Origin of the sequence: Streptomyces sp. NPDC005805, assembly GCF_040630445.1 — a bacterium.
Lineage (GTDB): Bacteria > Actinomycetota > Actinomycetes > Streptomycetales > Streptomycetaceae > Streptomyces.
The window spans coordinates 115,344-173,014 of record NZ_JBEXXN010000002.1; the positions used below are offsets into that span (position 1 = coordinate 115,344).

At 74.2% G+C, this 57,671-nt stretch carries 42 protein-coding genes (2 of these 42 cut by a window edge); 15 read left to right on the forward strand and 27 right to left on the reverse strand.

Annotation, left to right across the window (positions count from 1 at the left end; translation table 11 throughout):
* The 3 genes in view from ABZ457_RS02150 to ABZ457_RS02160 are tightly spaced (each overlapping or abutting the next) and all read right to left on the reverse strand, a layout consistent with a single transcriptional unit that may run on beyond the window.
* Window positions 1-571 carry the beginning of an AAA family ATPase gene (locus ABZ457_RS02150; RefSeq protein WP_359152892.1) on the reverse strand. Its footprint begins 653 nt before the window's first position, so the window shows 571 of its 1,224 coding nt (coding positions 1-571); its start codon is at window positions 569-571; its stop codon lies beyond the left edge, outside the window.
* Window positions 568-5,853 carry a hypothetical protein gene (locus ABZ457_RS02155; protein WP_359152894.1) on the reverse strand — a complete coding sequence of 1,762 codons (5,286 nt, stop codon included), beginning with the start codon at window positions 5,851-5,853 and terminating at the stop codon, window positions 568-570. Before ABZ457_RS02155 ends, ABZ457_RS02150 begins: the two co-directional genes overlap by 4 nt.
* Window positions 5,850-6,710, reverse strand: a complete 861-nt coding sequence (locus ABZ457_RS02160) for a DUF4132 domain-containing protein (RefSeq protein ID WP_359152896.1) — start codon at window positions 6,708-6,710, stop codon at window positions 5,850-5,852. Before ABZ457_RS02160 ends, ABZ457_RS02155 begins: the two co-directional genes overlap by 4 nt.
* A 249-nt stretch (window positions 6,711-6,959) precedes the next feature.
* On the opposite strand from ABZ457_RS02160, the gene ABZ457_RS02165 reads away from it, so the two are divergent.
* The 5 genes from ABZ457_RS02165 to ABZ457_RS02185 all read left to right on the forward strand — a co-directional run bounded on the left by ABZ457_RS02165 (window position 6,960) and on the right by ABZ457_RS02185 (window position 11,324).
* Window positions 6,960-7,706 (forward strand): SDR family oxidoreductase, encoded by a 747-nt coding sequence (locus ABZ457_RS02165; protein WP_359152898.1) that lies wholly within the window; start codon window positions 6,960-6,962, stop codon window positions 7,704-7,706.
* Between the two features lie 155 nt (window positions 7,707-7,861).
* Window positions 7,862-8,800: an oxidoreductase gene (locus tag ABZ457_RS02170; protein WP_359153093.1), complete on the forward strand. Its 939-nt coding sequence runs from the start codon at window positions 7,862-7,864 to the stop codon at window positions 8,798-8,800.
* 258 nt (window positions 8,801-9,058) lie between these two features.
* Window positions 9,059-9,946 (forward strand): histidine kinase, encoded by an 888-nt coding sequence (locus ABZ457_RS02175; RefSeq protein ID WP_359152900.1) that lies wholly within the window; start codon window positions 9,059-9,061, stop codon window positions 9,944-9,946.
* Between the two features lie 138 nt (window positions 9,947-10,084).
* Window positions 10,085-10,792, forward strand: coding sequence for a response regulator transcription factor (locus ABZ457_RS02180; RefSeq protein ID WP_359152902.1), 708 nt, complete (start codon window positions 10,085-10,087; stop codon window positions 10,790-10,792).
* A gap of 184 nt (window positions 10,793-10,976) precedes the next feature.
* Window positions 10,977-11,324: a TcmI family type II polyketide cyclase gene (locus ABZ457_RS02185; protein ID WP_359152904.1), complete on the forward strand. Its 348-nt coding sequence runs from the start codon at window positions 10,977-10,979 to the stop codon at window positions 11,322-11,324.
* Between the two features lie 103 nt (window positions 11,325-11,427).
* Here ABZ457_RS02185 and ABZ457_RS02190 read toward each other — a convergent pair whose 3' ends face one another.
* The gene (locus ABZ457_RS02190; RefSeq protein ID WP_359152906.1) at window positions 11,428-13,686 is read right to left on the reverse strand and encodes an MMPL family transporter; all 2,259 of its coding nucleotides are present in this window, start codon (window positions 13,684-13,686) and stop codon (window positions 11,428-11,430) included.
* Between the two features lie 110 nt (window positions 13,687-13,796).
* On the opposite strand from ABZ457_RS02190, the gene ABZ457_RS02195 reads away from it, so the two are divergent.
* The 4 genes from ABZ457_RS02195 (at window position 13,797) to ABZ457_RS02210 (ending at window position 19,949) form a co-directional block, all read left to right on the forward strand.
* Complete coding sequence (locus tag ABZ457_RS02195) at window positions 13,797-14,516, forward strand: response regulator transcription factor (protein WP_359152908.1); 720 nt, start codon at window positions 13,797-13,799, stop codon at window positions 14,514-14,516.
* A complete protein-coding gene (locus ABZ457_RS02200) occupies window positions 14,513-16,135 on the forward strand; it encodes a HAMP domain-containing sensor histidine kinase (RefSeq protein WP_359152910.1) in 1,623 nt (540 codons plus the stop codon). The genes ABZ457_RS02195 and ABZ457_RS02200 overlap by 4 nt, the downstream gene beginning before the upstream one ends.
* Before the next feature lie 137 nt (window positions 16,136-16,272).
* Window positions 16,273-18,909 (forward strand): alpha/beta fold hydrolase, encoded by a 2,637-nt coding sequence (locus ABZ457_RS02205; RefSeq protein WP_359152911.1) that lies wholly within the window; start codon window positions 16,273-16,275, stop codon window positions 18,907-18,909.
* Window positions 18,906-19,949, forward strand: a complete 1,044-nt coding sequence (locus tag ABZ457_RS02210; protein ID WP_359152913.1) for an ABC transporter permease — start codon at window positions 18,906-18,908, stop codon at window positions 19,947-19,949. Before ABZ457_RS02205 ends, ABZ457_RS02210 begins: the two co-directional genes overlap by 4 nt.
* Window positions 19,950-20,030: 81 nt before the next feature.
* On the opposite strand, the gene ABZ457_RS02215 is transcribed toward ABZ457_RS02210, so the two are convergent.
* Genes ABZ457_RS02215 through ABZ457_RS02240 form a run of 6 tightly spaced genes read right to left on the reverse strand, consistent with a single transcriptional unit; the run spans window position 20,031 to window position 25,493 of the window.
* Window positions 20,031-21,281, reverse strand: a complete 1,251-nt coding sequence (locus ABZ457_RS02215) for a beta-ketoacyl synthase N-terminal-like domain-containing protein (protein WP_359152915.1) — start codon at window positions 21,279-21,281, stop codon at window positions 20,031-20,033.
* Window positions 21,278-22,594 (reverse strand): beta-ketoacyl-[acyl-carrier-protein] synthase family protein, encoded by a 1,317-nt coding sequence (locus tag ABZ457_RS02220; protein WP_359152917.1) that lies wholly within the window; start codon window positions 22,592-22,594, stop codon window positions 21,278-21,280. Before ABZ457_RS02220 ends, ABZ457_RS02215 begins: the two co-directional genes overlap by 4 nt.
* Window positions 22,591-23,655, reverse strand: coding sequence for a cupin domain-containing protein (locus ABZ457_RS02225; RefSeq protein WP_359152919.1), 1,065 nt, complete (start codon window positions 23,653-23,655; stop codon window positions 22,591-22,593). The genes ABZ457_RS02220 and ABZ457_RS02225 overlap by 4 nt, the downstream gene beginning before the upstream one ends.
* Window positions 23,656-23,671: 16 nt before the next feature.
* Complete coding sequence (locus tag ABZ457_RS02230; RefSeq protein WP_359152921.1) at window positions 23,672-24,316, reverse strand: antibiotic biosynthesis monooxygenase; 645 nt, start codon at window positions 24,314-24,316, stop codon at window positions 23,672-23,674.
* Window positions 24,313-25,134, reverse strand: a complete 822-nt coding sequence (locus ABZ457_RS02235; RefSeq protein ID WP_359152923.1) for an SDR family oxidoreductase — start codon at window positions 25,132-25,134, stop codon at window positions 24,313-24,315. Before ABZ457_RS02235 ends, ABZ457_RS02230 begins: the two co-directional genes overlap by 4 nt.
* Entirely contained in the window at window positions 25,131-25,493 is a 363-nt protein-coding gene (locus ABZ457_RS02240) for a SchA/CurD-like domain-containing protein (RefSeq protein WP_359152925.1), read from the reverse strand. The genes ABZ457_RS02235 and ABZ457_RS02240 overlap by 4 nt, the downstream gene beginning before the upstream one ends.
* A 468-nt stretch (window positions 25,494-25,961) precedes the next feature.
* On the opposite strand from ABZ457_RS02240, the gene ABZ457_RS02245 reads away from it, so the two are divergent.
* From ABZ457_RS02245 to ABZ457_RS02255, 3 genes are all read left to right on the forward strand, one after another.
* Complete coding sequence (locus ABZ457_RS02245; protein ID WP_359152927.1) at window positions 25,962-27,239, forward strand: FAD-dependent monooxygenase; 1,278 nt, start codon at window positions 25,962-25,964, stop codon at window positions 27,237-27,239.
* The gene (locus ABZ457_RS02250; RefSeq protein WP_359152929.1) at window positions 27,236-28,093 is read left to right on the forward strand and encodes an SAM-dependent methyltransferase; all 858 of its coding nucleotides are present in this window, start codon (window positions 27,236-27,238) and stop codon (window positions 28,091-28,093) included. Before ABZ457_RS02245 ends, ABZ457_RS02250 begins: the two co-directional genes overlap by 4 nt.
* A gap of 91 nt (window positions 28,094-28,184) precedes the next feature.
* Entirely contained in the window at window positions 28,185-28,637 is a 453-nt protein-coding gene (locus ABZ457_RS02255; protein WP_359152931.1) for an SPW repeat protein, read from the forward strand.
* A gap of 228 nt (window positions 28,638-28,865) precedes the next feature.
* Here ABZ457_RS02255 and ABZ457_RS02260 read toward each other — a convergent pair whose 3' ends face one another.
* The 3 genes from ABZ457_RS02260 to ABZ457_RS02270 all read right to left on the reverse strand — a co-directional run bounded on the left by ABZ457_RS02260 (window position 28,866) and on the right by ABZ457_RS02270 (window position 32,167).
* Window positions 28,866-30,416: an MFS transporter gene (locus tag ABZ457_RS02260; protein WP_359152933.1), complete on the reverse strand. Its 1,551-nt coding sequence runs from the start codon at window positions 30,414-30,416 to the stop codon at window positions 28,866-28,868.
* 189 nt (window positions 30,417-30,605) lie between these two features.
* Window positions 30,606-31,004: a RidA family protein gene (locus ABZ457_RS02265; RefSeq protein ID WP_359152935.1), complete on the reverse strand. Its 399-nt coding sequence runs from the start codon at window positions 31,002-31,004 to the stop codon at window positions 30,606-30,608.
* Window positions 31,001-32,167, reverse strand: a complete 1,167-nt coding sequence (locus ABZ457_RS02270) for an acyl-CoA dehydrogenase family protein (RefSeq protein ID WP_359152937.1) — start codon at window positions 32,165-32,167, stop codon at window positions 31,001-31,003. The genes ABZ457_RS02265 and ABZ457_RS02270 overlap by 4 nt, the downstream gene beginning before the upstream one ends.
* A 277-nt stretch (window positions 32,168-32,444) precedes the next feature.
* On the opposite strand from ABZ457_RS02270, the gene ABZ457_RS02275 reads away from it, so the two are divergent.
* Window positions 32,445-34,061 (forward strand): AMP-binding protein, encoded by a 1,617-nt coding sequence (locus ABZ457_RS02275; RefSeq protein ID WP_359152939.1) that lies wholly within the window; start codon window positions 32,445-32,447, stop codon window positions 34,059-34,061.
* A 4-nt stretch (window positions 34,062-34,065) separates the two neighbouring features.
* The gene (locus ABZ457_RS02280) at window positions 34,066-34,893 is read left to right on the forward strand and encodes a PaaX family transcriptional regulator C-terminal domain-containing protein (RefSeq protein WP_359152941.1); all 828 of its coding nucleotides are present in this window, start codon (window positions 34,066-34,068) and stop codon (window positions 34,891-34,893) included.
* On the opposite strand, the gene ABZ457_RS02285 is transcribed toward ABZ457_RS02280, so the two are convergent.
* Together ABZ457_RS02285 and ABZ457_RS02290 are read right to left on the reverse strand one after the other, a co-directional pair.
* On the reverse strand, window positions 34,880-37,300 hold the full coding sequence (locus ABZ457_RS02285) for a bifunctional salicylyl-CoA 5-hydroxylase/oxidoreductase (protein ID WP_359152943.1): 2,421 nt from the start codon (window positions 37,298-37,300) through the stop codon (window positions 34,880-34,882). The genes ABZ457_RS02280 and ABZ457_RS02285 overlap by 14 nt on opposite strands.
* The gene (locus tag ABZ457_RS02290) at window positions 37,300-38,127 is read right to left on the reverse strand and encodes an enoyl-CoA hydratase family protein (protein ID WP_018847973.1); all 828 of its coding nucleotides are present in this window, start codon (window positions 38,125-38,127) and stop codon (window positions 37,300-37,302) included. Before ABZ457_RS02290 ends, ABZ457_RS02285 begins: the two co-directional genes overlap by 1 nt.
* 229 nt (window positions 38,128-38,356) lie before the next feature.
* On the opposite strand from ABZ457_RS02290, the gene ABZ457_RS02295 reads away from it, so the two are divergent.
* A complete protein-coding gene (locus tag ABZ457_RS02295; RefSeq protein WP_359152946.1) occupies window positions 38,357-38,770 on the forward strand; it encodes an ATP-binding protein in 414 nt (137 codons plus the stop codon).
* A gap of 60 nt (window positions 38,771-38,830) precedes the next feature.
* Here ABZ457_RS02295 and argF read toward each other — a convergent pair whose 3' ends face one another.
* The 12 genes from argF to ABZ457_RS02355 all read right to left on the reverse strand — a co-directional run.
* On the reverse strand, window positions 38,831-39,832 hold the full coding sequence (argF, locus tag ABZ457_RS02300; RefSeq protein WP_359152948.1) for an ornithine carbamoyltransferase: 1,002 nt from the start codon (window positions 39,830-39,832) through the stop codon (window positions 38,831-38,833).
* 112 nt (window positions 39,833-39,944) lie between these two features.
* Complete coding sequence (locus ABZ457_RS02305; RefSeq protein ID WP_359152950.1) at window positions 39,945-41,177, reverse strand: arginine deiminase; 1,233 nt, start codon at window positions 41,175-41,177, stop codon at window positions 39,945-39,947.
* 190 nt (window positions 41,178-41,367) lie between these two features.
* The gene (locus ABZ457_RS02310; RefSeq protein WP_359152952.1) at window positions 41,368-43,932 is read right to left on the reverse strand and encodes a polynucleotide kinase-phosphatase; all 2,565 of its coding nucleotides are present in this window, start codon (window positions 43,930-43,932) and stop codon (window positions 41,368-41,370) included.
* Entirely contained in the window at window positions 43,929-45,449 is a 1,521-nt protein-coding gene (locus ABZ457_RS02315) for a 3' terminal RNA ribose 2'-O-methyltransferase Hen1 (RefSeq protein WP_359152954.1), read from the reverse strand. Before ABZ457_RS02315 ends, ABZ457_RS02310 begins: the two co-directional genes overlap by 4 nt.
* Window positions 45,450-45,644: 195 nt before the next feature.
* On the reverse strand, window positions 45,645-46,565 hold the full coding sequence (gene mmuM / locus ABZ457_RS02320) for a homocysteine S-methyltransferase (protein ID WP_359152956.1): 921 nt from the start codon (window positions 46,563-46,565) through the stop codon (window positions 45,645-45,647).
* 14 nt (window positions 46,566-46,579) lie between these two features.
* Window positions 46,580-47,503, reverse strand: coding sequence for an LLM class F420-dependent oxidoreductase (locus ABZ457_RS02325; protein ID WP_359152958.1), 924 nt, complete (start codon window positions 47,501-47,503; stop codon window positions 46,580-46,582).
* Between the two features lie 35 nt (window positions 47,504-47,538).
* A complete protein-coding gene (locus tag ABZ457_RS02330; RefSeq protein WP_359152960.1) occupies window positions 47,539-48,027 on the reverse strand; it encodes a DUF6099 family protein in 489 nt (162 codons plus the stop codon).
* Window positions 48,028-48,170: 143 nt separating this feature from the next.
* On the reverse strand, window positions 48,171-48,626 hold the full coding sequence (locus ABZ457_RS02335) for a nucleotide pyrophosphohydrolase (protein WP_359152962.1): 456 nt from the start codon (window positions 48,624-48,626) through the stop codon (window positions 48,171-48,173).
* A complete protein-coding gene (locus ABZ457_RS02340; RefSeq protein WP_359152964.1) occupies window positions 48,623-49,810 on the reverse strand; it encodes an ATP-binding protein in 1,188 nt (395 codons plus the stop codon). Before ABZ457_RS02340 ends, ABZ457_RS02335 begins: the two co-directional genes overlap by 4 nt.
* Window positions 49,811-49,866: 56 nt before the next feature.
* Window positions 49,867-50,328 (reverse strand): cell division protein SepF, encoded by a 462-nt coding sequence (locus ABZ457_RS02345; protein WP_359152966.1) that lies wholly within the window; start codon window positions 50,326-50,328, stop codon window positions 49,867-49,869.
* 103 nt (window positions 50,329-50,431) lie between these two features.
* The gene (gene pulA, locus ABZ457_RS02350; protein ID WP_359152968.1) at window positions 50,432-55,825 is read right to left on the reverse strand and encodes a pullulanase-type alpha-1,6-glucosidase; all 5,394 of its coding nucleotides are present in this window, start codon (window positions 55,823-55,825) and stop codon (window positions 50,432-50,434) included.
* Window positions 55,826-56,045: 220 nt separating this feature from the next.
* Window positions 56,046-57,671, reverse strand: partial view of a carbohydrate-binding module family 20 domain-containing protein gene (locus ABZ457_RS02355; protein WP_359152970.1) — the 3' portion only. 75 nt of this gene lie beyond the right edge of the window; 1,626 of the gene's 1,701 nt are visible here — the last part of the coding sequence; the start codon falls outside the window, past its right edge — the gene reads right to left on this strand; the stop codon is at window positions 56,046-56,048.

The following is a 57,671-nucleotide window of genomic DNA, read 5'->3' on the forward strand; positions in this document are numbered from 1 at the left end:
CCGCGCCCCGGGTCATGGCGGTGAGCACCGGGGAGGGCACCAGCGCCTGCTCGGTGGGGCCCTGGGCGAGCAGCAGCGCGTAGTTCCAGCCGTACTTGAGCTGGTCCTCGGTGGTGCCCGCGGTGCCCTGCACGGTGAGCGCGCTGGTGCCGCAGACGGCCGCCGACAGCAGCTCGGAGAGCATCGACTTGGCGGTGCCGGGTTCTCCCACGAGCAGCAGTCCGCGCTCCCCGGCGAGGGTGACCACGCACCGTTCGACCAGGGCGCGTTCGCCGACGAACTTCTGCTCGATCACCAGGCGGCGCGGCACCCCGGCCCCGGGCTGGGCGCCCTTGGGCAGGCCCAGCGCCTCGCCCGCGCTGCCCATCACGAAGGTGACGACGGCGCGCGGGGTGAGCAGCCAGCCGGGCGGGCGCGGCCCGGCGTCGTGGGCGGCGAGGAAGGCCAGCTCGGTGGCGTACCGGTCCTCGGGCGGGGTGACCTGGCGGTGCTCCCGGCCGGGCGCCGCCGCCTGGGCCGGGACGCCGTCCGCGGTGGTGCTGTCCATGGTGCTGGTGGTGGTGTCGCTCATCGGCGGCGGCCCTTCCGGGGTGCGCGGGTGTCCAGTTCTTCGTAGGCGGGGGCGTCGCCGCCGCGGACCCGGGCCCAGGCGGCTGCGAACAGCTCGGGCACGGGGAGGTGGGGCAGGGTCCGGACGCCTCCGGACACCCCGTACATACCTTCCTTCCAGGTCTCCAGCGGCAGCGCGGGGGCGCTGCGTTCGGTCCAGCCGCAGGGGAGGAAGAGGGTGCGGCCGGCGCGGGCGCGCTTGGCCTCCACGACGAGGTCGGTGGCGGCGAGTTCCGCCCGGGCCTTCTTGACGCGCGCCGGCTTCCACTCCGTCCAGCGGACGCAGTTGCGGTCCGTCGGGTCGGGCAGGGCGAGGAGCATCAGGTACAGGGCGGCGGCGTCCGCGCCCAGGCCGAGGGTCCCGGCCGCTTCCGCGAGCAGGTCGGGCACCGCACGCGTCGGGTCCTGGGCCGGGTAGGTCCGGGAGCCACCGGTGTGCGGGGCGTCGTCGGGGTGCGGGGAGCCGTCGGTCGGCCGGGTGCCGTCGGGGAGGCCCGCCGAGACCAGTGCGCCGGTCTCCTCGCCCAGCAGTGCGCGCAGGGCGAACAGGTCGCCGGTGGCGTAGCGGCCGAAGGTGCCCTCGACGAGGCCGAAGGCCGGGTCCTCGGGGCCCGTCAGACCGGCCGGGCGGATCAGCAGCTTCTCCATGCTGCCGTGGGCGGGGGCGAGGAGCAGCGCCGTGCCGGCCCGGACGAGTCCGTCGGCGTCTGCCCCGCCGGTCTCGGGAAGCCCGTGGGCGGCGCGGATCGCGGGGCCGACCGCCTGCCCCGACTCGGTCCAGTCCAGACCGAGTTCGAGCACCAGGGCCGGGTCGGCGAGGCGGTCGCGCAGGGCCGCGAGGCCGGTGGGCAGGTGCGCCCGCAGGGGGTGCCCGTACGGCAGTGTGTAGGCGAGGGTGTGCAGCGCGGTGAGGGCCGAGGCGATCTGGCCGCGCGCGGCCACCCGGAGCAGGCCCGGGCGGCCGGTGCCGTCCGGGACCTCGGTGCCGTAGGAGAGCCAGGACCGGGAGCCCGCGTTGAGGACCAGGTCGAGGGCGGCGGGGGTGGTGCCCGAGAGGTCGAGGTCCAGTTCCTCGGGGACGCGGACGAGGGAGCCCAGGTGCTTCTCCCAGACCTCGGCGGCGGCCCGGACGTCCGGGCCCGTGGTCCACAGCTCGGCCGGGTCCGCGGGGAGCAGGGCCCGGGTCAGGGCGTGCCGCGCGCCGTGGGGCAGGGCGTCCAGTCTGGCCTGGGCCGCCTCGAAGGCCCGGGTCTTCGCGCCGAGCAGGGCCAGCGCCTCGGCGCCGGGCTCCTCCACGGCGGCCGACAGCAGGGCGGCGGACTGGAGCGGTCCGATCCCGGTGGCCGTGTGGAATGCCTCGGCGGGCTCCGGACGCCAGGGCGCGGGGCCCTGTTCCCGGACCAGGGCGGTGAGCCGGGTGAGCCGGTCGCGGGCGATGCCCTGCCGGTGGACGTGCTCCTGGTCCAGGGTGAAGCCGGGGACGGGGCCGAAGGCGCCGGTCGGGTCGTGGTCCAGGGCGAGCCAGCGGGCCGCGTCGTCGCGGGAGTTGCGGCCGCGGTCGCCGATGACCACGACGGTGCGGGCGCCCTTGCGGAACACCTGGCCGAGGCGGGGCACGGCCTCGTGCCGTCCCTGCCCGGGCGTGCCGCTGAACGGCTCGACGAGCTCCACCTGCCGGACGGTGCCCGCCGGGTCGGCCAGCGGGCCCGCGGCGAGGGTGTCCAGCAGTTCCAGGAGCCCGGCGCGGTGCTCGGGGGAGGTGGCCGCCGAGGCGGCGCGGTAGGCGAGTTCGGGGAGCTTGTCGAGGAGGGAGGTCCAGGACATGCCGCCGCTGGGCACGGTGTGCTCGTCCCGCTGCCAGCCGTCCGCGGGGGTGTACGGGGCCTTGGACGGCACGGCCGGGCCGAACGCCGCCTCGCCGCCGAGGACATGGTTGACGGCGAGGATCTGGCGGACGGTGGTCCACCGGTGCCCGCCTCCCCACCAGCCGCCGTACACGCGCTCCGAGCCCCAGGCGGTGGCGTTCCGCAGGGTCGTGTCGTCGGCGTGCTCGGGGGCGCGGTCGAAGAACATGCCCTGGGTGCGCGCGGTGTTCCGGGGGGTGGCGGGCTGCGCGGGCTCGGGCGGTTCCAGGTAGCGGGCGACGGCGGCGGCCCGGTCCACCGCGTTCCGGACGAGCGCGGTGACACCGGCCAGGAGCCGTGCGTCGGACACCTCGGGCAGGACCTTGGCGACGGCCCGCTCGCTCAGTTCGCGCGAGGAGGGCCCGGTGTACTCCTTGACGGCCCGGAACGCCTCCAGGTGCCGGGCGACCGCGGCGGCGACCTCCTTGACGAGCTGCCCCGCCCGGGAGTCGGTCAGGTTCCGCAGGGCGGCCGAACCGCGCTCGTCCCTCGGGCGCAGGGCGTGCCAGTAGGCGACGGGCGGCACATAGGGGGTGCCGGCCGCGTCGTTTCCGCCGGAGGAGTCGGGGGTGACGGACCACAGGCTGCCGCCGGTGCCGTCCGTCTCCGCCGGGTGGGCCTCGACGGAGCGGTGGTGCCGGGCCATGACGGGCCGTGATCCGCCGGGCAGGGCGAGGGCGCCGAGCGGCACCGGCGAGCCGCCGCCGGGCAGCGGGTACGGCAGGGTCACCGTGTGGCCGTCGGGGGTGCCGGCGACGGTCCGGTGCCCGTCGGCGGGAGCGGCCGTGCCGGGCTCGGTGACGGTGCGGCGGACCCAGCGCCCCAGCACCGTGCCGTCCGTGCCGAACGGGGTGGTCTCCAGGCCGGGTCGGAGGGGCAGCACCTGGCAGTGCTCGGTGAGCAGGCGGGTGCCGTCCTGGACGCCGGAGCGGAGAAAGGCGGGCAGGGAGGCGCGGCCGTGCGTGCCGGTGGCCGGGTCGTACTCCAGCCACACCCGCTGCCGGCCCTGGTGTCCGTCGCGCCAGTGGCCGGTGCCGTCGGAGAGGACGGCGCGCTGCGGCGGGAGGGAGGTGTCACCCGCGTGCAGGGCCTTGCCGCCGGTGGCGCGGCCGCCGCCGGGCAGCGGCAGGCAGACCTCGTCCGAGGGGCCGGAGCCGCCCCAGCGGGGGATCTGCTCGCCGCCGACGGTGAACACCTCGGCGGGGCGGTGCGACCAGTAGCCGCGCTGCTTGCCGTCCTCCCACCAGATGACCAGCAACTCGCCGTCGACGTAACGGAAGGCGAGCGTCCGCCACTGGTCGGAGGTGGTGGGCAGCCGCAGGGTGTGCCGCAGCAGGACGCCCTCCGGGCCGACGACGACGGCACGTTCGAGGGTGTTCAGGATCAGGGCGGGCCAGGCGCCGGTGACACCGACGCTGTCCGAGCGGTGGTTCCGCCGGCGTGTGGCGGCCGCGGCCTCGGCGGCCAGTTCGGTGTAGGTCTCGTCGAGCGCGGGCCAGCCCAGTTCGTCGAGGACGCCGGTGCGCAGGGTGGCCCCGAGCAGGGGCACGACGTCATGGCCCTTGAGGAGCCGCACGGCCTCCGGGGCGACCTCGCCGGCCACGGGCCGGTACGCCGACAGCTTGTCCAGGGCGGCGTGCAGTCCGGGGAGCCCCCGGGCGGCCGTGTACTCCTCGGCGCGGGCGGTCAGCCACTCCCGCAGGACGACGGAGAGCACCGGGTGCGCGGCGAGCTTCACCATGCCCGCGTCGCTCAGCCGCCGGTTGTATCCGCCGCCGAGGTCGCCGACGGTCCGGCTCAGCAGGGCGCGGAAGACTGGCCGTTCGGCGAGGGCGGTGAGATCCCGGGCGCCGGGCGTGGTGTCGGCGAGCCAGCTGCCCAGCGGGACGGCGGGGGGCTGCGCGGTGTCCGGGTCCCCGTCGCCGGGCTCGGCGACGGGGACGCCGGAGGCCAGGCAGAGGTCGAGGAGGTCCAGGTCGGCGGTGCGCTGCCAGCGGCCCTGGAACAGTTCGACGGGGCGCCCGTCGGCGCGCAGCCGGCCGGTCATCCGGGCGGCCAGGGCGAGGGTCTCCGGGCTGCGGTCGCAGGTGGCCCGGCTGCGCCGGCGGTGTGCCTCCCAGCGGGCGAGCCAGTCCGCCGGGGACACGGCGGCGGCGTCGGCGTCGGCCGAGCCGGTGTCCGGGAGGGCGGTCAGCAGTTCCTCGGCGCCGGATTCGGCCAGCAGCGCGAGCCAGCCCGGCTCGCCGTCCGCGTCCTTGGCGCCGCTTTCGATGAAGGTCTCCGGGAAGAAGCCGAGGAGCCGGGCGCGGACGGCCGGTTCCCGGCGGGCGAGGGCAACGAGGGCGGGGCGGTAGGCCGTCCAGAACGAGGCGGGGGCGCGGACGACTCCCGGCGAGCCGATCAGGTCGGCCACCAGCTCGCTCTCGGCGGCGTCGCGGTCCAGCCCGGCGGCCTTGACCAGCGCGCGCACGTCCTGCGGCAGGGCCGCGTACGGCGGCATGCCCGCGGCGCAGCGCTCGATCAGCAGCCGGCGGAACTGGGCCCAGGCGTCCGCCGGGGCGAGCCGGGCCACCAGGTCGCGCACGTACTGCCGCAGCGCCTTGACGGTCAGCGCGCCGGCGAAGGCGAACTCCAGGAAGACGGCCCGCTGGCGGTCCTCGTCCACGGCCAGGCCGTGGACCCGCTCGGCCTCGCGGGCCTTGCCGAAGAAGGAGGCCGCGTAGGTGGTGTTCTCGGCCTGGAGGAAGAGGCGTGCCACCTGCTCGTAGTAGGTGGGGAGGAAATGGGGGACGGCCCGGCCGAGCCGGGTGCCGAGGGCGTCGAAGCCCTCCTTGGCCGCTCCGGCGCGCGTCCTGGCCTGGCGGCCGAGGCGCTCGATGTCCTTGACGAGGGCCAGGGCGTGGTGGCCGTTGGCCGGGTCGTTGACCAGGGCCCAGGCGGGGAAGCCCAGCGTCTCGCGGCGCACCTGGCCCACGACGGGGGCCTCGGCGGTCCGGGCCAGCCCGAGGAACTCCAGGGCCAGGTCCTCGGCTTCGCCGAGGGTGCCCGGGACGAGCCGGACCACGGGGCGGTCGCCGAGGGCGGTGTGCGTGTAGGTGCGGGCGGTCAGCGTGTCGGCGTCGTCCCGGCGGGTGGTGCCGGCCGGGAGGACCGCGCCCGCGTCCAGGAGGGCCGCGGCGCGGGCCTCGGCGGCGGGGGTGGCGGTGGCCGCGCCCCGGGCCGTCTGGGTGGGGAGGGTCGCGGCGCCCGCCGCGAGGCCGGTGTTCACGTCGCTGTTCACGCCGGTGCTCGCGTCGCTGTTCACACCGGTGTGCGTGCCGGTGTTCGTCGTCGTGCTCATGCCGCTCGCTCCTCGTCCGCCACGTCGCGGCCGGCGTAGAGCGCCGCCGCCATGCGCATGCCCTCGGACCACGCGACCGGGCCGACCTCGGCGGCCGTCAGCGTGCGCCCGGCGGGGTCCGTCCAGCCCAGGGGGCCCGTCTCGGTGCCGTACTCGTCGTATCCGTCGTGCTCGCCGATCCAGATGCGGGCCTCGACGGTGGCGCCGTCCTCGACGACCGGGCAGACCGCGTATCCGCCGCGCGAGCGGTACCCGAGCTGGGTGACGCGGCCGTGCAGGAACCGCAGTTCCTTGAACACGCCGCCGGCGTAGGTGTCCACGGAGGCGGTGTCGGGGGCGAGGCCCGGCGGGCGGCGCCACACCTCGCGGAACAGCTGCTCCACCCGCTGGCTCACTTCCAGCTCGACCGCGAACTCGCGCAGCTCGTCGAGGTCGTCGAGGAGGACGGGGTGGGGCAGGCTGACGACGTCCGGGGTGATGCGGACGGTGTCGCCGTCCAGGTCGACGAGGCCGAGGCCGCGGTCGGGGTCGACATCGCGCAGGAACCCGGCGACACCGCCGCCGGCGCCGGTGACCACGACGTCCCGCAGGGCCGCCTGCCACGCCGGGTCGGGCCAGACCCGGGCGAGCACGGCCGTGGGGACGGGCAGCGAACGCACCATCCACTGCTCGACATCGGTCAGGCACCGGCGTTCGTGCCGCTCCAGCCACTCGGTGAGCTGCCGGAGCCCGACGACCGCCGGGTCGTCCTTCAGTTTGGCCGGGACGGACTTCAGCCGCCGGCCCTTCCCGTTGCGGCAGACCACCTTGCCCGCCTCCAGGGCGACTTCGTAGTCACCCGCCGATACCCACCCCATGCGCTGTTCTCCCCGTGTTCCGTACGGCACCGCCGGACCGGCGGCACACTGATGAGACCCGTCGACGGCAACGCACCGTGACGAGTGGAAGAGACTCTAGGCGCACCCTGTGACAATCGGTCCTGGCCCCGTCCGCTTCCCCGTGCGGCCAGGCCCTGGAGGAAGGACGCCGCCGTGCCCCACCGCCCCGCAGACCCCGCCGAACCCGCTTCTCCCGGAGGGGAGTCGCCGGAACCGAGGGGGGTGCTGGTGACCGGAGCCTCGCGCGGTATCGGCCGGGCCGTGGCGGTGGCCTTCGCCGGGGCGGGCGAGCGGGTGGCCGTGCACTACGCGGCCCGCCGCGAGGACGCCGAGGAGACCCTCCGGCTGCTGCCCGGGGCGGGCCATGTCCTCGTCGGCGGCGACCTCGGGGAGGCCGCCGGGCCCGAGCGGGTGGCGGCGGAGGCGCTGGCCGGGCTGGGCCGGATCGACGTCCTGGTGAACAACGCGGCCGTCGCCCCGGCCGAGGCCAACCGCCACCCGGTGGACACCACCTCCCTGGCGGACTGGCGGACGGCCTGGCGGCGCATGATCGAAGTCAATCTGCTGGGCGCCGCCGATCTGACCTGGGCCGTCGCCCGCCATCTGATCGACCGCGGGGCGGCCGGGCACATCGTCAACGTCGGCTCGCGCGGCGCGTTCCGGGGCGAGCCGGAGTACCCGGCGTACGGCGCGGGCAAGGCCGCCCTGCACGCGTTCGGGCAGTCGATGGCGGTCGCCCTCGCCCCGTACGGCATCAGCGTCACGGCGGTGGCGCCCGGTTTCGTCGCCACCGAGCGCCAGCACGCCCGGCTGGACGGGCCCGGCGGGGACGCGCTGCGCGGGCAGAGCCCCTTCGGCCGGGTCGGCACCCCCGAGGAGGTGGCCGCCGCCGTCCGGTTCCTGGCCTCCCCGGAGGGGACCTGGGCCTCGGGCACGGTCCTGGACCTCAACGGCGCGTCGCATCTGCGCACCTGAGACGGCGTGGCGCGGCTTCTCTCCGCCGCGGAGTCCTGGGCATACTCCCTCTCCGCTCCCGCACACCGCGCGGGCGGGCTCCGAGGAGGCAGGCAGTGGCAGAGACGGCGGCGAACACGGCGGCGGACGCTGCGACGGGCACGGCGGCGAAGGACGTGCGCCCGGGTTCCGGCGCGGGGACGTGGCGGCTCGGGGATCTGACGGTGCGGCGGGTCGGGCTGGGCGCCATGCGGCTGACGGGCACCGCCGCGTTCCACGAGGGGGTGCCGCGTGACCGGGAGCGGTCGATCGCCGTGCTGCGCAGGGCGGTCGGGCTGGGCGTGAACCACATCGACACCGCCGCGTTCTACTTCTCACGGCTCCGGTCGGCCAACGAGCTGATCAACTCGGCGCTCTCGCCGTACCCCGACGACCTGGTCATCGCGACCAAGGTCGGCCCCGCGCGGGACGCGTCCGGGGCCTGGGCCGCGTCCGCGCGGCCCGACCAGTTGCGCGGCCAGGTGGAGGAGAACCTGCGGCAGCTCGGCCGCGACCAGCTGGACGTGGTCAACCTGCGGGTCATGGGGCAGACCTCGGCGGCCGAGCACTTCGGCGCCCTGGCCGAACTGCGGGACGCCGGGCTCGTCCGCCACCTCGGGATCTCGAACGCGAGCCCGGCCCATCTGGACGAGGCCCGGGCGATCGCCCCGGTGGTCTGCGTCCAGAACTCCTACGGCGTCGACGCCCGCAGGTCGGAGCCGCTGCTGCGGGCCTGTGCCGCGCACGGGATCGCCTTCGTCCCCTTCTTCGCGCTGGCCGGTGCCGGGCGGGAGACGGGGGCCGGGGCGGCGGAGGCGGAGGAGGTGCTCGCGATCGCCCGGGCGCACGGGGTCGGCGCGCACCAGGTGCGGCTGGCCTGGACCCTTCACCAGGGACCGCATGTCCTCGCCATTCCCGGGACGGGCAACCCGGATCACCTTCTCGCCAATCTGGCGGCCGGTGATCTGCGCCTGGACGAGGAGGAGTTGGCGCTCCTGGACACGGTCGGCCGAGACACGGCCGGCCCGACCGGCCGGGACACCGCCGAGGGGCGGTCCACCCCGGAAAGCCGGTGAACAGCGCATTCCGATGAACAGAAGCCACGGGCGTGAATGGGGGGCGTGCGGACGGCGCACAATTCCGCACCCCAGGGAATGGATCATGGAATACGAAGCCGGGCGGCCACCCTGGCCGAAAATCGCCGTTCACAGAGAATGCACGGTTGTTTCTACGGCAAGTCGCCGGAGTTACTCAGCAGTCGCTCAGGATTCCCTCCGTTTGAACAATGAGCGTCTGATAAGCTCACCCCAAAGAGTGAACGCTAGCCATGGGGGATGGCAGTGGACAGTGAGGTGTTTTCTCTTCTTTCAACGGCGCGGGAATTGTTCGTCGTCGAGCTCGCGGCAATCACGGTCACCATCGGGGTCCTGATTCGCGCGCGAACCAGGCGCCGCGCACTGGAGGAGTCGGCCAGGGGGGCGCGGTTCCGCGAACGGCACCGCATCGCCCGGGAACTGCACGACGGCGCGGGCCACCGGATGCTGGCCATCGTCCTGCACGCACGGCAGCTCTCCGCGCAGGCCACCGCCGCGCAGACCGGCTCCGCCCCGTCCGCGGCCCGGATCATCGAGGAGCTGGCCGTCGAGGCGCAGCGCGAGGTGCGCGAGGCGCTCGGCTGCCTGCCCCGGCCGGACGGGCCGCAAGGGCCACACGGGCCCGGCGGCCGCGACGGTCGCAGCGGCCAGGTCGGGCGGGCCGGATTCGGGCGGCGGCCCGGGGGCGGGGCCCGGCTCTCGGACGAGGTGATCGCGCTCGGCGCGGACCTGCCGGCGGTCGGGCTCTCGGTGCATCTGTCCGGCGTCGAGGCCGAGTCGGAGCTGTCCCCCGAGGCACGGCACGCGGCGCTGCGGATCGTCCAGGAAGGCGTCACCAACGCGCTGAAACACGGTGAGGGCCCGGTCGACGTCCGCATCCACTTCGGGGAACGGCTCGAACTGAGCATCCACAACCGGGCCCGCCGGGGCGCGGGGCGGTCCGCGCACGGGGGCCCCGCGGACACCGTCCCGCCGCTGCCCGGCACCGGCCAGGGGCTGCTGAACATGCGCCGGCGCGCCGCCGAGATCGGCGGGTTCGTCGAGTACCAGGAACTGCCGGGCGGCGGGGTGCGCATCGCGGCGGACCTCCCCGGGCGCGACCTCCGCCCCACCCCCACCGCGGCATGACGCGCGTCCCCACCGCCGTCCCCCGCCGCTTCCCCCGACTCCACCACGGCGTGCCCCGCATCCCCGACGCCGTATGACGCACACCGCGTCGCGACGCACACCGTCCTGAGCCAGGACGCCGAGCCATCCGGGAAGGCCATGACACCGATCCGCCTACTGCTCGTCGACGACCAGCCGCTGGTGCGGCAAGGGCTCCGGGCCGTGTTCGCCCCGCTGGAGGACATCGACGTGGTCGCCGAGGCGTCCAACGGCGCGGAAGCCCTGGAGCGGGTGGCGCAGACGGCACCGGACGTGGTGCTCATGGACCTCAACATGCCGCGGATGGACGGCCTGGAGGCGACCCGCCGCATCTGCGCGGACGCGGGCGCGACCGCCGGCGCGACCACCGAAGACCCGGCCCCCGGCCCCGGCCCCGGCCCCGGCCCCGGCCCCAAGATCGTGATGCTGACGATGTACGACCGGGACGAGAACGTCTTCGACGCCCTGCGCGCCGGCGCCAGCGGCTTCCTCACCAAGGACGCCTCCCCCGCCCAGCTCGCGGGCGCGGTGCGCGAGGTGGTCGCGGGCGGCGCGCTGCTCTCCTCCTCGGTCACCCGCCGGCTCATCCAGGAGTTCGTCCGGCGCCCCGCGCTCCCCTCCGCCTCGCACGAGCTGCGCTCGCTCACCGGCCGGGAACTCGATGTGTTCCGGCTCCTGGTCCAGGGGTACGGAAACGTGGACATAGCGAAAAAGCTCCACCTCGGCGAAAGCACCATCAAATCGCATGTACAGCACCTCTATCGGAAGCTCGGTGTGCGGGACCGGGTGCAGATCGTGATTTACGCCTACGAGAACGGCCTCATCTGAGCACGCATCGGTCCACGCGCTCCACCGCACTCTCTCCGCCGCACTCTCTCCGCCGGACTTTCTCCTCCCCACGGGGGAGAAGGAAAAGTCCCGGCGGAGGAGGACGCGAAGTCCGGAACTCCCTAGCATTGCTCCGGCATATGCGCCGCATATCGGTGCGCGCCGCACAACGGAGGGAATTCTCATGGCCGACCGCATTCTCATCGTCGCGCGGATGCCGCGGCACAGAGCCGAGGAAGTCGCCGCCCTGTTCGCCGCGTCGGACCGGACCTCGCTCCCCGCCGATCTGGGAGTCACCCGCCGGGAGTTGTTCCACTACCGGGACGATCTCTACTTCCATCTCGTCGAGTTCGCGGGGGACGCGGACCGGGCGATGGGTCTGGCCCGGGTCCGGGAGGACTTCCGGAAGCTCTGCGCCGACCTGGACCCCTTCGTCTCCCCGTACGACCCGGAGACCTGGCGGAGCCCCGCCGACGCGGCGGCCACCTCCTTCTACCGGTGGACCCCGCAGGACGGCCCCCTCCCGGCCTGAGGAGCCACAAGTCACAAGCGACGAGCCACGGACCACGAACCGCAAGCGACGAACCACGAACCGCAGGGCCGGCCGCGCCGTACGCGGCCGGCCCTCTCGCGTCTCAGCGGCGCTCCGCCCCCACCGGGGCGCCGGACGACGGCCGCTCCCCCACCGGCACCGGCTCCCCGGCGTCCTCCTCCGCTTCCGGTCCCGGCCACGGGCGCTCCTCCCGCAGCGGGGACGGCTCGACGCGCAGCAGCCGGGCGGCCCACACCGGGAGCCACCAGTTCCACTTGCCCATCATGGCCACCGCCGCGGGCACCAGCAGCCCCCGGATCAGGGTCGCGTCGAGCAGGATGCCCAGCGCCACGCCCGAGGCGAAGATCGTGACGTCCAGCTCGCCGCCGGAGGCCATCGAGGCGAAGGAGCAGAACAGGATCAGCGCCGCGCAGGTGACGAGCCGTCCGGTCCGCCCGACACCGCGCACCACGGCCGCAGGGGTCGAACCGGTGCGGTCGTACTCCTCCCGCATCCGGGCCAGGATGAACACCTCGTAGTCCATCGACAGCCCGTAGAGGAAGGCGAAGACGGTCACCGGGACGAAGGTGCCGATGGAACCGTCCGGTTCGATCCCGAACAGGGCCTCGGTGCCCCAGCCCCACTGCCACAGCACGACCATCGCGCCCAGCACCGCGCCCAGGGACAGCAGGTTCAGCAGGATCGCCTTCAGCGGCAGGAGCAGCGACCGGAAGGCGCGCGCCAGCATCACGAAGGTGACCAGGGAGAGCGCGGCCAGCATCCAGGGGAACGCGCCGTAGGTGACGTCCACGTAGTCCAGTTGCTGGGTGACGTTGCCGCCGACCAGCACCCCGTCCGGGACCTGGTCGGCCACCCGTGTGATGGTCTCCTCCCCGGCCGCCGATCCGCCCTCGGCCTCCGGGAGGACGGTGACGACGGCGGAGCCGTCCCGGCGCCACTCGGGGTCGTCGGGGGCGGCGACCGCGTGGACGCCCTCGGTGGCGCGCAGGGTGTCGGCGACACCGGCCGGGTCGGTGCCCTCGGGGACGTAGACGTCGAAGGAGGTGAGGGTGCCGGAGGGGACACCGCTGTCCGTCAGCCGCTCCACCCCGGCGCGGCCGGGACCGGAGTCGGCGAGCCGGTCCGTGGTCGGCACCGAGAGGTTCAGCCCGAGAGCGACCACCGAGAGACCGACCAGGGCCGCGCCGGTGACGGCGGCGACCAGCCACCGCAGCCTGACCACCCGCTGGGCGACGGCCGTCCAGAAGCGGCCCGCCGACGCCTCCTTCGCCAGCCCGCGCGAGATGTCCGCGCCGGCCTCCCGGCGGCGGGCGAGGCGCCGGCCGGAGCGGCTGAGCAGCAGCGGCAGCAGGGTCAGGGAGACCAGGGCGCTCGCGGCGGTGACCATCATGCCGCCCACACCGAGGCTGCGGAGCAGCGGAATCGGCAGCAGGACCATGGTCACCAGGCCGATGGCGACGGCCCCGGCGGAGAACACGATCGCGTGCCCGGAGGTGGCCATCGCGCGGCGGACCGCCTCGTCGCCGTGGTGGCCCTTCGCCTCCTCCTCACGCCATCGGGTGACCAGGATGAGGGCGTAGTCGATCGCGATGCCGACGCCCAGCAGCGGCAGCATGATCACGGTGGTCTCGTGCACGGCGATGAACGGGCTGGCCGCCAGCAGGCCGAGGAAGGAGACGGGCACCGCCACCAGGGCGGTGAGCAGCGGCACGAAGGCCAGCGCCGAGCGGAACACGTACAGCAGGACCACGATCGCCGCGCCGACCGTGACGACCAGCTTCACCGGCACATTGAGGCCGCCCGCGTCGGAGCCCTGCGCGAGGGTGTCCAGGCCGGTCACCCGGACCTCGGAGCCGGCCGGGAGTTCGTCCCGCATGGCGTCCGCGATCACCGGGCCGAGCGGCGGGGCCTCGCCGAGCGCGCTGCCGGGCAGGCCGCCCTGCTCCACGGGCCCGCCGAAGACCAGCCCGTAGGTGGTCCGGCCGTCGTCGCCGAGGAACGCCTTGTCGCCGGTGTTCGCGTAGGAGGCGCCCCGGGCGTCGGTCGCGGTGGCCGCGGCGTCGAAGGCCCGGCCGAGGGCCGCCTCCGTCTCCGGGCTGTCGGCCCGCTGCCCCTCGGGGAGGGTGACCACGGGCACGAAGGGCCGCTCGTAGCCGCCGTTGCCGTAGACGCTCATGATCTTCTGGTTCGCCTCGTAGCCGGGCAGGCCGGGGTAGGCGTTGCGCTCGTCCATGTTCGGGATCAGCAGCCCGATGGCGCCGCCGCCGGCGAGCAGCAGCACGAGGACGAACATCCTGACGAGTCGCTTGCGTCCGAGGACGAAGTCGCAGAGTCGGTTCATGCTTCCAGGGCACCAGAGCGTTCTTCGACCGCCCGGAGAACGTTCTGAGAGAACTCTGTGGATCGCCCGGCGGCCCTTCGCACCAGCGGAAATCGGGTGACACTGGGCGGGTGACTTCTACGACGCTGCGTGTCCTGGTCGTCGACGACGAGAACTATCTCGCCGACCTCGTCGCCACCGCCCTGCGCTACGAGGGGTTCGAGACGGCGGTGGCCGGTACCGGGAGTGCCGCCACCGCCCAGGTGGAGGCGTTCCGTCCGCATCTGATCGTGATGGATGTGATGCTGCCGGACGGCTCCGGGATCGACGCCACCCGAAGACTGCGGCACGCGGGCTGCGAGGCGCCGGTGGTCTTCCTGACCGCCCGGGACTCCACCGAGGACAAGATCGCCGGTCTGACGGTCGGCGGCGACGACTACGTCACCAAGCCCTTCAGTCTGGAGGAGCTGATCGCCCGTATCCGGGCGGTGCTGCGGCGCACCGCGCGTCCGGAGGAGCGCACCCGGCTGACCTTCGCGGACCTGGAGATCGACGACGAGGCGCACGAGGTGCGCCGCCACGGTGTGCCGGTGGACCTCACGCCCACCGAGTTCAAGCTGCTGCGTTTCCTGGTCTCGCACGCGGGCCGGGTGCTGTCGAAGCGTCAGATCCTGGACTATGTGTGGGAGTACGACTTCGGCGGCAGCGACGCGGTGGTGCAGACGTATATCTCCTATCTCCGCCGCAAGATCGACGCCTTCGAGCCGGCGCTGATCCAGACGGTGCCCCGGATCGGCTACGTCGTCCGGGTGCAGGAGACGGAGTCCGGCGGTGCGGCGGACCGGCGATGACCCTGCGCACCCGGCTGGTGCTGGTCCTGTCGGGGCTGCTCACCCTCGGCATGGTGATCTCCGTGGGCGCGACCTTCGGCGCGCTCCAGGACTGGCGCAGCGACCAGAGCGACGAGCTGCTGGCGGCGGTGGCGACACAGCTCCACGAGGACCTGGCCCGTGATCGGGAACGCGGCGGGGCGGGGGCGTCGGCCGGGACGGCGCCGACCGGGGAGGCCGGTGACGCCAGGGAGGCCGGTGACGCCGGGGACGCCGGGACGGGGAGCACCGGGCCGCCGGGTGCGGCGCTCGCCATACCGGTGGACGACGGCGGCCCCCTCGCGGCCGTCTGGCACGCGTCGGCGCGGCAGGGCGACATCCCCTCCTTCTTCCAGCTCCGCACGGCCGACGGCGAGATCCGGCAGACCACCGGCTTCGGCGCACGGCCCGACCTCCCCCGCACCCTGCCGTCCGGGCTCTGGCCGGACCGGGCGACCGGGGCCGACCCGTCCGGCGGCACCTTCCACCGGGTGGCCGGGGCCGACGGCGGACCGGACTGGCTGCTGCACGTCTCCCGGCTGCCCGACGGCATGCTGCTGGTCGGGATGAAGACCGCCGGCGCGGACGAACTGGTCTCCCGGACCGCCGTGGTGGCCGCCACCTCGGCCGTCGCCGCCCTGCTCGCCGTCACCCTGCTGTCCTGGCGTGCGGTACGGCGCGGGCTACGCCCGCTGGAGTCGATCGCGGTCACGGCGGCCGCCATCGGCGACGGGGACCTGGCGCGCCGGGTGCCGGAGGCCGGGCCGCGGACCGAGGTGGGGCGCCTCGGCCGGGCACTCAACGCGATGCTCGGCCAGATCGAGTCGGCCTTCGCCGAACGGCGGCGCACCGAGGACCGGCTGCGCCGCTTCGTGGCCGACGCCTCGCACGAGCTGCGCACCCCGGTCGCGACGATCCGCGGCTACGCGGAGCTGTTCCGCCGGGGGGCGTCGCAGCGGCCCGACGACCTGGCCCGGGCGATGGCCCGTATCGAGTCCGAGGCACGCCGGATGGGCCTGCTGGTCGAGGAGTTGCTGCTGCTGGCCAAGCTCGACCAGGGACTGCCGCTGGCCCGGGAACCGGTCGACCTGGGCGCGCTGGCGGCGGAGGCGGTCGACGACGCGCGGGTGCTCGCGCCGGACCGCCCGCTCTTCCTGGAGACGGCTCCCGGCGCCCCGGTCGTGGTCCCCGGGGACGCCGACCGGCTGCGGCAGGTGCTGGTCAATCTGCTGGCCAACGTCCGGCACCACACCCCGGAGGGGACCGAGGCGCAGGTGCGGGTCGGCCGGACCGGCGACGGGGCCGGCGCCCGGGCGTTCGTCGACGTGGCGGACCGAGGTCCCGGGCTGGACACCGCACAGGCACGGCACGTCTTCGAACGCTTCTACCGGGCCGACCCCTCCCGCACCCGCGCCACCGAACTCCCCGGCGGACGCCGTGAGGAGGGCTCCGGTCTCGGCCTCGCGATCGTCGCGGCGGTCGCGAAGGCCCACGGGGGCGAGGCCGAGGTGGACCCCGGATCGGGGAAGGGCGCGACCTTCCGGGTCCTGCTGCCGATGAGCGACGACGGTCATCCGGCGGCGGCCGCCACCGACCACTGACATCCGACCACTGAGCACGACCGGCCACTGACCCCACACGACCGGCGACCGGCGACCGGCCCGCGGAGGGCCGGAGCCCGGTCCGCGCTGTGTCGAACGCTGTGCCCGAACACCGCCTCGACAGAGGGAAAAACACCATGAAGTCACGCCGGATACGCAGATCGCGGGCGGTGGCGGGCGCCGTGGCCCTCGCGCTCCTCGCCGCGGCCCTGACCTGGACCCTCGCGGCCGACGACCCGCCCGCCGTCCACCGGTCCGACCACCGGATCACCGGCGCGGGCGGGGCCGTCCTGGACGCCTCCCTCCATGTCCTGCCGGGCGGCGGAAGACGCCCCGCCGTCCTGCTCGCCCACGGCTTCGGCGGCTCCAAGGACGGCGAGAGCGGCCGCGCCGAACACCTCGCCCGCGCCGGGTACACCGTGCTGACCTGGTCCGCACGCGGCTTCGGCGCGTCCGGCGGGCGCATCGGGCTGAACGCGCCGGACGCCGAAGTGGCCGATGTCTCGCGGCTGTTGGACTGGCTCGCCGTCCGGCCCGAGGTCCGGCTCGACGGCACGGGCGACCCGGTCGCCGGGATGACCGGCGCCTCCTACGGCGGGGCGCTGACCCTGCTCGCCGCCGCCGCGGACGACCGGATCGACGCGATCGTGCCCCGGGTCGGCTACTGGGACCTCAACGAGGCGCTGTTCCCGCAGGGCGTCTTCAAACGCCTGTGGGCCGGGGTCTTCTTCGGCCAGGGGCTGACCGACCCGCGCGACCCCCAGTGCGGCCGGTTCACCCCGGAGGTCTGCGCCGCCTTCCAGCGCTCCGCCGTCTCCGGCCGGGCCGACGCGCGCACCCGGGACCTGCTGCGCACCCGCAGCCCGGCCGCGTACGCGGAGCGGATCTCCGTCCCCGCCCTCCTCGTCCAGGGACAGACGGACTCCCTCTTCCCGCTCGACCAGTCGGACGCCATGGCCCGCGCGCTCGCCCGGGGCGGCGCGCCCGTGGCCGTGGACTGGGTCTCCGGCGGCCACGACAGCGGGGACGAGGGCGGCGAGGGAGCCCGCACCGACGCGCGCACCGCCGCCTGGTTCGACGCCCATCTCCGGGGCGACGGCAGCGGCGGCGGGCCCGCCTTCCGGATCAGCCGGGCCGCCGGCACCGACGCGCAGGACGGCACGGCCGTGCTGCGCGAGGTGACCGGGGACCGCTACCCGGGCCTCGGCGGGACCGAGCGGCGGACCCTGGCACTCGACGGCGGGGAGCGGACCCTGGCCCGGCCGGCGGGCGGCACCCCGCCGGCCGTCACCGCCGTGCCCGGTCTCGGCGCGCTGAGCCGGTTTCCCGGCGCGCTCGGCCAGGGCCCGGCGCTCGGCGCCCCGGTGCACAGCGCCGTATTCACCGGACCGCCGCTGGACGCCCCGCTCCAGATGACCGGGGCGCCGTCCGTGGACCTCACCGTCCGCGCGGAGGGCGAGGCGGTGCTCTTCGCCACGCTGTACGACGTGGCGCCGGACGGCGGGCAGAGCCTGCCGCGCCGGATCACCGCGCCGGTCCGGGTGGCGGCGGGCGGGACGGCGCGGGTCGCCCTGCCGGCCCTGGACCACCGCTTCGAGGCGGGCCACCGGCTGCGGGTCGTCGTCTCCGCCACCGACCTGGGCTTCGCCACGCCCGCGGAGCCGGCCGTCTTCCGGCTCCGGGCGGGCGAGCTCGCCGTGCCGGTGGTGCCGGAGCTGCGGGCGGGGGCGGCGGGCACGCTGCCGTGGTGGATCGTGCCGCTGCCGGTGGCGGCGCTGGGGGTGGCCGCGGCGCTGCTGCTCAGCCGCCGCCCCGGCCGCACGCCCGCCCCGGACCCGGCGCTCGCGGAGGTGCTGCTCACGATCAGCGGGCTGACGAAGCGCTACCGCGGCACCGGCGGAAAGGGCGCGGGCGGCGGGTACGCCGTGCGGGACCTGTCGTTCACCGTCGGGCGCGGCCAGGTGGTCGGCCTCCTCGGCCCGAACGGCGCGGGCAAGACGACCACCCTGCGGATGCTGATGGGCCTGATCCGCCCCGACGCCGGTGAACTGCGGATCTACGGGCACCCGGTGCGGCCGGGCGCCCCGGTGCTCTCCCGGCTGGGCTCGTTCGTGGAGGGCGCGGGCTTCCTCCCGCATCTGACCGGTCGCCAGAACCTCGATCTGTACTGGCGGGCCACCGGGCGTCCGGCCGCCGACGCGCACACGGCGGAGGCGCTGGCCGTCGCCGGTCTCGGCCCGGCGCTGGACCGCGCGGTGCGCACCTACTCGCAGGGCATGCGCCAGCGCCTCGCCGTCGCCCAGGCCATGCTGGGCCTGCCCGACCTGCTGGTCCTCGACGAGCCGACCAACGGCCTGGACCCGGCGCAGATACGGGAGATGCGGGCCGTGCTGACGCGGTACGCGGCGGGCGGACGCAGTGTGGTCGTCTCCAGCCACCTGCTGGCGGAGGTGGAGCAGTGCTGCACCCATCTGGTGGTCATGAACCGCGGGGAGCTGATCGCGGCCGGCCCCGTCGCGGAGATCACCGGCGGTGACCGGCTGCTGGTCGCCACTGCCGCGCCGGCGGACGCGGAACTCGCCGCCGCCGTCGCGGCGCTGCCCGGCGTCGGCGACGCGCGGGCCACGGGCGAGGGCCTGCTGGTGCGGCTCGACGGCATGGCCGCGCCGGAGCTGCTGGCCGAACTGGTGCGGCGGGACGTGGCGGTGGCCGGCGCGGGACCGTACGGCCGCCTGGAGGACGCCTTCCTGGCGCTGATCGGAGGAGCACGATGACCGGACCCACGGCCCCCGGAGCCGCCGAACCGGGAACCACGGCAGCCGAGGCCACGGCGGGCGGCCCGACGACGACCGGACCCGCGACGGGCCCCGGGCCGGCGGAAGGCGCGGCGGCCGGACCGGCGACGGACGGCCCCACAGCGACCGGACCCGCGACGGACCGCCCCGGGACGGCGGTGGGCCGGGAAGCGGCCGGGCGGGCCGTGGGGTACCGCCCCGGCCGGACCCTGCCGCTGCGGGTGGAGGCCGTCCGCCAGCTGCGGCGGCGGCGCACCCTCGTCTCGCTGGGCCTCGTGGCCGCCCTCCCGCTGGTGCTGCTCGCCGCGTTCGCGATCGGCGGGGCGCCCGCCGACGACGACGGCGGCAGCCCCGGCCTGGTCCCGCTGGCCACCGGGTCCGGGCCCAACTTCGCCGCCTTCGTGCTGTTCGCGGCGACCGGCTTCCTGCTGCCCGTGGTCGTCGCCCTGTACTGCGGGGACACGGTCGCCTCGGAGGCCGGCTGGTCGACCCTGCGGTATCTGCTGGCCGCCCCGGTGCCCCGGGCACGGCTGCTGCTGCGCAAACTCGCCGTGGCCCTCGGCCTCGGCGCGCTCGCGGTGGTGCTGTTCGCGGCCGTGGCGCTGGCCGCCGGGACGGCCGCCTACGGCTGGGGCGAGGTCCGTCTCCCGGACGGCGGGGCGCTGCCCGCCTCCGAGGTCCTGTGGCGGATGGCGGTGGTCACGGGCTATGTGTACGGCAGCCTGCTGGTGGTCGGCGCTCTCGGGTTCTGGCTGTCGACGGTGACGGACGCGCCGCTCGGCGCGGTGGGCGGCGCCGTCGGCCTGACGATCGTCTCCACCATCCTGGACGCGGTCACGGCCCTGGGCCAGGCCCGCGCCCTGCTGCCGACGCACCGCCAGTACGCCTGGACGGACGCCCTGCAACCCCGGATCGAGTGGTCCGGGATGGTCGAGGGGCTGGTCGTGTCCGGGTCGTACGCGGTGGTGCTCACCGCCCTGGCGTTCCGGGGCTTCGCCCGCAAGGACGTGGTGTCCTGACGGGTCGCCCCGGGCACGCGGACGGGCCGGGAGACGCGGTGGCGTCTCCCGGCCCGTGGCCGGCGTTCCGGTGACCGTCGATCAGAGCCGGCGGCGGCCGCTCTCCGGAACGGCCAGCACCGCCGCCGAGTTGAAGCCGCCGGTGCCCCTGGCGACGACCAGGGCGGTGCGCAGTCCGGCGCCCTCCCGGGCCTCGGTCACCACGTCCAGGTCGTCGTCCGGCCGGGCGGTCAGGTTCACCGACGGCGGGACGGTGTCGTGGGCGAGGGCGAGCGCCGCCCAGGAGAGGTCGAGCGCCGCGCCGCCCGAGTTCAGGCGCCCGGTGGCCGTCTTGGGCACCGCGACGGGCACCGCGCGGCGGCCGAAGACCTCCACCAGGGCGTCCGTCTCACGCCGGTCCAGCTCGCGGTCGCCCGAGGCGTCGGCGAAGACCACGTCGACCCGGTCGGGCGTCAGACCGGCCCGTTCGACGGCCAGGCCGATCGCGCGGGCGAGCCGGCGGTGGTCGGGGGCGGGCTCGGCCGGGTGGTGGGCGTCGTGGGTCGACGCGGTGCCCAGCACCTCCGCGTACGGCGGGGGCGCGTCCCGGCGGGCGGCCCAGTCGGCGTCCTCGACGACCAGCAGCGCCCCGCCCTCGCCCGGCACATGCCCCGGGCTGTCCGGCGCGAACGGCCGATAGGCGCGGGCCGGGTCCGCCTCGGCGGTGATCCCGTGCTGCCCCGCGTGGCAGGCCATCGCGTACGGCGACAGCGGCGCCTCGGTGCCGCCGACGACGACGGCGCCGGTGCCGCGGGCGATCAGCCGGCGGGCCTGGGCGAGGGCGTCGAGACCGCCCGCGCCGTCGGCGACCAGCACCCCGCAGGCGCCCTTGAGCTGTTCGCGGATGGAGAGCTGGCCGCTGCTCGCCGCGTAGAACCAGCCGATCGACTGGTAGGCGGTGACCGCGTGCGGGCCCTCCTTCCAGAGGTGGTGGATCTCCCGCTGGCCGAAGGCGTTGCCGCCCGAGGAACTGGACGTCACCACCGACAGGTCGAAGGGGTCGTGGCTGCCCGGGTCCAGGTCCGCGTCGTCCAGGGCGAGCCGGCCGGCGGCCAGGGCCATCCAGGTCCAGCGGTCCGTCTGCACCCGCAGTTTGCTGTCGACGTGCTCCTTCTCGTCGAAGCCGGTCACCTGTCCGGCGAGCCGGGCGGCGGAGCGCGAGGTGTCGAAGTCCTCGACGGGGCCGATCCGGCAGACCCGTTCCAGGGTGCGTTCCCAGTGCTCGCGGACGCCGGTGCCGGTGGGCGCGACCACGCCGATGCCGGTGACGACGCTGCGTCGTGGTGTGCTCATGCCGCTCTGCCCTCCGTGCCGCCGCGGCCCCGGGCCCGGCCGTCCTCCGCCGGCCGGGAGAACACCATCGCGGACTGGAAGCCGCCGAACCCGCTGCCCACGGAGAGCGCGTGGTCGACCCGCACCTCACGCGCGGTCAGCGGGGTGTAGTCGAGGTCGCACTCCGGGTCGGGGGTCTCCAGGTTCGCCGTCGGCGGCACCACGCCCCGGTCGATGGCGAGCGCGCAGGCCGCCATCTCGATGGAGCCGATCGCCCCGAGCGAGTGGCCGATCACCGACTTGATCGAGCTGATCGGCACCCGGCGCACGGCGTCGCCGAGGGCGTACTTGTACGCGGCGGTCTCATGGCGGTCGTTCTGCTTGGTGCCCGAGCCGTGCGCGCTGATGTACCCGAGGTCCTCGGGGTTCAGCCGGGCCTGGGCCATCACGTCCCTGACCGCCTCGCCGAGTTCCCGGCCGTCGGGGCGCAGCCCGGTCATGTGGAAGCCGTTCGCCCGGGCCGCGTAGCCCGCGATCTCGCAGTAGATCCGGGCCCCGCGGGCCAGGGCGTGCCCCAGCTCCTCCACGACCAGGACCGCGCAGCCCTCGCCGAGGACGAACCCCTTCCGGTCGGCGTCGAAGGGGCGGGAGGCCAGCTCGGGCGAGTCGTTGAGCGGGCTGGTGGCCCGGATCGCGTCGAAGCAGGCCACGGTGATGGGCGTGATCGGGGCGTCGGACGCCCCCGCGATCATCACATCGGCCTCGTCGTCCTCGATCAGCCGCAGGGCGTGGCCGATGGCGTCGATCCCGGAGGTGCAGCCGGTGGAGACGACGGCGGCCGGGCCGTGCGCGCCGAACCGCACGGCGAGTTCGGCGGCGGCGCTGGAGGGGACCAGCGCCTGGTAGAGGAAAGGCATCGAGTGCCGCGGGTCGACCTCCCACTCGCGGCCGTGGTCGCTGGCGACCACGTACTCGTCCTCCAGGGTGATCGAGGCGCCGACGGCGGAGCCGAGGGTCACACCCACCCGGTCCGGGTCGGCGGCGGGTTCCAGGCCGGAGTCCTCGACGGCCTCCGCGGCGGCGGCGAGCGCGAACTGCGCGAAGCGGTCGGTGCGCCGGATCTCGCGGGGCGTCAGGCCGTGCTCCCCGGGGACGAAGTCGCACTCGGCGGCGATCCGGGAGCGGAACGGGGCCGGGTCGAAGCAGGTGACGGTGCGGATGGCGGACTTGCCGCCGGTGATCCGCGCCCAGAACTCCTCCCGGCCGGACCCGCCGGGCGCGATGACGCCGATGCCGGTCACCACGGCCCGGCGGGGTGCGCGGGCGCCGCTCACCGCCCCACCGCCGTCCAGCCGGCCGGCCCGTCCGTGATCGCGGCGGGCAACGGGACGGCGGGCACGGTGTGCGCGCCGGGCACGGGCTCGGCGGGGGAGCTCCGGCCGACCGGACCGGGCTCGGCGCCGCCGCCGGACGCGTGCCCGGCCGGACCGCCGGGTGCGGCCGCGGTGGCGGTGGCGGACGCGCCGGCCGGGCCCGGGGCCTTCCCCACCGGCCGGTCCGGCAGGACCGTTTCGCCCGGGTACGGCTCCGTGTCGACATGACCCAGGTGGGGTTCCGGGGCCAGGGGCCCGATCTGGAAGACGACGAGGGCCTGTTCGGAGCCCGTGTTCGTCAGGCGGTGGCGGACGTTCCGCGGAATGTGCAGCGCCTGCTCCGCACCGACCGCGACCGGTTCACCGTCCAGGTCCACCCGGAGCCGGCCCCGGGCGACGAACAGGTACTCCTCGGAGTAGGGGTGGTAGTGCTCCGAGACGCCCTCCCCCGGCTCCAGCCGGACCGCCCCGCAGAACCCGGCGGAGGTCCCCGCGTTCGGCGGGGCGAGCAAGGTGCGCAGATCGCCGCCGCGCCGGGTGTTCGACGGCACCTCGTCCATCGCGACCACCACCTGCCGGCCGCGCTCCACCCGCTGCTTGACCAGCTTCATCTGCACCGCGCTGTTGCGGTTGACGCGGTCGGTCATGGCCGCGGTGTCCAGGGGCGCGTCCGGCTTCATGTGGAAGTCCTGTATCCAGCGCATCCGGGTGGCGTCCCGGCCGAGGGCCTCGTAGGTCCAGGTGATGTTCATGAACTCGAACGGGCCGGTCTCCACCCGCCTGGCGCGGACCACGCGGGAGTCCCGGTCCCAGTGCCGTTCGGAGACCCAGGACCACACCCGGCCCTGCTCGTCCGGGTGCATGGTGAGCCGGAAGACGGCCGAGCCGGCCGTCTCCTCCAGGATGTCGATCTTCGCGTACTCGGAGAACAGTTCGGGCCAGCCGCGGAGGTCGTTCGTCCGTTCCCAGACGAAGCCGAGCGGGGCGTCGATGTCGATGACGTTGTCGGTGTGGCCGATCATGGTGGGACCCTCGTTCTCAGACCGTGGCGGACAGATGGGTGCCGATGAGACCCTCGACCTCGGCGGGGGTGCTGCCGGCGGTGATCTCCTCCTCGATGTCGATGCCGTAGCGGCTCTTGATGCGGCTGGCCAGCTCGACGCGGGCGAGCGAGTCGAGGCCCAGGGCCTCGAAGGTCGTCGCGTACACCGCCTCGCCCAGCTCGGGGTCGAGGCCCACCGCCGTGAGCATCCCGGTGAGTTCGCCGCGTACGGGTCCGCCGGTCGTGGCGCCGGTCGGTGCGAGTCCCTCGGTCGTGGAGCCGGTCGGTGACATGGCTGTTCCCCCGTCTGTGGTGGTGTGGATGCGGAAGCGGAGCGAGCGGGCCTCGGTGAAGCAGTCGCGCATGGGCTTCACCAGGTCCCGGTGCTCCGGGGATCTCTCCCAGGTCTCGAAGTCGGCGAGGTCGCGCCACTCGCTGGTGATGAGCCACTGCTCGGGGTCGGTCGCGGAGCGGCAGACCTGGTCCCGGAGGTGGCCGGGGACTCCCCGGGCGACCTGGAAGCGGATCTCCTCGTAGGCGTCGAGGAAGTCCCGCTGCCGGTCGGCGGGGACGCGGATCAGGAACACGACGCGGGCGGCGCCGGCGGCCGGCGCGCCCCCGTGCCCGGTGGCCGCGCTCACCGGGCCCGCCCGCCCGCTCCGGGCGGCGGTCCCCCGGCGCCCGGGGGCGGTCCGCCCGCCAGGGCCGAGGTGAAGCCGAACCGTCCGACGACCGGCACGACGCTGCCGTACATGCCGTCCGACTCCGGCCCGGTGAGGAAGCGCACGGCGCGCGCGACCAGTTCGGCCTCGACGGTGAGGGAGGGGTCGACGTGCGGCAGCTCCTTGCGCAGCTCCGGGGTCTCCACCAGCGTCAGCGAGATCGCGTTGGCGTGGATGCCCCGGCCCTTCACCTCGTGGGAGACCGCCCGCATCCAGGTGACCAGGGCCGCCTTGCTCGCCGCGTACGCCGACATCCCGGCCAGCGGCTCGTCCGCCAGCGGGGTGCCGAAGTAGACGAGCCGGCCGCCCTCCGTCAGATGCGGCAGCACCGCCTGGGTGGCGACCACCGCGGAGAGGAGGTTGGCGCGCAGCAGTTCCTCGTAGCCCGCGACCTCGGTGAGCATCAGCGGGCCGACCGCGAAGCCGCCGACCAGGTGCACCAGTCCGTGCAGGGAGCCGTAGCGGGCCACCGCCTCGGCCGCGGCGCGCTGGGCGTCGCCGGGCCGGGTGGTGTCGGCCGCCAGGACGCCGACCTCGCCCGGTCCGCCCGAGGCGGCGGCGGTGCGGGCCAGTTCGGCGAGGCGGGTGGTGTTGCGGCCGGTGAGCAGCAGCCGGTCGCCGCGCTCGGCGAGGGCCCGTACGGTCGCCTCGCCGAGCCTGCCGGTGGCGCCGGTGACGAGCAGGGTGCGGGGGGCGAGCGGGGCGTCGGGCGCGAGCGGGGTGCGGGGCGCGCTCACGCGTCCTGCTCCTCGAAGACCGCCACCCGTGTGGTGACGTGCTCCATCATCGCCTTCTGGAAGAAGGCGCGGGCCCCGGCGGGCGAGGAGAGGTCCCGCGGTTCGACGAGGAACTCGTCGAGCTTGCGCTCCAGTTCCTGGATCGCGGGCTGCCGCGCCAGGTGGGCCATCACCCGGGGCAGGCTGCCGTCGATCTCCATCATGCGGACGACCAGGCCGTCCTTCATGAAGATGGAGGTGCCGAGCAGACGGGCGCCGTCGGGGGTGACCCTCTCGGGCGGGGTGTAGTTGGCCAGCAGGTCCCGGACCACCGCCTCGGTTCCCGGCTTGACCTGGAAGCTGATCGCGTAACGCTCCATGGGAGCCCTTTCTCTGGGGCTGGGCTTGTCTGGCTTGGCTTGTCTGACTTGGCTTGTCTGGGGCTGGGTCTGGGCGTGAGGGGTCCGGGGGATCGGGGGCCGGCCCTGCGGCGGACCGGCCGGCGAGCACCGGCCCCGGCCAGAGTGCCGGTGGAGCCCCGCTCGGGTCTTCCGGCCGCCGGGCGAGATCGGGTCTCCTCACGCGGGGGGAGACCCTCCCCCCGCCGCCGGGGGTCCTCCTCCCGCCGGCCGGCCGTCTCCCCCGCGCGGACAACGGCGCTTCCCCCCGCGGGTGGGGGCCGGGTTCGTCCCCGCGCCGGAAGACGCCGGGGCGGTGCCCCGCCTAGCGTTCCGGTCGGTGCGGCGCGGTATCCCCCCGCACCCGGCACCACCCTCTGCCGCGCCGCACGGCACCACGCAGAGACCACCCCACCCCCGCACCGTCCACACCCACCGGAGGAGATCGCGATGGCCGACGACCGGAACGAGGTCATCGTCATGGGCGGCGGGATCGCCGGGCTGACCACCGTGCTGGCCCTGCGGGCCGCCGGGATCGGCGCCACGGCGTACGAACGCGCCCCCGCCCCCGACGCGGCCTCGGCCGGCAACGGACTGGTCGTCTGGCACAACGCCGTCCTCGCGCTCCGCGCGATCGGCCTGGAGGAGGAACTGGACGCGGTCGGGGCGGAGTTGCTGCGCTACCGGTTCCGGTCCCGCCGCACCGGCTCCCTCGCGGACTGGTCGGTGGCGGACGGGGCGCGGCGGTACGGCGCCCCGGCGTACACGGTCTCCCGGCCCGCGCTGCACGGCATGCTCCGCGAGCTGGTCGGCGACGACCTGGTGCTCGGCGCCCGGTGCGCGGGCTTCACCGAGGACGCCGACGGGGTGACGGTGCGCCTGGACGACGGACGCGAGGTCCGGGGCGGGGTCCTGGTCGGGGCGGACGGGCTGCGCTCGACCGTCCGCCGGGTCCTGATGCCGAGCGAACCTCCGCCCCGGTACGCGGGCATGACGGCCTGTCAGGGAATCGTCTCCCCGGGCGCGGAGGGCGTCCCGGGCGGGGTCCCGGGCGGGGTCCTGGACGCGATCCCGGAGGGCGTCTTCGTCAACACCTTCGGCGAGGGCACCTGGTTCGTGTACTACCGGCTCGGCGACGGGTCCGTGTACTGGGACGCGGTGCTCGACGACCGGACCGGGCGGCGGATCGGCAGTGCCGCGTCCCCGCTCGGGACCGGGCTGCGCGCGGCGCTGCTGCGGGAGTTCGGCGACTGGCCCGACCCCGTGCCCGCCCTGATCGCGGCCGGCCCGGAGGCGGACGTCCTGCCGGTCGGCATCTACGACCGCGACCCGGTGCCGAGGTGGAGCACCGACCGGGTGACCCTGGTCGGGGACGCGGCCCAGCCGATGACGTTCAACCTGGGCCAGGGCGCCAACCAGGCGATCGAGGGCTCGGTGGTGCTCGCCGAGTGCCTCGCGACCGCCGCCGGCACCGGCTCGGGTCCCGCCGCGGCGCTCGCCGCCTATGAGCGCCGCCGGATCGCCCGCACCGCCCGGGTGGCCCGGCGTTCGCGGACGAACGGCGTGCTCAGCAGCCGGCACAACCCGGCCGTCTGCCTACTGCGTGACGCGTTCATGCGGGTGGCCTTCGACCGGCTGGTCTACCGCAAGACCTACCGACTGACCATGGACACCGACTTCGGTGCGCCCCCCACCGGCACCGGGCACCAGGAGGACAGCCACCGATGACCACCGACACCCGACCCACCAGCGGGGTCAGCCGCACGGCCGTGATCGTCGCCCAGGCCCGCGCGACCGAGGACGCCCGGCCGGACCGGCTGTTCGCCGACCCGTACGCGCAGTCGTTCGTGGACGCCGTCGGCTGGATCCAGGTCGCCGAGGCGGGCCGGCTGAACCAGGGCCACTTCGTCCTGCGGACCCGCTACTTCGACGACTGGTTCCGGGCCGCGGCGCAGGCGGGCTGCCGCCAGGCGGTGCTCGTCGCGGCGGGCCTGGACACCCGGGCGTTCCGGCTGGAGTGGCCGGACGGCTTCCGGGTCTTCGAGATCGACCTGCCCGGTCTGATGGCGTTCAAGGAGGCGGTGCTCGGAGTGCGGGGCGCCGAGCCCTCCTGCGAGCGGACGGCGGTCCACGCCGACCTGCGCGAGGAGTGGACCGCGGACCTGCTGGCCGCCGGCTTCGATGCCTCGGTGCCGACGGCCTGGCTGGTCGAGGGCCTCATGATGTACCTGGAGCCCGCCGACAACGACCGCCTGGCCCGGCGCATCGGATCGCTGTCCGCGCCGGGGAGCCGGCTGGCGATCGAGCACGTCAACCACGCCTACACCGAGCTGCCGCAACTGCGGGCCGTGCACGAGAGGTTGCGGAAGGTGGGCGCCGCGTGGCGGTCCACGCTGGAGGACCCGCGCGGCTGGCTCGCCGGCCACGGCTGGACGGCGACGGTCACCCCGCAGTCGGAGCTGGCCGCCCGGCACGGCCGCCCGGTCCCGGAACTGACGGATCCGGAGCGGGTGGGGGACGCGCGGATGTGGCTGGTGGAGGCCGTCCGGGAGACGCCCGCCCCAATACCCGAAAGCACATGAATCGTCACCTTTCACCCATTGACCCGGCGACGGGAGAGGCGTTCCATGGAGATAAAGGACACATAAGGCTGCTGGCAGGAGGCGGCCCACCATGACCACCCGTACCGACATCGAACAACACCCGGACGTGGCCGAGATGCGGTCCCGCTTCGAGCGGGCGACATCGAACCCGAGGGCCCAGTCCGTCGAAGCACTGGCGCTGCTCACCGGCGTCTACCTGGCGGCGTCCCCCTGGATCGCCGGGTTCAGCGGCCTGACCACCCTGGCCGTGACCAACCTGATCCTCGGCATCGCGTACTGCGTCTGCATGGGCGGCTTCGCCTCCGCCTACGAGCGCACCCACGCGATGGCCTGGGCCGCGTGCGCGATCGGCGCGTTCACGATCCTCTCGCCGTGGATCGTGTCCGGAGCCGTCGACACGACCCGCACCATCGTCAACAACGTGATCGTCGGCGCCGTGGCGCTGCTCTGCGGTCTCGCGATGATGGCGGCGGGTGGCCGCGACAGGCCGTCCGCGTCCGTCGGCCCGTCCTCGATGAGCTGACCCCGTCGCACGACGCCACGGGCTCCCGGGCACTCCGGGGGCCCGCGGCGTGCGTCGGGACACCCGGAACGGCGGCGCGTGCGTCGGGACACCCGGAACGGCGGCGCGTGCGTCGGGACACCCGGAAACGCCGGCGCGTGCGTCGGGACACCCGGAAACGCCGGCGCGTGCGTCGGGACACCCGGAAACGCCGGCGCGTGCGTCGGGGCACCCGGAAACGCCGGCCGGTCAGGGGGCCGCGGACGGGGCGTCGCCCTTGAGGCGCTCCAGGTCGTCCGGCCGCACCTGGATGACCAGCAGCGCGACCAGCGCGGCGACGACGGCGAAGCAGGCCGCCACCACGAAGGCGGCCGAGATGCCCGAGCTGAGGACCTGGTCGGCCCAGGGCGGCGGGAGCTGCCCGGTCCGCTCGAAGGCGAGCCGCTGGGCGGGGGTGGCCTCGGCGAGGAAGGCCGGGACCAGGTCCTCGCCCTTGTTGGCGCTCGCCGTGCCGAAGGCGGTGACCAGGATCGACAGGCCCAGTGACCCGCCGACCTGCTGGGTGGCGTTGAGCAGCCCGGACGCGGCGCCCGACTCGTGCACGGGCACCCGGGAGAGGGCCATCAGCGTCAGGGAGACGAACTGGAGGCCCATGCCGAGGCCGAAGACCAGCATCGGCCCGAGGATGCTGCCCGCGTAGGTGGAGTCGACGTCGGTGAGCGTCAGCCAGCCGAGGCCGCCGGCCGCCAGCAGGGCGCCGGTGACCATGAAGGGTTTCGGCCCGTACTTCGGCAGCAGTTGGGAGGCCGTGGCCGCGCCGATCGCGATGATCACGCTCACCGGCAGGAAGGCGAGACCGGCCCGCAGCGGACTGAAGTCCAGCACGTCCTGGACGAACAGGGTGAGGAAGAAGAACATCCCGAACATGGCCGCGGCCAGGCAGAGCATGATGCCGTAGGTGCCCGCGCGGTTGCGGTCGGCGAACATGTGCAGCGGGGTGATGGGCTGCCGGGAGCGGCGTTCGACGGTGATGAAGGCGGCCAGCATGATCACGGCGACGCCGAAGGAGGCCAGGGTCAGCGGGTCCCGCCAGCCGTCCTGCCCGGCCCGGATGAAGCCGTACACCAGGGAGGCCATGCCGAGGGTGGAGGTGAGGGCGCCCAGGATGTCGAAGTGGCCCGGGTGGCGTTCGGACTCCTTGATGTAGCGGGGCGTGGCCAGGATGATCAGCAGGCCGATCGGTACGTTGACGAAGAACACCCAGCGCCAGTCGAGCCATTCGACGAGCATCCCGCCCGCCAGCAGCCCGATCGCGCCGCCGCCCGCGGACACCGCGGCGAAGACGCCGAACGCCCGGTTCCGCTCCGGCCCCTCCTTGAAGGTGGTGGTGATCAGGGCCAGCGAGGTCGGCGAGGCGATCGCCCCGCCGACGCCCTGGAGGGCGCGCGCGGCGAGGAGTTGGCCGCCGTTCTGGGCGAGCCCGCCGAGCAGGGAGGCGATGACGAAGAGCAGCACGCCGAAGATGAACACCCGCCGCCGCCCGAGGATGTCACCGGCCCGGCCGCCGAGCAGCAGCAGCCCGCCGAAGGTGAGCGTGTAGGCGTTGACCACCCAGGACAGGCTGGTGGTGGAGAAGTCCAGCGAGGTCTGGATGTGCGGGAGGGCGATGTTCACGATGGTGATGTCGAGAACCACCATGAGCTGGCAGGAGGCGATGACCAGAAGGGCCATCCCGTGCCCGCCGCCCTTGCCGGGAGCGGAGTCGCGCGTCGCGGAAACGGGCTGCTGCGGAGTCGTCATGACGCATCGTGCCTCGGTGCCGGATGGCCCCTGCGCGGGGTCCGGTCCGCGTGCCAGAGGCGTGAACGGTCCCGTCCACTTCTCGACGTTAAGCCCCGCCCCCGGGGGTCACCAGTCGATCATGACACGTCCCTGATCACGCCTCTGACCGGCGGTTTCGTGCCCCTGACCGGGGCCCGGCCGGCGTTCTCACGGCAGGACGGCGACGCCGTCCACCTCCACCAGGCACTCCTCGTCCCAGAGCCGCACCACCCCGATCACAGCCATCGCCGGGTAGTCCCGGCCCGCCAGCCGCCGCCAGATCCGGCCGAGTTCCACGGCATGGGCGCGGTAGTCCTCGACGTCGGTCGCATAGACGGTGACCCGGGCGAGGTCGTGGGCGGTGCCCCCGGCGGCGGCGAGGGCGGCGAGCAGATTGGTGAGCGCGGTCTCGAACTGCTCCGGCAGGGCCGCGCCGACGACCTTGCCCTCCCCGTCCAGGGCCGTCTGGCCGGCCAGGAACACGATCCGCGTGCCCGAGGCGGTGACGGCGTGCGAGAAGCCGGTCGGGGGCGACAGTTCGGCCGGGTTGTGCCGGTGCAGACTCATCGGACGGCCTCCTCGGCTTCCGGCCGCGCCGCGGACGCGGTCGCCGCCGCCCGCGCCGCGTACAGCTCCTTGGCGACGATGGTGCGCTGGACCTCGGTGGCACCCTCGTAGATCCGCGGCGCCCGGACCTCGCGGTAGAGGTGTTCCAGCAGATGCCCGCGGCGCAGGGCGGCGGCCCCGTGCGCCTGGACGGCCGCGTCCACCACGTACTGGGCGGTCTCGGTGGCCAGCAGCTTCGCCATCGCGGAGCGCCGGGGCACCTCGGGGTCGCCCTCGTCGTACGCGCAGGCCGCCGCGTAGACCAGCAGCCGGGCCGCCTCGGTGCGGGTGGCCATCTCGGCGGCGGTGTGGGCGACCGACTGGAGGTCCTTGAGCGGGCCGCCGAAGGCCGTGCGCCGCTCGGTGTGCGCGAGGGTGGCGTCCAGGGCGGCCTGGGCCATTCCGACGGCGAAGGCGCCGACGCTCGGGCGGAAGAGGTTCAGGGTGTCCATCGCGACGCCGAAGCCGCGCCCGGGCTCCCCGAGGACGTCCTCGGGGCCGACGGGGACGCCGTCGAAGGCGAGGGCGCCGATGGGGTGGGGGGACAGCATCTCCAGGGCGCTGCCGGTCAGGCCCGGCCGGTCGGCGGGGACCAGGAAGGCGGTGATGCCGCGCGGGCCGGCGCCCTCACACGTGCGGGCGAAGACGGAGTAGAAGTCGGCCTCCGGGGCGTTGGAGATCCAGCACTTCTCACCGCTCAGCCGCCAGCCGTCGCCGTCCCGGTCGGCCCGCAGGGCGAGCGCCCCGGCGTCGGACCCGGCGCCCGGCTCGCTCAGCGCGAAGGCGGCCACGGCCCGCCCGGCGGTCACCTCGGGCAGCCAGCGCGCCCGCTGGGCGTCGGTGCCCGCCCGGACCACGGGGGAGGTGCCGAGCCCCTGGAGGGCGAGGGCGGTCTCCGCCTCGGTGCAGGCGTAGGCGAGGGACTCGCGCAGCAGGCACAGCTCGAAGGCACCGGCCTCGAAGAGGCGCTTCAGCAGGCCGAGTTCACCGAGAGCAGCGACCAGGGGCCGGTTCACCCGACCGGGCTCGCCCTGCTCGGCGAGCGGCGCCAGGCGGTCGCGGGCGAGGGCGCGCAGCTCCTCGCACCAGGCGCGCTGTACCGGATCGAGTGAGAATGCGGGCATTCGCGCCCTCGCTTCCACGGTCGGGGCCGGGTGGCGGCGGTGCGGCGGCGCCCGGGTGCCGGAGGCCGTCGCACGGGTCACGATATCGCGGAGTGTTGACTGTCGTCACCATCACGATACGCTCGTTCGGCGACGCACTCGCGCACCACGGACGACGCAGCACGCACCACGGACGACGCAGCACGCAGCACGCAGCACGCAGCACGCAGCACGCAGCACGCAGCACGACCATCCCGGAACGCCGTTTCGCGACCCCACCACAGCCAGGGGGCGAACCATGGAGCTGACACCCTCGGCCCACCTCGACACGTTTCCGCGCGACCACCTCCCGCCGCCCGGCGAGTGGCCCGAGCTCCTCTTCGAGCTGCCGGAGCTCCAGTACCCGGCCCGTCTGAACTGCGCGGCCGAACTCCTCGACACCACGATCGCCCGCCACGGCCCGGACCGGCCCGTCTTCCGCACCGGGGACGGCGAGACGTGGACGTACGGGGAGCTGCGCGAGCGGGTCGACCGGATCGCGCACGTCCTGACCCGGGACCTCGGGGTGGTGCCGGGCAACCGGGTGCTGCTGCGCGGCCCGACCACCCCGCAGCTCGCCGCCTGCTGGCTCGCGGTGCTGAAGGCGGGGGCGGTCGCCGTCACGGTCCTCGCCCAGCAGCGGGCGGGGGAACTGGCCACCGTCTGCGAGATCGCCGAGCCGGCGCACGCCCTCTGCGACATCCGCTCGGTGGACGAGCTGGTCAAGGCGGAGGTCCCCGGGCTGCGGATCACCACCTGGGGCGGCGAGACCCCGGACGATCTGCTCAACCGGGCCCGGACCGCGTCCGCCGAGCCGTACCCGGCCGTCGCCACGGCCGCCGACGACGTGGCCCTGATCGCCTTCACCTCCGGGACGACCGGCCGGCCCAAGGGGTGCGTGCACTTCCACCGGGATGTGCTCGCCGTCGCGGACACCTTCTCCGCGCGGGTGCTGCGGCCCCGGCCGGACGACGTGTTCGCCGGGAGCCCGCCCCTCGGGTTCACCTTCGGGCTCGGCGGTCTGGTGCTGTTCCCGATGCGGGCCGGGGCCTTGGCGCTGCTGCTGGAACAGGCCGGCCCCGCCCGGCTGCTGGAGGCGATCGCCGAGCACCGGGTCACCGTCCTGTTCACGGCCCCGACCGCGTACCGGGTGATGCTGGACGAGCTGGACGGCCACGACGTGACCTCCCTGCGCCGCTGCGTCTCGGCGGGCGAGAACCTGCCCGCCGCCACCTGGCACGCCTGGCGGGAGCGGACCGGGCTCGCCCTCATCAACGGGATCGGCGCGACGGAACTCCTGCACATCTTCGTCTCCGCCGCCGACGCGGACGCCCGGCCCGGCACCACGGGCGTCCCCGTCCCCGGCTGGCAGGCCCGCGTGGTCGACGGCGCGGGCCTGCCGGTCCCCGACGGGGAACCGGGACTGCTCGCCGTGCGCGGCCCGGTCGGCTGCCGGTACCTGGCCGACCCCCGGCAGCGGGAGTACGTCCGCGACGGCTGGAACATCACCGGCGACACCTATGTCCGCGAGAGCGACGGCTGGTTCCGCTATGTCGCCCGCGCCGACGACATGATCGTCTCGGCCGGGTACAACATCGCGGGCCCGGAGGTCGAGGACGCGCTGCTGCACCATCCGGACGTGGCCGAGGCGGCGGTCGTCGGGCGCCCGGACGAGCTGCGCGGCCGGGTCGTCGCCGCCTACGTCGTCCTGCGCGAGGGCGTGCCGCGCGGCGAGGAGACGGTCCGGGCCCTGACCGAAGCGGTGAAGGAGCGCCTCGCGCCCTTCAAGTGCCCCCGGGAGTTCGTCTTCCTGGACGCGCTGCCGCGCACCCCGACGGGCAAGCTCCAGCGGTACCGGCTGCGGGATCTAGAGTGACCGGGTGGCCGAGCTGCACACCCCCCGATCCCTGATCGTCACCCTGTACGGCGCCTACGGGCGCGAGCGGCCGGGGCCGTTCGCCGTGGCCGAGCTGATCCGGCTGCTGGGCGCCCTCGGCGTGGACGCCCCCTCGGTGCGCTCCTCGGTCTCCCGGCTGAAGCGGCGCGGGCTGCTGGTGCCGGAGCGGACGGCGGACGGCGCGGCCGGGTACGCCCTCTCCGCCGACGCCCGCCAGCTCCTCGACGACGGCGACCGGCGCATCTTCGCGGGCGCGCCCGCCGACCCGGCCGAGGGCTGGGTGCTGGCGGTGTTCTCGGTGCCCGAGTCCGAGCGGGCCAAGCGGCATCTGCTGCGCTCCCGCCTGGTGCGCCTGGGCTTCGGGGCGGCCGCGCCGGGCGTGTGGATCGCGCCCGCGCGGCTCGCGGAGGAGACCCGGCACACCCTGGTCCGCCTCGGACTCGCCCCGTACGTGGAACTGTTCCGCGGCGCCCATCTGGGCTTCGCGGCCACGGCGGAGGCGGTCGCGCGCTGGTGGGACCTGGCAGCGGTGGCCAAGCAGCACGAGGAGTTCCTGGGGCTGGCGGAGCCGGTGCTGCGCGCCTGGGAGGCCCGCCCGGACACCCCGCCCCGCGAGGCGTACCGGGACTATCTCACCGCCCTCGACCTCTGGCGCCGCCTCCCCTACGCGGACCCCGGCCTCGCCCCGGACCTCCTGCCCGCCGGCTGGCCCGGCGCCCGCTCGGCCGCCGTCTTCGCCGCCCTGCACGCCCGGCTCCGGGACGCGGGCGCGGCCTTCGTCCGCGACGAGGGGGCGGCTACCGCAGGCTGAGCCGGGGCTTGGGCGCGTCGGTCCGGCCGGTGGGCGGGGTGCGGCTGCCCGCGCGGTACGGCAGGGGCCAGGGGGCGCCCTCGCCCGTGTAGCCCTGCTCGGCGGCGGCGTGCAGGGTCCAGTGCGGGTCGTAGAGGTGCGGGCGGGCCAGGGCGCACAGATCGGCGCGGCCGGCCAGGAGGAGGGAGTTGACGTCGTCCCAGGAGGAGATCGCGCCGACGGCGACGACGGGGACACCGGTCTCGTTGCGGATCCGGTCCGCGAACGGGGTCTGGTAGGAGCGGCCGTACTCGGGGCGTTCGTCCGGGACGACCTGGCCGGTGGAGACGTCGATGGCGTCCGCGCCGTGCGCGGCGAAGGCGGCGGCGTACGCCACGGCGTCGTCGGCGGTGGTGCCGCCGTCCGCCCAGTCGGTGGCGGAGATCCGGACGGTGAGCGGCCGGTCGGCGGGCCACACCTCCCGTACCGCGTCGAGGACTTCGAGGGGGAAGCGGAGCCGGCGTTCCGTGCTGCCGCCGTAGGCGTCGGTGCGGCGGTTGGTGAGCGGGGAGAGGAAGCCGGAGAGCAGATAGCCGTGGGCGCAGTGGAGTTCGAGGAGGTCGAAGCCGCTGCGGGCGGCCCGGCGGGCGGCGGCGGTGAACTCCTCGCGGACGGAGGTGAGTCCGGCCCGGTCGAGGGCGTGCGGGACCTGGTTGACGCCGGGCCGGTAGGGCAGCGGGGAGGCGGCCAGGAGCGGCCAGTTGCCGGCGGGGAGGGGCTGGTCGATCCCCTCCCACATCAGCCGGGTGGAGCCCTTGCGGCCGGAGTGGCCCAGCTGGACGCCGATCGCGGTGCCGGGCGCGTGCGTGTGGACGAAGTCGGTGACCCGGCGCCAGCCGGCCGCCTGCTCCTCGTTCCACAGCCCGGTGCAGCCGGGGGTGATCCGGCCCTCGGGGCTGACGCAGACCATCTCCGTCATCACCAGCCCGGCGCCGCCGAGGGCCCGGGCGCCGAGGTGCACGAGGTGGAACTCGCCCGGCAGTCCGTCGGTGGCGCTGTACATGTCCATTGGGGAGACCACGACCCGGTTGCGCAGGGTCAGTCCGGCGAGCCGGAACGGGGTGAACATGGGCGGAGTGCCGGGCGGGCAGCCGAACTCCCGCTCCACCTTCTCGGTGAACTCCGCGTCCCGCAGGCGCAGATTGCCGTGGGTGACGCGGCGGCTGCGGGTGAGCAGGTTGAACGCGAACTGGCGAGGGGGCTGGTCGAGGTGCCGGGCGATCTCCTCGAACCAGCGCAGGCTGGCGGCCGCCGCGCGCTGGGTGGACTCCACGACCGGGCGGCGCTCGGCCTCGTAGGCGGCGAGGGCGGCGGGCAGGTCGGGCTGCTCGTCGATACAGGCGGCGAGCGCGAGGGCGTCCTCGACGGCGAGCTTGGTGCCGGAGCCGATGGAGAAGTGGGCGGTGTGCGCGGCGTCGCCGAGGAGGACCGTGTTCCCGTGCGACCAGCGCTCGTTGACGACGGTGCGGAAGGCGGTCCAGGCGGAGGAGTTGCCGCGCAGCGGGTGTCCGTCGAGCGCCCGGTCGAAGATCTTGGCGCAGCGGGCGGCGGACTCGCTCTCGTCCAGGGTGTCGAAGCCGGCGGCGCGCCAGACCTCCTCGCGCATCTCGACGATCACGGTGGAGGCGTCGGCCGCGTAGGGGTAGCCGTGGAGCTGCATCACCCCGTGCTCGGTCTCGGCGATCTCGAAGCGGAACGCGGCGAACGCCTTGTCGGCGGCGAGCCAGATGTAGCGGCAGCGGTGGGTGGTGATCCGGGGCCGGAAGACGTCGGCGTGCGCTTCGCGGGTGGCGCTGTGGACGCCGTCGGCGGCGATGACGAGGTCGTGGGTGGCGGCGAGTTCGGCGGCGGGCGGGGCGGGGGTGCGAAAGCGCAGGTCCACACCGAGCGAGCGGCAGCGGTGGTGCAGGACCTCCAGCAGCCGGCGGCGGCCGAGGGCGGCGAAGCCGTGGCCGCCGGAGGTCTGGAGGTGCCCGCGGTGCACGATGTCGATGTCGTCCCAGCGGACGAACTCGTCCTGGAGGGCGCGGTGGACGACGGGGTCGGCCTCCTCGATCCCGCCGAGGGTCTCGTCGGAGAGGACGACGCCGAAGCCGAAGGTGTCGTCGGGGGCGTTGCGCTCGTAGACGGTGATCTCGCGGCGGGGGTCGAGCCGGGCGAGGAGGGCGGCCGCGTAGAGCCCGCCGGGGCCGCCGCCGACGACGGCGACCTTGAGGGGCGGGCCCTCCCCCGGGCCGCCGGGCGCGGGGCGGGTGGCGGCGCGATCCGGGTCGGTGCCCGCGGCAGGGTCGGGACCGGGGGCCGTGCGGGCCGGGTCGGGAACGGGACCGGGGGCCGCGCGGTCGGGGAGGGGGGCCGGCGGGGGCATCAGCGGCCCTGCCACTCGGGCGGGCGCTTCGCGGTGAAGGCCGCGTGGAACTCGGCGTAGTCGCGCCCGTGCATCAGCAGCGCCTGCGTCGCCGCGTCCATCTCGACCGCGCCCGCGAGCGGCATGTCCAGCTCCGCGGTGAGCAGGGCCTTGGTCTGCGCGTAGGCGAGGGCGGGGCCGTCGGCGAGGTGGCGGGCCAGCTCGGCGGCGCGTTCGTCGGCCCGGCCCTCGTCGACCAGCTCGCTCAGCAGGCCGATCCGCTCGGCCTCCGGCGCGCGCACCGGCTCCCCGAGCATCAGGAGCCGGGTCGCGTGGCCGAGCCCGACGACCCGCGGCAGCAGGTACGCGGCCCCCATGTCGCCGCCGGAGAGCCCCACCTTGGTGAACAGGAAGGAGAAGCGGGCCGAGGGGTCCGCGATCCGGAAGTCCGCGGCGAGCGCCAGGACCGCCCCGGCGCCCGCGGCCACCCCGTGCACGGCGGCGACGACGGGGAACGGGCACTCCCGGATCGCCCGCACGACCTGTCCGGTCATCCGGTTGAAGTCCAGCAGTTCCGCGGTGTCCATGGCGAGGGTGGCGCCGATGATCTCGTCCACGTCGCCGCCGGAGCAGAAGCCGCGCCCCTCGCCGCCGAGGACCAGGGCCTGCACGGACCGCTCCCGGGAGAGCTCGGCGAGCAGGTCGCGCAGGTCCGCGTAGGCGCCGAAGGTGAGGGCGTTGAGCTTCTCGGGGCGGGCCAGGGTCACCGTCGCGACCCCGTCGTCCCGGGTGATCCGCAGATGGCGCCACTTCTCGGTGGGCGGGGCGGAACCGGTAAAGGGACTCATCGAGTGCTCCTTCGGCGGGCGGCGGGGGCGGTCTGCTGCGGCCTGCCTCCCGAAGTTATCACCCATTCATGACTTCCGTCACGAGAGCGCGATAGCGCATTTGTGACAGTGCGATGGCCTCGTAGCGGTTCCGGCACAGGATGCGTCCCGACCGGGATCGGCCCCCTGTTCGAGCCGGTGGCGTTCGTAGGGTGAGAGGACGACCGCCACCGAAACGGAATCCCCCGCCGTGCCCGACGAGCCCGCTCCCGCGCCCTGGCGCATCACGCTGCCGCACTCGGCGGCCGCGGTGCCCATGGCCCGCGCGATGGTCAGGACGGCGCTGGCGGAGATCGAGGCCCCGGCGGACCGGGACACCGCGGAACTCCTCACGGCGGAACTCGTCGCCAACGCGGTGCGCCACACCCCGGGCGACTCCCCCATCGAGCTGGTGATCGAGCTGCTGCCCGGGGGCTGCCAGGTCGAGGTGCACGACGCCGTCGTGACACCCGCTGCGGATCTGGTGGCGCCGGCGGGCGTCCCCGACCCGTGGCAGGAGCACGGGCGCGGGCTGCTGCTGATCCACTCACTCAGCTCGGAGTACGGGCAGCGGCCGACCGGCTGGGGGAAGGCGGTCTGGTTCACCCTCACCGCCCGAGGCTGATCCGGTCCCGGGGTCCGGGCTCCGGGGGCGTCCGGGGGCCGGGCCCGGGGCGGGGCCCGGTCAGCGGGCCAGAGTCGCGACCAGGACCGCCTTGATGGTGTGCATCCGGTTCTCGGCCTCGTCGAAGACGACCGAGTGCGCCGACTCGAAGACCTCGTCCGAGACCTCCAGCTCCGTGAGCCCGTGCCGCTCGTGGATCTCCCGGGCGATCACGGTCTCCAGGTCGTGGAAGGCGGGCAGGCAGTGCAGGAACCGGACGTCCGGGTTCCCGGTGACCCGCAGGACGTCCATGGTCACCGCGTACGGGGCGAGGGCCTTGATCCGCTCGTCCCAGACCTCCCGGGGCTCCCCCATCGACACCCAGACGTCCGTGGCGACGAAGTCGGCGCCGCGCACCCCCTCGGCGATGTCCTCGGTGAGGGTGATCCGCGCGCCGCTCGCGGCGGCGGCCTCCCGGGCGGCGGCCACCACCCGGGGCGCGGGCCAGTACGCCTCGGGTGCCACGATCCGTACGTCCATACCGAGGAGGGCGCCGGTGACCAGGTAGGAGTTGCCCATGTTGAAGCGGGCGTCGCCGAGGTAGGCGAAGGAGACCCGCTCCAGCGGCTTGTCGCTGTACTCGGTCATGGTGAGCACATCGGCCAGCATCTGGGTGGGGTGCCAGTCGTCGGTGAGGCCGTTGTAGACCGGCACCCCGGCGTGCGCGGCCAGCTCCTCGACCGTGCGCTGCGCGTCCCCGCGGAACTCGATGGCGTCGTACATCCGGCCGAGGACCCGGGCGGTGTCCTTCGCGGACTCCTTGCGGCCGATGTGGGAGCCCGCCGGGTCGATGTACGTCGTGAAGGCGCCCTGGTCGGCGGCGGCCACCTCGAAGGCGCAGCGGGTGCGGGTGGACGCCTTCTCGAAGATCAGCGCGATGTTCCTGCCCCGCAGCCGCTGCACCTCGGCGCCGGCCCGCTTGGCGGCCTTGAGTTCCGCGGCCAGGGCGACGAGACCGCGGAACTCCTCCGCCGTGAAGTCCAGCTCACGGAGGAAGTGGCGGCCTTCGAGTTGTATCGCCATGGTGGAGTGCTCCTGGGTCGCGGAATTGCGGCGTGACCATGGAAGTCTATACGACTAACGGTATCTCTATACAGACCCCTGTTCCGTGAACCCTGCGGGCGGCCGTGGCCGGCTACACGGCGTCCCTCTCCACCGGACAGCTCATGCAGCGCGGTCCGCCTCTGCCCCGGCCCAGTTCGCTGCCCGGGATCTCGATGACCTCGATCCCCTGCTTGCGCAGATGCGTGTTGGTCGTCACGTTCCGCTCGTAGGCCACCACGACGCCGGGCTCCACGGCGAGCACATTGCAGCCGTCGTCCCACTGCTCGCGCTCGGCCGAGTGCACGTCCTGGGTGGCCGTGAGCACCCGGATGTCCTTGAGGCCCAGCGCCGCCGCGATGGCGTCGTGCATACGCTCCGGCGGGTGGTCGCTGACCTTCAGGCCACCCGTGCCGTCGGCCGGCTCGATCGTGTACGAGCGGAGCATGCCCAGGCCCGCGTACTGCGTGAAGGTGTCCGCGTCGACCATGGTCATCACGGTGTCCAGGTGCATGAACGCCCGCCGCTTCGGCATGTCCAGCGCGACGATCGTACGGGCCGACCCGGCCGCGAACATGCCCCGGGCCAGCATCTCCACCGCCTGCGGGGTGGTCCGCTCGCTCATACCGATCAGGACCGCGCCGTTGCCGATCACCAGGACGTCGCCGCCCTCGATGGTGGAGGGGTAGTCGTCCTGGCCCTCCGACCAGTGGTGGAAGGCGCCCGCCTCGCCCGTGGTGAAGTGCGGGTGGTGCTTGTAGATCGCCTCGAAGTGCACGGTCTCCCGCTGCCGGGCGGGCCAGCGCATCGCGTTGATCGAGACGCCGTCGTAGATCCAGGCCGAGGTGTCACGGGTGAACAGGTGGTTGGGGAGCGGCTGGAGGAGGAAGTCGTCCAGGTCCAGGGCATGGAAGCGGACCGAGGTCGGCTCGCTGTGACCGGCCAGGAACTCCCGCTTGGTCATCCCGCCGACCAGCGCCTCCACCAGGTCGGCGGTGGGCAGTTCGTCGAAGGCGTCCCGCAGGTGGTCGGTGGCGAGGGGACCGTACTCCTTCTCGTCGAAGACCCGGTCCAGGACCAGCTTGCGGGCCTCCGGGATGTCCAGGGACTCGCGGAGCAGATCACCGAAGAGGTGCACCTCCACCCCGCGGTCGCGCAGCACGTCGGCGAACCCGTCGTGCTCCTGGCGGGCGCGGCGCACCCAGAGCACGTCGTCGAAGAGGAGCGCGTCCTTGTTGCTCGGCGTGAGGCGCTTCAGCTCCAGATCGGGCCGGTGGAGGATGACCTGGCGCAGACGGCCGGTCTCGGAGTCGACATGGAATCCCATGCCCCCATCCTCACCGGGCGGAGGGCGCTTCACCCGGCGAACGCCGGACATTCGTACGAGGGGACGCCGCCTCGACGGCCCGGGGCGGGACGGGGACGGCACGGGAACGGGACGGCGTCCGCCGGGGCGGGGCGGACCGGCGGGGCGCACGGTGGGCACGCCCCGCCCCCGGAACCCGGCCAGCCCGGGGTCAGAGCCGGGGGTCGACCGGCTCCGACTCCAGGGCCAGGACCGCGAACACCGCCTCGTGCACCCGCCACAGCGGCTCCCCGTCCGCGAGCCGGTCCAGGGCCTCCAGACCGAGGGCGTACTCGCGCAGCGCGAGGGAGCGCTTGTGGCCGAGGAACCGCTCGCGCAGGCGGGCCAGGTTCTCCGGGCGGGTGTACTCGGGGCCGTAGATGATCCGCAGGTACTCCCGGCCGCGGACCTTGACGCCCGGCTGCACCAGCCGCCCCTTGCCGTCCCGGGCGAGCGCCTGGAGCGGCTTGACGACCATGCCCTCGCCGCCGCGCCCGGTCATCTCCAGCCACCAGTCGGTGCCGGCCGCGACGGACGCCTCGTCACCGGTCTCCACGACCAGCCGGCGGGTGACCTGGAGCAGCCCGGTCGGGTCGTGCTCCACCAGCCGGTCCAGCCAGGCGAGCTGGCGGTCGTGTGGCTCGCCGGCGAGGGAGCGGCCCTCGGCGGCGAGGATCTGGAAGGGCGCGAGCCGCACCCCGTCGAGCCCGTCGGTGGTCCAGCAGTAGCGCCGGTACGCCTCGGTGAACGCCGCCGCGTCCGTGGCCCGTTCGGCCTGCCGGGCGCGGAGCCCGCGCACGTCCACGCCCCGCGCGGCGGCGGCCTCCAGGGCGGCCAGGGCCGGCGGCAGCGCAGCGCCGGCGGCAGCGCCCACGGCCGCGTACTGGGAACGCAGCAGACCGCCCGCCTTCAGCGACCAGGGCATCAGCTCGGCGTCCAGGAGCAGCCAGTCGGTGCCGAACTCCTCCCACAGCCCGGCCGCTTCCACGGCGGTGCGCAGGCGCTCCAGGACCGCCTCGGTGGTGGTCCCGTCGTCGAAGAAGGGGCGGCCGGTACGGGTGTGCAGGGCGCCGGTCGGGCCCTCGGCGCCGAAGCGGCGCCGGGCGGCTTCGGCGTCCCGGCACACCAGGGCGACCGCGCGGGAGCCCATGTGCTTCTCCTCGCACACGACCCGCTCCACGCCGTCCGCCCGGTACTGGGCGAAGGCCTCCGCCGGGTGCTCCAGGTAGCCGTCCGCCCGGGAGGTCGCGACGGGGGCCATGGTCGGCGGGAGGTAGGCGAGCAGCCGGGGGTCGACGGCGAAGCGGCTCATGACCTCCAGCGCGGCGGCCGCGTTCTCCTCGCGGACCGCGATCCGGGACATGTGCCGGGTCTCGACCACGCGCCGGCCGTGGACGTCGGCGAGGTCGAGCGGGCGGCCCTCCCGGCCGCCGGGGGCCTCGGTGAGCAGCGGCCGGACCGGCTCGTACCAGACCTTCTCGGCCGGGACGTCGACCAGTTCGCGCTCGGGCCAGCGCAGGGCGGTCATCTTCCCGCCGAAGACGACGCCGGTGTCGAGGCAGATGGTGTTGTTGATCCAGGAGGTGTCCGGTACGGGGGTGTGCCCGTAGACGACCGCGGCGCGGCCCCGGTAGTCCTCGGCCCACGGGTAGCGCACGGGCAGGCCGAACTCGTCGGTCTCGCCGGTGGTGTCGCCGTAGAGGGCGTGCGAGCGGACCCGGCCGGAGGTGCGGCCGTGGTACTTCTCGGGCAGACCGGCGTGGCAGACCACGAGCCGGCCCTCGTCGAGGACGTAGTGGCTGACCAGGCCGTCGATGAACTCCCGGACCCGCGCGCGGAAGGCGTCGTCCTCCTTCTCCAGCTGCTCGATCGTCTCGGCGAGGCCGTGGGTGTGCTGGACGTTGCGGCCCTTGAGCCAGCGGCCGAGCTTGTTCTCGTGGTTGCCCGGCACGCACAGGGCGGTGCCCTCGGCGACCATGCCCATCACACGGCGCAGCACGGCGGGGCTGTCCGGGCCGCGGTCGACGAGGTCGCCGACGAAGACGGCGGTGCGGCCCCCGGGGTGGCGGCCGTCCTCGTACCCCAGCTTGGCGAGCAGGGTCTCCAGTTCGGAGGCGCAGCCGTGGATGTCGCCGATGATGTCGAAGGGGCCCGTGAGGTGGCGCAGGTCGTTGTAGCGCCGCTCCAGCACGACCTCGGCGGCGGCGACCTCCTCGGCGCCGCGCAGGATGTGCACCTTGCGGAAGCCCTCGCGCTCCAGGCCCTTGAGGGAGCGGCGCAGTTCGCGGCGGTGGCGGGAGATGACGTGCCGGGGCATGCCCGCGCGGTCGGGGCGGGCGGCGTTGCGCTCGGCGCAGACCTCCTCGGGGAGGTCCAGCACGATCGCGATGGGCAGCACGTCGTGCTCCCGGGCGATGCGCACCAGTTGGCGGCGGCTCTCCTGCTGCACATTGGTGGCGTCGACGACGGTGAGACGGCCCGCGGTGAGGCGCTTGCCGACGATGTAGTGGAGCACGTCGAAGGCGTCGGAGCTGGCGCTCTGGTCGTTCTCGTCGTCGGCGACGAGGCCCCGGCAGAAGTCGGAGGAGACGACCTCGGTCGGCTTGAAGTGGGTGCGGGCGAAGGTGGACTTGCCCGATCCGGTGGCGCCGACCAGGACCACCAGGGACAGGTCGGTCACGGGCAGGCGGCGGCCGGCGGGCACGGCGGCCCCGGCTTCGGGGGTGGTGGCGCTCATGCGGCTGCCTCCTTCGGGGTGGTCGGGGTGGCGGGGGTGTCCGGGGCGGTGGTGTCCGGGTTCGCGGGCCCGGTCGCGTCCGCGCGCTGGAAGACGGCCAGCTGGGTGGGCGGGCCGACCTCGGGGTCGTCGGGGCCGACGGGCACGAACCGGACGGTGTAGCCGTGCCGTTCGGCGACGGCCCCGGCCCAGGCGCGGAACTCCTCCCGGGGCCACTCGAAGCGGTGGTCGCCGTGCCGGACGTGCCCGGCGGGCAGGGTCTCCCAGCGGACGTTGTACTCGACGTTCGGCGTGGTGACCAGCACGGTTCCGGGGCGGGCCGCGCCGAACACCGCGTACTCCAGGGCGGGCAGCCGGGGCAGGTCCAGGTGCTCGATCACCTCGCTGAGGACGGCCGCGTCATAGCCGGCGAGGCGCTTGTCCGTGTAGGTGAGGGAGCTCTGGAACAGCTTCACCCGGGCGGCCTGGCGCTCGCCGAGCCGGTCCAGCCTCAGCCGCCGCCCGGCGATGGTGAGCGCCCGGACGGACACGTCGGTACCGGCGATCTCGGTGAAGCGGACGTCCTTGAGCAGGGCCTGCACCAACTGGCCCTGGCCGCAGCCGAGGTCCAGGACCCGGCTCGCACCGGCGGCGCGCAGTTCGTGCAGGATCGCGTCCCGGCGCTGCACGGCGAGCGGGGCGGGGCGCTCCTCGGTGTCGGCGCTCTCGTCGACGGCGTTGTCCACCTCCTCGACGTCGAGGTCGTCGGCCTCGGCGAGCCGGGCCAGTTCCAGGCGCTCCATCGCCTGCCGGGTGAGGCTCCAGCGGCGGGAGAGATAGCGGCTGGTGATGAGCTTCTGCTCGGGGTGGTCGGCGAGCCAGCCGTCACCGGCGCGCAGCAGCTTGTCGACCTCGTCGGGCGCGACCCAGTAGTGCTTGGCGTCGTCGAGGACCGGCAGCAGGATGTAGAGCTGGCGCAGGGCGTCGGCGAGCCGCAGCTCGCCCTCCAGCACCAGCCGGACATAGCGCGAGTCGCCCCACTCGGGGAACCGCGCGTCCAGCGGGACGGGTTCGGCGGTGACGGTGTCCCAGCCGAGGGGGCCGAACAGCTTGCGGACCAGCTCCGCGCCGCCGCGCGCGGGGACGGCGGGCACCTCGATGCGCAGCGGCAGCGGCGCGGCGGCCCGCTCGGGCCGGGCGGCGCACACCCCGCGCAGGGCGCTCTTGAACACCGCGCTCAGCGCGACCGCGAGCAGCGAGGAGGCCGCGTACGGGCGGTCGTTGACGTACTGGGCGAGCGCGGTGTCGGGCGCGCCGCCACGGCCCTTGCCCTTGCCGCGCCGGACCAGGGCCACCGGATCCACCTCCAGCAGCAGTGCGGCCGTGCAGCGCTCGTCGGACGCCTCGGGGTAGAAGACGTGCGCGGTGCCGTGGGCGGTGGAGAACGTCTGCGCGTTGTCGGGATGCTTGTGCAGCAGGAAGCCGAGCTCGGTCGCGGGACGCTCCGGGGTACCGGTGGTGCTGATCGTCAGGAACACCCGTCCGAGTATCCCGGCCATCGCCCCCGACAACCAGGAGTTTTCCGGGACCGCATACCTTCGGGCCGGGCGCGCCCGGCCGGGGACCCCGCTCGCGTGCGCCCGCCACGGGCCTTCGGCCCGGACCCGCCTCGCGGGCACGAAAGTCCGGCCCGGAGCGCCCGGCCGGAGGGCTGAGGGACGCGGCCGCGCCCCTCAGCCCTCCGGTGGCCCGCCGGCGCCCAGGCGGGCCGCCACCGCCGCGACCGTGGACGGGCCGACGCGGCAGCAGCCGCCGATCAGCCGCGCCCCCGCCCCGCGCCACTCGGCCGCGAGAGCGGGGTCGAACCCGGCCGGGCCCCGCCAGCGGCGGGCGGCCGCGTCCCACCGCTCGCCGCTGTTGGGGTAGGCCACGGCGGGCAGCCCTGTGACGGCGACCGCCGTCGCCACCGCTTCGCCCGCCTCGGCCGGGTCGCAGCAGTTGACGCCCACCGCCACGACCTCCTCCCGCCCCCTGGCCAGGGCGAAGGCTTCGGCCAGCTCCTGCCCGGCGCGGGTGCGGCCGCCGGCGACGGTGTACGACAGCCAGACGGGCACCCCGCAGCCCGCCGCCGCGTCCAGGAGGACGGCCGCCTCCTCCGCGTCCGGGACCGTCTCCAGGGCCAGCACGTCCGGGCCGGCGGCGGCCAGGGCCTCGATCCTCGGCCGGTGGAACCGCTCCAGCGCGGCCGCCCCGACCCCGTACCGGCCCCGGTACTCGCTGCCGTCCGCCAGATACGCGCCGTACGGGCCGACGGAGGCCGCGACCCACACCTCGTGACCGGCCTCCTCCCCCGCCGCGCGGGCCAGGGCCACGCTGCGGGCGAAGAGACCCGCCGCCTCCGCACGGCCGATCCCGTACCGTGCGAAGCCCTCGAAGCTGGCCTGGTACCCGGAAGTGATGAGCACCTGTGCGCCCGCCCGCACATAGGCCCGGTGGGCCGCCTCGATCTGCCCCGGGTCCTCCGCGAGCAGCCGCGCGGACCAGAGGTCGCCGGACAGGTCGCGGCCCTGCGCCTCCAGCTGGTTGGACAGTCCTCCGTCGAGGACGAGCACGCCCTTGGCGAGGGCCTCGGTAAGCGGGCGGACGGGTCGCACCGGTACTCCTCGGGTCAGCTCAGCTGGGACTGGACCTGGGAGGAGATGAGCTCCAGGTGGTCCAGGTCGTCGAGGTCCAGGACCTGGAGGTAGATCCGCTGCGAACCGGTCTCCGCATAGCGGCCGATCTTCTCCACCACCTCGGCGGGCGAGCCCGCCAGCCCGTTCGCCCGCAGCTCGTCCACCTCCCGCCCGATGGCGGCCGCCCGGCGGGCGACCTCCGCCTCGTCCTTGCCGACACAGACGACCAGAGCGTTGGAGTACGTCAGGTCGCCGGGCGCCCTGCCGGCCTTCTCGGCCGCCTCGCGCACCCGCCCGAACTGGAGGGCGGTGTCCTCGACCGAGGCGAACGGCAGATTGAACTCGTCCGCGTACCGTGCGGCGAGACGCGGGGTGCGGACCGCGCCGTGGCCGCCGATCAGCACCGGCACCTTCGCCTGGGCGGGCTTGGGCAGGGCGGGGGAGTCGGTGAGCTGGTAGTAGGTGCCGTCGTAGGAGAAGGTGCTGCCGACCTCTGTGCCCCACAGTCCGGTGACGATCGCCAGCTGCTCCTCCAGCCGGCCGAACTTCTCCTTCGGGAACGGGATGCCGTAGGCCCTGTGCTCCTCCTCGAACCAGCCTGCGCCCAGGCCCAGTTCGACGCGGCCCCCGGACATCTGGTCGACCTGGGCGACCTGGATCGCGAGGACACCCGGCAGCCGGAAGGTGCCCGCCGTCATCAAGGTCCCCAGGCGGATGCGCTTGGTCTCGCGGGCGAGTCCGGCCAGGGTGATCCAGGCGTCCGTCGGGCCGGGCAGCCCGTCCGCCGAGCCCATGCTGAGGTAGTGGTCGGATCGGAAGAAGGCGTCGAAGCCGAGGTCTTCGGTGGCCTTGGCAACGGTGAGAAGGGTGTCATAGCTCGCGCCCTGCTGGGGCTCGGTGAAGATGCGAAGATCCATACCTCCATCCTGCACCGGTGCCGGTCGCCGGGCGGTCAAAGGGGGCCAGCGCGCCCCCGGACCGTTTCGGGCGGGCGGGCCGCCTCCCCCAGGGGAAGTCTTCGCAGCATCCCCCGCACCCGGTCCATGGCCTCGTCGGCGGAATCCATGGTCTCGATGCACTGCCAGTACAGCCCTTCGTCGTCGGTGGAGCAGGCGACGGCGACCAGGGCGATGCCCACATCGCCCAGCAGGGCGAGCAGGGCCGTCAACACCGCCTCCGGGTCGGCCACTCCGGTCAGCTGGGCCGCGCGGACGCCTCCGCTGCGCACCACCGGATGGTCGTACACCCCGCCGCCCCGGCCGCCGGTCTCGCCGAGGGCGCGCGCCTCCCCTCTCACATCGGGCGGCCCGCTCAGGGCCAGTCTGCTCCCGATCGCCTGCGCCAGCGCCTGGATCTGCCAGGACTCGGCGACCACCTCGGGAACCTCCCGGCTGCCCTCCAGTGCCTGCCTGCTGATGTCGATGAGCCGTAACGCGTCCATCCCGCTCCCCCGTTCATGCGACTGTCTGCCCACTCAGTTCATTACCCAGAGTGAAGGTCTTCGACCAGAAAAGCCAGGGGAATTCGGAAATCTGTGGACGACAAGGCAGTTGTGGATAAGTTGGCGACTCCGAAGAGTGACGATCAGTGGGCGGGGTCCGGTCGTTCGCCGGGAGTTTCACCGGGAGACCCGGCAGGGAAACGGGCCTCGTTGCGCTCGATCTTGTCCCGGAGCGCCGCCAGCACGTCCACGCCCAGCACCTCGCAGAACTGGAGCAGATAGGCGAGGACATCGGCCGCCTCGTCGCGCACCCGGTGGGCGGTCTTCTCGTCCGCCATCACGGCGGCGGACTGCTCGGGCGTCAACCACTGGAAGATCTCGACCAGTTCGGCCGCCTCGACGCTCAGCGCCACGGCCAGGTTCTTGGGCGTGTGGTACGGCTCCCAGTTCCGGGCCGCCGCGAAGTCGGCCAGCCGCCGCTGGAGCCCGGCCACGTCCAGCCCGTCGGCGCGGGCCGTGCCGCGCTCGCGCGCGCCGCGGTCCCGGGTGGCGGGCCGGGTGGCCGGGCCCTCGCGCGTCGATCCGTTGTCGCTCGTCATGGGCCCAGGTCTACCACCGACACGCCCTCCACCCCGCGTGCGCAGGCCCCGTCGGAGACCGTCCCGACGAGCCGGATGTGGCCCCGGGCGCACATCTGCGCGGCCAGGGCGACCAGTTCACGGGCCTGGGCCGGGTCGAGGGAGCGGTCGAAGCCGTCCGCGAGGACGGTGAGCGACTGGTAGGCGTCCGGCACCTCGGCGACCTGGTCGACGGCGAGCACGCCGGGCCCGGTCAACAGGACCAGCGCGAGCGCCAGATACCGCAGTTCCCCCTCCCCCAGCCGCCCGACCGGGGTGTCCGGGCGGCGGCCGCCGCGTGCGAGGAGCGCCTGGACCGCGCCGTCCGCAGCCTGCTCCACCCGCACGTCGGTGATCTCCCCGGCGCAGCCCGCGCGGGCCGCGGCGGCGAGCCGGGCGTGCCGCCGGGCGCACTCGCTGCGGGTGCGGTGCAGGACCTCGGCCAGGTTGTCGCAGCCGCGCCGCAGCCGCCCCGGCCCGGCGGGCACCGGGGCCCGCATGCGCTCCGGCCGGGGGTCGCAGGCGAACACCGGGCGCAGGGCCATGACCAGTTGCTCGGCCGCCGCGAGCACCTGGAGCTGGGCGTTCGTCCGCCCGGCGACGTGCAGCGGGAGGAGGGCGGTGCCCAGGCGGTCGTCCGGGAGCGGGGCCCTGGTGACGCCCGCCGCGCCCGAGGTGTGCCAGGACGCCTCCACGCAACGGCGCCGCGGATCACGCAGCGCGGTGGCGAGCAGGACGCGCCCGTCGCAGGTCAGCCGCTCGCCCGCGATGCGGAGTTCGGGTTCCACCTGCACGGCGAGGTCGAGCCGGACCGAGCCGGCCGGGCCGCCGACGGTGCAGCCGATGCGGAAGCCCCGCCGGCCCTGCCGGTCGGGCCGGGACCACTCGGGGACGCAGGCGGCGGGGTCGGGGAAGGCGTGGCCGAGGCCCCGGCCGGCGGCGAGCCGGGCCAGGGCCTCGTAGGCGTGCAGGGCACTGGACTTGCCGCTGCCGCTGGCTCCGGCGAGGAGGGTGAACGGGGCGAGCGGCAGGACCGCGGCGCGGTGTGTCCGGAAGGCGGAGAGCCGCAGTTCGGTGACGGCGGGCCGCACGGTCCCGGGCCACGGCGCCCCCGGCCCGGTGGAAGTGGCGTCGATGGGGCGGGCCGGCGGGGGCTGAGGGTCCATGACCGGGACCGTACGCAGCGTGATCTTCGCCGAACCGTTCCACCCCGGGGCCCTTCCTACGAACGGGGTACCGGGGCCTGGGAACGGGGTACCGGGGCCTCCGCCGCCTCCTCGGACTCCGCGCCGGACTCGGACTCGGTGCCCTCCACCTCGGTCCCGGCGGGCGCCAGCAGGAAGACGTTGCGGTCGACCCGGTGCATCACACTGCCGAGGCCGAAGACGACACCGCTGCTGAAGTCCAGGATCCGCTTGGCCACGTCGGTGTCCGCGCTCGTCAGGTCCAGCAGGACCGGCGTCCGGTCGATGAGGTACTCGGCGACCTCGCGCGCGTCCGCGAAGACCTGCACCCGCAGGACCACGAAGCGGCGGTCGGCCTCCTGCGCGTACTCCCCCCGGTCCCCCGGGACCGTGCGGTGGTCCACCCGCGACGGCCATGCGTCCCGGCCGCGCAGCGGCACCACTTGGGCCAGGCCCTCCCACTGCTCGTCGGTGACGTCGTACCTCTCGTACCTACTCATGTGCACATCTTCCCGCCCCTCACCCGTTCGGCCCAACACCGACACGGACGAGAGGCGGGAAGATCACATACTGACCGGCGGGTCAGTACACCGGAGGACCCGGTCAGCGCCGCTCGAAGACGGCGACCGTACGCGGCGGCACCGAGAAGCCCCCCGAAGCCCGGTCGTAGGAGGCGGACTTCACGACCCGGTCGGACCCCGAGCGCTGCACCGGGTGCAGGCCCCAGTCACCGCCCGCGGGGACGACCGAGCGCTGCGTCTGCCGCTCGGGCGTGGCGTTGAAGACCACGACCAGGTCGCCGAGCCGCATGGTGATCACGCCGGGGGTCTCCTTCGTGCCGGACAGCGGGAAGGACAGCCGGGACTGCACGTCCGCCGCCGTGGCCAGCGAGAACACCGGCTCACCCGTGCGTATCCGCAGCAGGTCCCGGTAGGCGGCCGAGGCGCCCTCGATCTCGGCGCACCCCGCCTTCAGACCCGGCGCGGTCAGCAGCGGCTTGGCGTACGGCCACTTGTCCTTGTTGTCCGCGGCGGGCGGCAGACCCCGGCCGAAGCCGTTGCCCGCCCGGCAGTCCCAGTGGATCTCGTTGAACCAGTCGCCGCTGTCGTAGGAGTTGCGGTCCAGCGACTTGGAACGCAGCAGGTCGGTGCCCGCCTGGGAGAGCGCCGGGCCCTGCGAGAGGGCGGCGGTCGCCATCGCGAGGACCTGCATCCTGGCCCGGTCCGCCGCCGGGGTGGCGGCGGGGAGCTTGAACGCGAGGGCGTCGTACAGGGTCTCGTTGTCGTGGGCGTCCGCGTAGGCGAGCGCGTCACCGGGGACGGCCGCGTACCCGGCCGGGGAGCCGTTGTAGTCGACGTCCGAGCCCTTGACCTCGCGGCCGGAGGTGTCGGTGAAGCGGTACGAGGCCAGGTTGCCGGAGAGGCCGACCTTGACCAGGTCCTGGTAGTGCAGCAGCCGGGCCTTCTGCTCGGCGGGCGTGCCGTTGGCCTTCGAGCCGTTGGGCTCGGTGAACAGGCCGGAGGCGAAGCCCTGCACACCCGGGTCCTCGTCGAACGGGCCGCCGCCGCGCACCGCGTCACGGGCCCGGTCGGAGAAGGTGGCGATGCCGGTGCCGGCCATGTTCTTCTGCGTGGCCTGCACGAAGCGGGAGTCGTCGGCGATCTCGCCGAAGTTCCAGCCCTCGCCGTAGAGGACGATCTTCTTGCCGTCGACGCCGTCGCGGGCGGGGGTCAGCTCGTCCAGGGCGGCCCGCACGGCGAGCATGTTCTCCTTCGGGTGGTGGCCCATCAGGTCGAAGCGGAAGCCGTCCACCTTGTACTCGCGGGCCCAGGTGACGACCGAGTCGACCACCAGCTTGCCCATCATGGCGTTCTCGGGCGCGGTGTTGGCGCAGCAGGTGGAGGTGGCCACGGAGCCGTCCTCCAGCAGCCGCTGGTAGTAGCCGGGCACGATCCGGTCGAGCACGGACTTGTCCGACTGCCCGGCGGCGACGGTGTGGTTGTAGACCACGTCCATCACGGTGCGCATGCCCTGCTCGTTGAGCGCCTTCACCATCTGCCGGAACTCGACCGTGCGGCGGGTGCCGTCCGGGTCGGTGGCGTAGGAGCCCTCGGGGACGGTGTAGTGCAGCGGGTCGTAGCCCCAGTTGTAGGCGTCCTTCGCGGCGGCCTTCGCCACGCAGGCCTGCTGCTCCTCGGAGTCGGGGGCGTAGACCTTCAGGTCGCAGGCCGGGCGCTGCTGGTCCTTCTTCTTCTCGGGGATGGTGCCGATGTCGAAGGCGGGCAGCAGATGGACGTAGGAGGTGCCGGCGTCGGCGAGGGCGCGCAGGTGCTTCGAGCCCTTGCTGTCCTTGTCGGCGAAGGCGAGGTAGGTGCCCTGGTGCTTCGGCTTCGCGGTCGCGTCGGCGATCGAGAAGTCGCGCACATGGAGTTCCTGGATCTGCGCGTCGCGCAGCGGGACGGCTGCGGGCTTGCGCAGCCGGTCCCAGCCGGCCGGGGCGAGGGAGCCGTCGGCGAGGTCGACGACGAGGCTCTTCTCGGAGTCGGCGGTGAGCGCGAGGGAGTAGGGGTCGGTGACCTTGTTGGTGACGACCTTCCCGGCGGCGGGCGCGAACACGGTCACCTGGAAGCGGTACGCCTTGCCCTTCCAGTCCTTGCGGCCCTCGGCGGTCCACACACCGCTTGCTTCGTCACGGCGCATGGCCACGGTCCGGCCGCCGATCTCCAGGGCGACCCGCTGGGCGGTGGGGGCCCACAGGCGCAGGGTGGGCACCCCGCGCCGGTCGAAGACGGGGCCGAGGTCGGCTTTGGTGGCCTTCGCCGCGTAGAGGTCGTCGAGGACACCGGCGATCTGCACCCCGGTGGCGGTGACGACGGCGCCGTTCGCCGTGTACTGCGCGGCGACGAGCTGGCCCCTCAGGGCCTCGCGCGCCCGGTCGCGGTCGCGGGCGTCGACCGAGAACGCCGGATATTCCTTCAGGTGCGGGAACTTCTCCTTCTGGCTGTTCGTCAGTTCAGTGGGGTTCAGACGCAGGACCCTGCGGTCGCCGGTGAGGGAGCCGTCCTTCACCTCGATCGAGCCGTCGCGGGAGTAGAGCAGCGCACTGGAGGCGGCGGTCGGCGCGCCCTTCCAGGCGAGGGTGTTCCGGTCGATCCAGACCGCGTGCGCCTTGGTGAGGTCGAGTGCGGCGCCGGTGCCCTTGGGCTGCGGGAGGAGGTACTTCTCCTGGCCGGCGAGCAGCCACACCTCGTGGCCGTTGGCCTTGAGGTCGAGGGACTGGTCAGAGGGCAGGTCCTTCTCGTCGCCCTTGTGGAGGATGTAGCTGAGCGAGGTGGCCCCGGGTGCGAGGGGCACCTCGAAGACGGCCCCGTAGGCGTCGGTGCGCACCGGCTCCAGGGGCTTGCTCCAGTCGGTGGGTTCGGCGGCGCCGGTCCAGGTGTGGAGGCCCCAGCCGTCGTACTTGGCGTCGGGGCGCTGGTAGTGGAGGACGGCCTTGGTGGTGTCCTGGGGCGGGTAGGCGCCCTCGGGGGCCTCGGTGCGGACCTCCGGCTTGCCCTGCTCGATCCAGACCTCGCCGGTCTTCGACAGGTCGATGGTGCGGTCGGCGTCGGTGTCCTTGACGCCGTCCTTGTTCACGGCGATGAACCCCAGAGAGGAGGCGCCGGGCTTGAGTTTGACGTACGCGAAGGCGCCGTAGGCGTCGCGGCCGGTGAAGGGCTTGCCGGCGGGCCAGGTGGTGCCCTCGCCGTCGGCGATGTCGCCCCAGGTGTAGAGGCCCCAGTCGTCGTAGTCCCCGTCGGGGCGCTGGTAGTGGACGATCGCGTAGTCGCGCTGGGTGGCGGTGGGCGGCTGCGGGACCTCGGGGGCGCCGCTGGTGGTGGCGGCCGTGGCGCTGGCGGTGCGGCCCGCGCTGTCGACCACGACGGCCTTGTAGCGCAGGGCGGTTCCGGCGGGGGCGTCCACCGTGTGGGTGACCTTGTAGGGGGCGTGGTCCGCGGAGCCGAGGACCTGCCACTTGCCGTTGCCGGTCTGGGCGGCGAAGACGACGCGGTTCAGTCCGCCGCCGTCGGTGCTCGCCGTGATCTCGACGGTGCCGGTGGCGCCCGCCTCGGGGGCCTTCAGGGTGACGGAGGGCTTCGCGGTGGGCGCGGGCAGCGGCTTGGCGGCCTTGAGGACGAGGGAGCCGAGGGCCGGGACGGTGACGCGCACGGTGCCGTCGGCGCCGCTGGTGACGCGGGTGTCGCCGCCGTGGATCGCGGTGTACGCGGTGCGGGCGGAGCCGGCCGGGATCTCGACGGTCTTCGCCTCGGTGGCGCTGTTCACGGCGACCAGGTAGTCGGCGCGGGTGCGGGCGTCGGTCCGGGAGAAGGCGTACACCGAGCCCTCGGCGTACCGCTCCCGCTGGACGCCGTCGCGCAGGGCCGGGTGCTCCCGGGTCAGCTTCGACAGGGCGGCGATCCCCCGGTACAGCGGGTGGGAGGGATCGTAGGCGTCCTCGGCGTGGGTGCGGTCGGTGCCGATCCGGTCGTCGTCGAGGTAGTCGGCGGTCTTCGAGGCGAACAGGGTCTGGCGGGAGTCCTTGTCGCCGCCGGCGCCGGCGAAGCCCTGCTCGTCGCCGTAGTAGACGACCGGGTTGCCGCGGCTGAGGAACATCAGCTCGTTGGCGAGGCGGTAGCGCTTCAGCAGTTCGGCGTCACCGGCCTTCGGGTTGTCCTGCTTGAGGAAGGTGCCGAAGCGGCCCATGTCGTGGTTGCCGAGGAAGGGCACCGACTCATAGGCGTTGGCCTTGTCGGTGGTGTAGCGGTAGTCCTGGCCGAAGAGGTTCGCCAGCTTGGACGCGGGCGCGCCCTGGGAGGCGAAGGCGCGGGCCGCGTCCTGGAACGGGAAGTCGAGGGTGGCGTCGAGCCGGCCCTCGGTGACATAGGGGGCGGTGACGGCCGGGTCGGCGGAGTAGACCTCGCCGAACATGAAGAAGTCGTCCCGGCCGCGCTTGGTCGCGTAGGCGTCCAGAGCCGTGGCCCACTGCGTCCAGAACTCCATGTTGACGTGCTTGACGGTGTCGATCCGGAAGCCGTCGATGCCGAAGTCGCGCACCCAGCGCTGGTAGATCTTCTCCATGCCCTCGACGACCTCGGGGCGCTCGGTCCAGAGGTCGTCCAGGCCGACGAAGTCGCCGTACTCGGAGGACTCCCCGGCGAAGGTGGAGTCACCGCGGTTGTGGTACATCGACGGGTCGTTGAGCCAGGACGGGACCTTGAGGTTCCGCTTCTCCTTCGGCACCACCGGGGTGCGCGGGAAGGAGTCGTCGTCCACGCGCGGGAAGGGCTGGGAGCCGTCGGCGTAGTCACTGTCGTCGAAGGGCTTCCCGTCCTTGGTCAGATAGGGGAAGGCGCCCTTGGAGAGGTAGCCGTAGGACTTCTCCTTGTAGTCGACGACGTCGGCGGTGTGGTTGGTGATGACGTCGAAGAAGACCTTCATGCCCTTGGCGTGGGCCTTGTCGATCAGGCGCTCCAGGTCGGCGTTGGTGCCGAAGTGCGGGTCGACCTGGGTGAAGTCGGTGATCCAGTAGCCGTGGTAGCCGGCGCTGGCGTTCTTGCCCTCGCCCTGCACGGGCTGGTTCTTGAAGATCGGCGCCATCCAGATGGCGGTGGTGCCGAGGCCCTTGATGTAGTCCAGCTTCTCGGTGAGACCCTTGAGGTCGCCGCCCTGGTAGAAGCCCTTGTCGGTGGGGTCGAAGCCGTGGTCCAGGCGCGAACCGGTGAGTCCGCCGCGGTCGTTGCGCCGGTCGCCGTTGGCGAACCGGTCCGGCAGGACGAAGTAGAACTGCTCGCGGGTCAGGTCGTGGCGGGCCGGCTCGGCGGCCAGCGATCTGTCCGAGGGCGGCGGAGGTTGCTTCGGCGCGGCGGCCGCCGGCACGGCGGACACCAGTGCCGCGACCGTCGCCGTCGCCACGGCGGTGGCGGCCGCGGAGCGCAGTCGGAGGCGGGGGCGTATCACAGCGGGTCTCTCCTGGTGAGGGTGGTGTGCTCGGTGGAGGAGGTGCGAGAGGTACGGGAACTACGGGAGTTGCGGCCGGTACGGGACGTACGGCAGGTACGGGAGACGGGTGTGTGCGGGGCCGCCCCGCGCCCGGGGAGGGGCGCGGGGCGGTCGCGGGGCCCGGCCCGGGCGGGCCGGCGCGGGGGCGGCGGCCGTCGGCCGCGCCGCACGGGGCGCGTCAGCCGCGCCAGGTGTCGTTCAGCACGACCTTGCCGGAGGCCGGGACGGTCGCGGTGCGGTCGGCGCCGCTCTCCCAGGTGACGTTCCCGGCGCCGTCCTTGCGGAGGTACTTGTACGCGAAGGAGGTGCCGGCGGGCAGGTCGCGGTCGAGCTTCCAGACGGGGTAGCTCGCCGGGTCGAGCTTGACGGCGGCGGCCGGGCTCCAGTTGCCCAGCTCGGCGCGGTTGCCGGTGACGTAGATGTTCTGCCCCATCACCGTGGTCGCGTTGACCGCGAAGGAGGCGCCCGTGTTCACCGGCGCCGGGTTGGAGCCGCCGGAGCAGTTGCGGGCCCCGGTGTGCAGGGCGACGGCCGTGTTGGGGCCGAGGGTGGCGGTGAAGCGGCCGGAGCCGTCCACCGAGACCGCGTTGCCGCTCTGCACATCGCAGTAGGAGCCGGCGGGCAGCGAGGTCTGGAAGGTGCGGTTCAGCGAGGAGCCCTCGTGGTTGATGGCGACGTACGCCTTGTTGCCGCGGCCGAAGGCGATCTGGTCGCCGCCGTTGTCCCACCAGTCGGTGACGGCCTGGCCGCGCGCGGTGTTGCGGAAGGCGACCATGGAGGAGATCTCGCGCCAGGCGTGCTGGCACTTCCAGCCGTCCTGGTAGCAGGCGTTCACCTGGCCGCCGTTGGGCGGGCCGGCGTCCTTGTCGGACCACTCGTAGCCGGAGTGGACATCGGGCGCGCCGTAGGGCCAGGCGAGCATGAAGACGCTCGCGAGGGTGTACTCGGCGCCGTTCTTGTAGGTGAGGGTGTCGCCCTGGCGCTCGGTGTCGTGGTTGTCCACGAAGACACCGGACTTGCCGGACTGCATGAAGCCCCAGCCCTCGCCGTAGTTCTTCAGGTGGGCGAGCTTCTCGTTCTGGAAGACCTGCTTGAGGCCGCGGGCGTAGCGGAACTCCTGGACGTCGCCGCTGCCGAGGTACTCGGAGGGGTCGACGGCCTCGCCCGCGCCGTGGATGGCCTCGTGCTTCCAGTAGACGTTCGGGTTGGTCAGCTTGGCCTTGATGGCGGCGAGGTCGTCGGCGGCCATGTGCTTGGCCGCGTCGATCCGGAAGCCGTCCACGCCGAGGGAGAGCAGGTCGTTGAGATAGCCGGCGATCCGGGTGCGGACGTACTCCTCGCCGGTGTCGAGGTCCGCGAGGCCGACCAGTTCGCACTCCTGGACGTTGAAGCGGTCCTGGTAGTTGCTGATGGTGGCCGTGCAGTTGTCGAAGTCGGGCGCCGAGTAGATGCCCGGGTAGTTGTACTTGGTGTACGAGGACCCGCCGGTGCCCGTGCCGTTGCCGGCCGACATGTGGTTGATGACCGAGTCGGCGACGACCTTCACCCCGGCCGCGTGACACGTGTCGATCATGTTCTTGAACTGGGCCCGGTCGCCGAGGCGTCCGGCGATCCGGTAGCTGACGGGCTGGTACGAGGTCCACCACTGGCCGCCCTGGATGTGTTCCTGGGGCGGGGAGACCTGGACATAGCCGTAGCCGGCCGGGCCGAGACTGTCCGTGCACGCCTTGGCGATCGAGTCGAACTTCCACTCGAACATCACGGCGGTGACGTCCTTGTCGCCGGGCGGCGCGGCCTGGACGGC

Coding starts and splice junctions, on each gene's coding strand:
- ABZ457_RS02330 (WP_359152960.1), bottom strand. CDS start 48,027: ATGGACGCGTTACGGCTCATCGACATCAGCAGGCAGGCACTGGAGGGC.
- ABZ457_RS02310 (WP_359152952.1), bottom strand. CDS start 43,932: ATGAGCGCCACCACCCCCGAAGCCGGGGCCGCCGTGCCCGCCGGCCGC.
- ABZ457_RS02200 (WP_359152910.1), top strand. CDS start 14,513: ATGACCCTGCGCACCCGGCTGGTGCTGGTCCTGTCGGGGCTGCTCACC.
- ABZ457_RS02275 (WP_359152939.1), top strand. CDS start 32,445: ATGGAGCTGACACCCTCGGCCCACCTCGACACGTTTCCGCGCGACCAC.
- ABZ457_RS02305 (WP_359152950.1), bottom strand. CDS start 41,177: ATGGGATTCCATGTCGACTCCGAGACCGGCCGTCTGCGCCAGGTCATC.
- ABZ457_RS02175 (WP_359152900.1), top strand. CDS start 9,059: ATGGCAGTGGACAGTGAGGTGTTTTCTCTTCTTTCAACGGCGCGGGAA.
- ABZ457_RS02325 (WP_359152958.1), bottom strand. CDS start 47,503: ATGGATCTTCGCATCTTCACCGAGCCCCAGCAGGGCGCGAGCTATGAC.
- ABZ457_RS02210 (WP_359152913.1), top strand. CDS start 18,906: ATGACCGGACCCACGGCCCCCGGAGCCGCCGAACCGGGAACCACGGCA.
- ABZ457_RS02335 (WP_359152962.1), bottom strand. CDS start 48,626: ATGACGAGCGACAACGGATCGACGCGCGAGGGCCCGGCCACCCGGCCC.
- ABZ457_RS02255 (WP_359152931.1), top strand. CDS start 28,185: ATGACCACCCGTACCGACATCGAACAACACCCGGACGTGGCCGAGATG.
- ABZ457_RS02285 (WP_359152943.1), bottom strand. CDS start 37,300: ATGCCCCCGCCGGCCCCCCTCCCCGACCGCGCGGCCCCCGGTCCCGTT.
- ABZ457_RS02205 (WP_359152911.1), top strand. CDS start 16,273: ATGAAGTCACGCCGGATACGCAGATCGCGGGCGGTGGCGGGCGCCGTG.
- ABZ457_RS02160 (WP_359152896.1), bottom strand. CDS start 6,710: ATGGGGTGGGTATCGGCGGGTGACTACGAAGTCGCCCTGGAGGCGGGC.
- ABZ457_RS02155 (WP_359152894.1), bottom strand. CDS start 5,853: ATGAGCACGACGACGAACACCGGCACGCACACCGGTGTGAACAGCGAC.
- ABZ457_RS02250 (WP_359152929.1), top strand. CDS start 27,236: ATGACCACCGACACCCGACCCACCAGCGGGGTCAGCCGCACGGCCGTG.
- ABZ457_RS02290 (WP_018847973.1), bottom strand. CDS start 38,127: ATGAGTCCCTTTACCGGTTCCGCCCCGCCCACCGAGAAGTGGCGCCAT.
- ABZ457_RS02270 (WP_359152937.1), bottom strand. CDS start 32,167: ATGCCCGCATTCTCACTCGATCCGGTACAGCGCGCCTGGTGCGAGGAG.
- ABZ457_RS02215 (WP_359152915.1), bottom strand. CDS start 21,281: ATGAGCACACCACGACGCAGCGTCGTCACCGGCATCGGCGTGGTCGCG.
- ABZ457_RS02185 (WP_359152904.1), top strand. CDS start 10,977: ATGGCCGACCGCATTCTCATCGTCGCGCGGATGCCGCGGCACAGAGCC.
- ABZ457_RS02245 (WP_359152927.1), top strand. CDS start 25,962: ATGGCCGACGACCGGAACGAGGTCATCGTCATGGGCGGCGGGATCGCC.
- ABZ457_RS02190 (WP_359152906.1), bottom strand. CDS start 13,686: ATGAACCGACTCTGCGACTTCGTCCTCGGACGCAAGCGACTCGTCAGG.
- ABZ457_RS02345 (WP_359152966.1), bottom strand. CDS start 50,328: ATGAGTAGGTACGAGAGGTACGACGTCACCGACGAGCAGTGGGAGGGC.
- ABZ457_RS02240 (WP_359152925.1), bottom strand. CDS start 25,493: ATGGAGCGTTACGCGATCAGCTTCCAGGTCAAGCCGGGAACCGAGGCG.
- ABZ457_RS02265 (WP_359152935.1), bottom strand. CDS start 31,004: ATGAGTCTGCACCGGCACAACCCGGCCGAACTGTCGCCCCCGACCGGC.
- ABZ457_RS02180 (WP_359152902.1), top strand. CDS start 10,085: ATGACACCGATCCGCCTACTGCTCGTCGACGACCAGCCGCTGGTGCGG.
- ABZ457_RS02340 (WP_359152964.1), bottom strand. CDS start 49,810: ATGGACCCTCAGCCCCCGCCGGCCCGCCCCATCGACGCCACTTCCACC.
- argF (WP_359152948.1), bottom strand. CDS start 39,832: ATGGCGATACAACTCGAAGGCCGCCACTTCCTCCGTGAGCTGGACTTC.
- ABZ457_RS02260 (WP_359152933.1), bottom strand. CDS start 30,416: ATGACGACTCCGCAGCAGCCCGTTTCCGCGACGCGCGACTCCGCTCCC.
- ABZ457_RS02225 (WP_359152919.1), bottom strand. CDS start 23,655: ATGATCGGCCACACCGACAACGTCATCGACATCGACGCCCCGCTCGGC.